35 protein-coding genes and 6 riboswitches (2 of these 41 running past the window's edge) are annotated in these 57,671 nt (G+C 52.9%); of the genes, 11 read left to right on the forward strand and 24 right to left on the reverse strand.

Annotated features, from left to right (window positions below; all coding sequences use genetic code 11):
• Nucleotides 1-166: the 5' portion of a FeoA family protein gene (locus BM056_RS09905; protein ID WP_092471217.1), read on the reverse strand. 83 nt of this gene lie to the left of the window's left edge; only the first 166 of its 249 coding nucleotides appear in the window; it begins with the start codon at nt 164-166; its stop codon lies off the left edge, out of view.
• A 452-nt stretch (nt 167-618) separates the two neighbouring features.
• Between BM056_RS09905 and BM056_RS09910 the strand changes: the two genes are divergently transcribed.
• The 5 genes from BM056_RS09910 (at nt 619) to BM056_RS09930 (ending at nt 2,826) form a co-directional block, all read left to right on the forward strand.
• Nucleotides 619-1,275: an energy-coupling factor ABC transporter permease gene (locus BM056_RS09910; RefSeq protein ID WP_092471219.1), complete on the forward strand. Its 657-nt coding sequence runs from the start codon at nt 619-621 to the stop codon at nt 1,273-1,275.
• Complete coding sequence (locus BM056_RS09915; RefSeq protein WP_092471221.1) at nt 1,268-1,552, forward strand: PDGLE domain-containing protein; 285 nt, start codon at nt 1,268-1,270, stop codon at nt 1,550-1,552. Before BM056_RS09910 ends, BM056_RS09915 begins: the two co-directional genes overlap by 8 nt.
• Nucleotides 1,553-1,609: 57 nt before the next feature.
• Nucleotides 1,610-2,062 carry a DUF3842 family protein gene (locus BM056_RS09920; RefSeq protein WP_092471223.1) on the forward strand — a complete coding sequence of 151 codons (453 nt, stop codon included), beginning with the start codon at nt 1,610-1,612 and terminating at the stop codon, nt 2,060-2,062.
• A 196-nt stretch (nt 2,063-2,258) separates the two neighbouring features.
• Nucleotides 2,259-2,438 (forward strand): carboxymuconolactone decarboxylase family protein, encoded by a 180-nt coding sequence (locus BM056_RS09925; protein ID WP_274377537.1) that lies wholly within the window; start codon nt 2,259-2,261, stop codon nt 2,436-2,438.
• 19 nt (nt 2,439-2,457) lie between these two features.
• Nucleotides 2,458-2,826: a hypothetical protein gene (locus BM056_RS09930; RefSeq protein ID WP_092471227.1), complete on the forward strand. Its 369-nt coding sequence runs from the start codon at nt 2,458-2,460 to the stop codon at nt 2,824-2,826.
• Nucleotides 2,827-3,071: 245 nt separating this feature from the next.
• On the opposite strand, the gene BM056_RS09935 is transcribed toward BM056_RS09930, so the two are convergent.
• The 23 genes from BM056_RS09935 to BM056_RS10050 form a co-directional block, all read right to left on the reverse strand.
• Nucleotides 3,072-3,524 carry an MgtC/SapB family protein gene (locus BM056_RS09935; protein WP_092471229.1) on the reverse strand — a complete coding sequence of 151 codons (453 nt, stop codon included), beginning with the start codon at nt 3,522-3,524 and terminating at the stop codon, nt 3,072-3,074.
• 167 nt (nt 3,525-3,691) lie between these two features.
• The gene (locus BM056_RS09940) at nt 3,692-4,405 is read right to left on the reverse strand and encodes an ECF transporter S component (protein WP_092471231.1); all 714 of its coding nucleotides are present in this window, start codon (nt 4,403-4,405) and stop codon (nt 3,692-3,694) included.
• A 72-nt stretch (nt 4,406-4,477) separates the two neighbouring features.
• The gene (locus BM056_RS09945; RefSeq protein ID WP_092471232.1) at nt 4,478-6,136 is read right to left on the reverse strand and encodes an ABC transporter ATP-binding protein; all 1,659 of its coding nucleotides are present in this window, start codon (nt 6,134-6,136) and stop codon (nt 4,478-4,480) included.
• Nucleotides 6,109-7,023: an energy-coupling factor transporter transmembrane component T family protein gene (locus tag BM056_RS09950; RefSeq protein WP_092471234.1), complete on the reverse strand. Its 915-nt coding sequence runs from the start codon at nt 7,021-7,023 to the stop codon at nt 6,109-6,111. Before BM056_RS09950 ends, BM056_RS09945 begins: the two co-directional genes overlap by 28 nt.
• A 235-nt stretch (nt 7,024-7,258) precedes the next feature.
• A riboswitch (cobalamin riboswitch) is annotated at nt 7,259-7,520 on the reverse strand.
• Nucleotides 7,521-7,859: 339 nt separating this feature from the next.
• Nucleotides 7,860-11,222, reverse strand: coding sequence for an S-layer homology domain-containing protein (locus tag BM056_RS09960; protein ID WP_092471238.1), 3,363 nt, complete (start codon nt 11,220-11,222; stop codon nt 7,860-7,862).
• Nucleotides 11,223-11,308: 86 nt separating this feature from the next.
• Nucleotides 11,309-14,473 (reverse strand): outer membrane protein assembly factor BamB family protein, encoded by a 3,165-nt coding sequence (locus BM056_RS09965; RefSeq protein WP_092471240.1) that lies wholly within the window; start codon nt 14,471-14,473, stop codon nt 11,309-11,311.
• 19 nt (nt 14,474-14,492) lie between these two features.
• Nucleotides 14,493-18,629: an outer membrane protein assembly factor BamB family protein gene (locus tag BM056_RS09970; protein ID WP_092471242.1), complete on the reverse strand. Its 4,137-nt coding sequence runs from the start codon at nt 18,627-18,629 to the stop codon at nt 14,493-14,495.
• A 178-nt stretch (nt 18,630-18,807) separates the two neighbouring features.
• Complete coding sequence (locus BM056_RS09975; RefSeq protein ID WP_092471244.1) at nt 18,808-19,620, reverse strand: DUF4430 domain-containing protein; 813 nt, start codon at nt 19,618-19,620, stop codon at nt 18,808-18,810.
• A gap of 279 nt (nt 19,621-19,899) precedes the next feature.
• Nucleotides 19,900-20,117, reverse strand: a riboswitch (cobalamin riboswitch).
• Between the two features lie 446 nt (nt 20,118-20,563).
• Entirely contained in the window at nt 20,564-20,740 is a 177-nt protein-coding gene (locus BM056_RS26180; protein WP_165613457.1) for a hypothetical protein, read from the reverse strand.
• 1 nt (nt 20,741) lies between these two features.
• Nucleotides 20,742-32,603, reverse strand: coding sequence for a leucine-rich repeat protein (locus BM056_RS09985; protein ID WP_092471248.1), 11,862 nt, complete (start codon nt 32,601-32,603; stop codon nt 20,742-20,744).
• Between the two features lie 343 nt (nt 32,604-32,946).
• A riboswitch (cobalamin riboswitch) is annotated at nt 32,947-33,162 on the reverse strand.
• Nucleotides 33,163-33,858: 696 nt separating this feature from the next.
• The gene (locus BM056_RS09990; protein ID WP_092471250.1) at nt 33,859-34,398 is read right to left on the reverse strand and encodes a cob(I)yrinic acid a,c-diamide adenosyltransferase; all 540 of its coding nucleotides are present in this window, start codon (nt 34,396-34,398) and stop codon (nt 33,859-33,861) included.
• A gap of 84 nt (nt 34,399-34,482) precedes the next feature.
• Nucleotides 34,483-35,223 carry an adenosylcobinamide amidohydrolase gene (locus BM056_RS09995; protein ID WP_092471252.1) on the reverse strand — a complete coding sequence of 247 codons (741 nt, stop codon included), beginning with the start codon at nt 35,221-35,223 and terminating at the stop codon, nt 34,483-34,485.
• A 272-nt stretch (nt 35,224-35,495) separates the two neighbouring features.
• Nucleotides 35,496-35,685: riboswitch (cobalamin riboswitch) on the reverse strand.
• A gap of 147 nt (nt 35,686-35,832) precedes the next feature.
• Nucleotides 35,833-36,195 (reverse strand): LytR/AlgR family response regulator transcription factor, encoded by a 363-nt coding sequence (locus BM056_RS10000; protein ID WP_092471254.1) that lies wholly within the window; start codon nt 36,193-36,195, stop codon nt 35,833-35,835.
• A 104-nt stretch (nt 36,196-36,299) separates the two neighbouring features.
• Nucleotides 36,300-37,424, reverse strand: a complete 1,125-nt coding sequence (locus tag BM056_RS10005) for a prenyltransferase/squalene oxidase repeat-containing protein (RefSeq protein ID WP_092471256.1) — start codon at nt 37,422-37,424, stop codon at nt 36,300-36,302.
• 105 nt (nt 37,425-37,529) lie between these two features.
• A complete protein-coding gene (locus BM056_RS10010) occupies nt 37,530-40,070 on the reverse strand; it encodes a VWA domain-containing protein (RefSeq protein WP_092471258.1) in 2,541 nt (846 codons plus the stop codon).
• Nucleotides 40,060-41,775: a BatA domain-containing protein gene (locus BM056_RS10015; protein ID WP_092471260.1), complete on the reverse strand. Its 1,716-nt coding sequence runs from the start codon at nt 41,773-41,775 to the stop codon at nt 40,060-40,062. The genes BM056_RS10010 and BM056_RS10015 overlap by 11 nt, the downstream gene beginning before the upstream one ends.
• Nucleotides 41,772-42,641 (reverse strand): DUF58 domain-containing protein, encoded by an 870-nt coding sequence (locus tag BM056_RS10020; protein WP_092471262.1) that lies wholly within the window; start codon nt 42,639-42,641, stop codon nt 41,772-41,774. The genes BM056_RS10015 and BM056_RS10020 overlap by 4 nt, the downstream gene beginning before the upstream one ends.
• A 1-nt stretch (nt 42,642) precedes the next feature.
• Nucleotides 42,643-43,614: an AAA family ATPase gene (locus BM056_RS10025; protein ID WP_092471264.1), complete on the reverse strand. Its 972-nt coding sequence runs from the start codon at nt 43,612-43,614 to the stop codon at nt 42,643-42,645.
• Between the two features lies 1 nt (nt 43,615).
• The gene (locus BM056_RS10030; protein ID WP_092471266.1) at nt 43,616-45,169 is read right to left on the reverse strand and encodes a hypothetical protein; all 1,554 of its coding nucleotides are present in this window, start codon (nt 45,167-45,169) and stop codon (nt 43,616-43,618) included.
• A gap of 3 nt (nt 45,170-45,172) precedes the next feature.
• Nucleotides 45,173-45,982 (reverse strand): hypothetical protein, encoded by an 810-nt coding sequence (locus tag BM056_RS10035; protein WP_131820752.1) that lies wholly within the window; start codon nt 45,980-45,982, stop codon nt 45,173-45,175.
• Complete coding sequence (locus BM056_RS10040) at nt 45,975-48,035, reverse strand: DUF8726 domain-containing protein (RefSeq protein ID WP_092471270.1); 2,061 nt, start codon at nt 48,033-48,035, stop codon at nt 45,975-45,977. The genes BM056_RS10035 and BM056_RS10040 overlap by 8 nt, the downstream gene beginning before the upstream one ends.
• Nucleotides 48,036-48,050: 15 nt before the next feature.
• Entirely contained in the window at nt 48,051-49,355 is a 1,305-nt protein-coding gene (locus tag BM056_RS10045; RefSeq protein WP_092471272.1) for a DUF4430 domain-containing protein, read from the reverse strand.
• A gap of 136 nt (nt 49,356-49,491) precedes the next feature.
• A riboswitch (cobalamin riboswitch) is annotated at nt 49,492-49,733 on the reverse strand.
• A 42-nt stretch (nt 49,734-49,775) separates the two neighbouring features.
• Nucleotides 49,776-50,603: an adenosylcobinamide amidohydrolase gene (locus BM056_RS10050; protein ID WP_238456397.1), complete on the reverse strand. Its 828-nt coding sequence runs from the start codon at nt 50,601-50,603 to the stop codon at nt 49,776-49,778.
• A 38-nt stretch (nt 50,604-50,641) separates the two neighbouring features.
• Nucleotides 50,642-50,849, reverse strand: a riboswitch (cobalamin riboswitch).
• 455 nt (nt 50,850-51,304) lie between these two features.
• Between BM056_RS10050 and BM056_RS10055 the strand changes: the two genes are divergently transcribed.
• The 6 genes from BM056_RS10055 to BM056_RS10085 form a co-directional block, all read left to right on the forward strand.
• Entirely contained in the window at nt 51,305-52,393 is a 1,089-nt protein-coding gene (locus BM056_RS10055; RefSeq protein ID WP_092471274.1) for a TDT family transporter, read from the forward strand.
• 291 nt (nt 52,394-52,684) lie between these two features.
• Nucleotides 52,685-53,905 carry a tRNA (N6-threonylcarbamoyladenosine(37)-N6)-methyltransferase TrmO gene (gene tsaA / locus BM056_RS26840; RefSeq protein WP_238456406.1) on the forward strand — a complete coding sequence of 407 codons (1,221 nt, stop codon included), beginning with the start codon at nt 52,685-52,687 and terminating at the stop codon, nt 53,903-53,905.
• A gap of 443 nt (nt 53,906-54,348) precedes the next feature.
• Nucleotides 54,349-55,425, forward strand: coding sequence for an acetylserotonin O-methyltransferase (locus BM056_RS10070; protein WP_238456398.1), 1,077 nt, complete (start codon nt 54,349-54,351; stop codon nt 55,423-55,425).
• 68 nt (nt 55,426-55,493) lie between these two features.
• Nucleotides 55,494-56,330, forward strand: coding sequence for a metal ABC transporter permease (locus BM056_RS10075; protein ID WP_092471276.1), 837 nt, complete (start codon nt 55,494-55,496; stop codon nt 56,328-56,330).
• A 19-nt stretch (nt 56,331-56,349) separates the two neighbouring features.
• The gene (locus tag BM056_RS10080; RefSeq protein WP_092471278.1) at nt 56,350-57,219 is read left to right on the forward strand and encodes a metal ABC transporter substrate-binding protein; all 870 of its coding nucleotides are present in this window, start codon (nt 56,350-56,352) and stop codon (nt 57,217-57,219) included.
• Nucleotides 57,220-57,228: 9 nt separating this feature from the next.
• Nucleotides 57,229-57,671: the 5' portion of a metal ABC transporter ATP-binding protein gene (locus BM056_RS10085; protein WP_238456399.1), read on the forward strand. The gene runs 289 nt beyond the window's last position; 443 of the gene's 732 nt are visible here — the first part of the coding sequence; it begins with the start codon at nt 57,229-57,231; its stop codon lies off the right edge, out of view.

A 57,671-nucleotide genomic window follows, 5' to 3' on the forward strand; every position in this document is an offset into this window, starting at 1 on the left:
TAGGGTCTCCCACCGGACTGCGGCGTATGACTTCTACCCTGGTGCCGGGTACCAGACCAAGGTCAAGCAACCTGCGCCGGTCTAAACCTTCGGCGACAACTTCCTTAACCAAGGCAAAAGACCCGTTGCCTAAACTGCTTAAAGTTAAAGTAGTTTTGTTATTCATATAAATTGCCTCCCTCAAACTTTATTTGGATTTAGTTTGTTAATTGTATCTAACAAAAACATAATCAATACTATGAAGCAACTAACATAGATGTTACTAACAATCTGTATTAAAAGTTGGTATAATAAACCAATCTGTTTAACCGGGGCAATTCAAGAATAAATTTATTATTCAAAAAAGGATATTAACAATTTATCGAGAATTGTTATATAATATTACGACGGTAAGAATCGTCAAATGGCCGTTTACGTAAAACGGGCCAAGCATTATTACAAGCTATTTAATTTATCGATACCTAATAACTACAAGCCATGAAGGCTATACTCTGTACGAAACAGGGTTGTGTCTTGGTGGCTTTTAATTTTTTATTAGGCAGGTGATGTCATCTATTTCAACATTTAGAAGGCCCGGTACGACGTTTCTTAAATTAATAAAAAAAGGGGTAATGACAAATGCATATACCAGATGGTTTTTTAGATACTAAAACCTGGATCAGCACCTATGCATTAAGCGCAGGCGCGCTGGCATACAGCATTAAAAAATCCAAGGAAGTATTGGAAGATAAACTTATTCCCAAACTGGGTATTATGGCTGCATTTATTTTTGCGGCACAAATGGTTAACTTCCCCATAGCCGGGGGCACATCCGGACACCTTTTGGGGGCGGCGCTGGCCACGGTGTTATTGGGGCCGGTAAGCGGTTGTCTGATTCTATCAACAGTGTTGGTAATTCAATGTTTGGCTTTTCAGGACGGAGGCTTAACGGCGCTGGGTGGCAATATTTTCAACATGGCTGTATTGGGAGTAATAACGGCTTACGTTGCATACTCATTACTCTCTAAAGTTTTAACCGGCACGATCGGTAGGAACATTTCCGTTTTCCTGGCCGCGTGGTTATCAGTTGTTATAGCGGCGTTTGGTGCCACAATGGAACTGGCAGCATCCAACACCATCCCTTTTAGTGTTGCTTTACCTGCAATGGTGGGAGTTCACATGCTTATTGGCATAGGAGAAGGGTTAATTACCGTAGCGGTGGTTAATTTTGTGGAAAAGGTTGGCTTTATCGATAAAACAGCCAAAATTAAGAACGGGGTGAGATCAAATGTCTAATACCGTCAAAGTTTTTATTGCAGCGATTATAGTGGCTGCTTGTCTATCCCCCTTTGCCTCTTCTTTTCCCGACGGGCTGGAAAAGGTAGCGAAAGACAAGGGCTTTTTAGACAAAGGCGAAGGGAAAGAGATAATCTCCTCCCCCATCCCCGATTACGCGCTTCCCGGAGTCCACAATGAAGGTCTGGCCACTTCGACAGCAGGTGTGCTGGGCACTGTGCTCACCTTCGGAGCAGCTTACGGTTTGGGTAAATTAGTAAGAAAAAAAGGAAACTAAAGGTCTAATACACTATTTTCAATTAAATTCATGTGAAAGTTAATGAGTATAATGGTTATGAATAAAAATAAAATTGTTCGTATAGCTGTTATAGACGGCCAAGGCGGTGGTATCGGCGCTCAAATCGTAAATAGATTAAGTGTATCCCTGCCGGCCTCCAAAGCGGAAATCTTAGCTTTGGGCACTAACTCCCTGGCAACCAGGCGTATGTATAAAGCGGGCGCCAATGATGCCGCCAGCGGTGAAAATGCGATTATTTATAACACCAAGCTGGCCGGCATCATATTAGGTACAGTGGGCATGATTACACCATTTGGTTTTAACGGCGAGATGACCACTGCCGCAGCCGAAGCCGTAGCCCTGTCACCGGCACCCAAATTGGTTCTGCATTTGAATCGTTCCGGAATTGAAGTTATCGGCAGCGCAGCCGAACCCCTGCCCCACCTAGTCGACATGATGGTTGACAGGGTCCGCCAGATGTTAGATTTAACACCACTAAGACAGCAATAAGATAGCAATCTTCCCCAAATAAAAAAGCGCACAGCGGGGTTACCTCTCCCCCAAAGGCAGGTAACCTCACATGCCGGGGTCTTTTTTCACCCGTAACCGGCATTAGCATTCATGTGGTTAAAATTAGCTTTTTTATGTCAAAAACTAATTAACATATTAACAATTTAATGCTATAATAATTTTAAGGCTTATTGGGCTGGGCATGGCTCTGGCCCTGAAATGCGATTTTTGCCTCGCTGTGCATATTAAGGCGCTGAAAGCGCTGGGCGCCAGTTTGGAGGAAGTGCTGGAAGTGTGCAGTGTGGGTATGCTGATGCACGGTGGTCCGGGTATGGCTTACAGTACGCTGGTAGTTAAATTGTGGAATGAAAATTAAATTGGGAGGTGAAGATAATATGATTTGCGCCAAATGCCAGAGCGAAATTCCACCCGGTGACGAGATGCAGTTACATGGTCAAACTGTATGTGAAGATTGCTTTATAATTGGTGTTCAACCTCCGAAAACCTGCGACGTGGCGGCCGTGCATAGTGCAGTCACCCACCGCAAGCTGGCCGGCCAAACCGGGACGGAAGGATTGACGGAACTGCAAAAAAATATCTATCAATTTGTAAAAGAGAAAGGCAAAATCACCCGTCCGGAAATAGCAGCACATTTTAATTTGCAACAGTGGGAGCTGGAAAGAAATTTTTCCGTATTGCGTCATTGCGAACTTTTAAAAGGAACCAAAGAAGGCAACACCATTTATATTACAACTATGGATTAATTTTGGAGCATCAATACATCTGACTTCCCCAATTACTATGTAAAGTTTCCTAAATTTTTAATAGATTCAAATCCATTATTTTTCCAGCAGAAATCAACAACATAATTTAATTTTCCACTGGTAACCTCACCAAAAAGAGCGAGGGCCGTACCGGCGTAGGACAGCCCTTGCTTCTATCTTTTCGTTTTAACAGGGATATCAGGTCTAATCGGACTGTATTCAATAATGCGCATTGGTTTTAATTCTCATTCATTATCGTCCGTTTCCAGGCCCAAACGTTTAATCAGCCGGTCCAGTCTCAGCGTAATGATAGCTAAACCCGCGGCCAGAAGCATCGGAAGGTACATACCGGCTCCAATACCCGTGCCAACCCCGGCGGTAAGCCATATGCTGGCTGCGGTGGTAAGCCCGCTAACCCGGTTTTTTTCCTTGAATATGATCCCCCCGCCGATAAACCCTACACCAGTCACTATCTGTGCGGCAATACGCGTCGGGTCCATATTGCCGTATGGAGGCAAGCCCGCGAATTGCTCAAAACCATATGCACTGATAACAGTAAACAACGCTGTGCCCATGCAAACAAGAGCATGGGTGCGCAGCCCTGCCGGTTTATGTCTTTTTTCCCTTTCCGCTCCTAACAGAATACCCGCAAAGAAGGCCAGTATAATTCTAAGAAGTATCTCAGCTTGCAAATCCAAATCAATCACCCTGGATAGATTTATCTCAGCATAGCTTTTCCAGGGAAAAAAGGTTTATTCTCCATAAATTCCGTCAGCCAGCGTCTTTTCACCCACACGAAAGGTGTGTAAAATCAGCCCCGCAAGGAGATTAACGCTAATGCTTAAAAACTACTTTAAACCATCCCTTAACTTCCTTCACATTTAGTTGCCGGCCTGATAATAAAAAACTTCTTTTTAAATCGTGTCAACACCTGGTAAAAGGACCTGCCCAGCATTAATGAAAAAACAATATTTCCCGCCGCGTGCAAGGTATCAAAGGCAAAACTGGCCATGTAGGTGCCGATAAAGGTTGTTAGCGTTAAGGGGTAGACAAAACCCAACCAGTGCCAGATATTCATAATCCAACCGAATAAATAGCCCCAGCACCCACACAGCAGCAAAAAAGGAACCATTTTAAACTCCACCTGTTTTCTTCCCAGAAGTCCCGCCGACATGCCGCACAGTCCCCAGCAGAACATCTGCCAGGGAGTCCAGGGACCCTGCCCCAGAAAAAAATTGGACACCAGAGCGGCAACAGCGCCCACCATGAATCCGGTCCGGGCACCAAAAACATAACCGGTAATCATCACCATAAAGGTGGTGGGCTGGACACTCATAATGACAGCAAAGGGAACCCGGGAAACAGCGGCCAGAGAAGCCATGGTTGCTATCAGGGCAATTTCCTTGGCTGTGGCCGCGGTATGATCAAAACGCCAAAAAAAAGCCAGGAGGGACAGCCCCACCACAAGTGCCGAAAGCAGGGCCCAGTTGACGTTATACAACGGATTTTCCGGAATGATACTCAGCAGCAGCAACAGAGCCGTTAATATTAATATAGCTGTAAAAAACAGCCTTTTCATTTAATCACCCGCTCTTAAATATTCAGCAGCAGCGCCGGCGTTGGAACTCCCTTAGCTGGCAATGGCCTTGTTTTATTCCCCCCGCGTCAGCTGATGCAGGATCTCACGGCCCTGTTCCAGGGTTACCACCCCGTCAACAATATTGTTGAACAACTTGCTGATCTGGGGTGAATAAAAAGTGGAGCCCGACAGCATTTCGTATTTGCCGCCCCTGGCAATAACGGTTCCCTCAGCCATCAGCACGATATCCCGGGCATACTCGGCGGCAAACTCCACGTCGTGGGTTACAACCACAATAGCCGTACCCCGGGCCTGCAATTCTTTCAGAATGTTCCCCAACTCGGCCTTCAGCCGGTAATCCAGCCCACGGGTGGGCTCGTCCAGGAGCAGCACTGCGGGCCCGGCCACCAGCACCGAGGCCAGGGCCACCCGCTGGCGCTCACCGGCGCTTAAATCCCGGGGATTTACCTTGCCATATTGCTCCAGAGCCAGCCGGGCTAAAATTGTTTGGCTTATTCCGTTATCCGGCAAGCCCATATTTTTCAGGGTAAAAGACAATTCTTCCCGCACCGTGGGCAAACAAAGATAATCATTGGGGTCCTGGGACAGATAGCCCACGATGGGAGCAAGCTCCTCCACCGACAGCTTTTTGGTATCTCTGCCGGTAACGGTTACCCGCCCCCGGCCGGGCTTTAAAAGTCCGATGATATGTTTGATCAAGGTAGTTTTACCGGCCGCGTTGGCCCCCATAATTACCGTAAAATCCCCCGGGTAAATTTCCAGATTGACCTTTTTTAACGCTTCTGTCCCGTTTTGATAAGTAAACCACAGGTTCTGGATATCCACGACACCCTGGGCGCCGGATGCAGTTGGCTTAACCTCCCGGTCCGGTTTTTTTAAATCGGACCGGAAGGAATATGATTGTATAATTTTCCGCCCCTGTTTCACGGTCAGCGGCACCTCCGGGCAGCCCGCCCCGGCAAACAAGCCGGCCAGCGGGGGCACAAAGGGGGAATGATTGTCTACCGCCCACCCGGCTACAGCTCCGGGGCTGCCGTCCTGGATAACGCGCCCGTCTTCCATTACCAGCACCCTGTCGGCCAAGTGAAAACATCTTTCCAGGCGCTGTTCAACCAGAATAACGGTAAGGCCGTTTTCCTCGTTCAACCTCCTGACCATGGTGAGTATTTCTTCCCCGGCCACGGGGTCCAATTGTGAGGTAGGCTCGTCCAAGATTAAAATACCGGGCTGCATCGCCAATACGGAAGCCAGGACCACCTTTTGCTTCTGCCCCCCCGACAGCTCAGGAATAAAGCTCTGCAGGCAGCCGGACAAAGCCAGGGCGCTGGTAACCTCCATCACCCGCCGTTTCATCAGGCCGCTTGCCAGGCCCAGGTTTTCCAAACCAAAGGCCACCTCTTGCTCCACGCCGGTCATTACCAACTGGCTTTCCGGGTCCTGGAAAACCATTCCCACCTGCTGAACCAAACTGCGCCGGTCTATCCGGCCTGTTTCCCGTCCGTGGATATAAACCTGTCCCTCGTAAGTACCTCCGTAAAATTCGGGTACCAAAGCGGCTACGGCCCTGATTAATGTCGACTTGCCGCAGCCGGAACCGCCCACCAGCAGAACGAACTCCCCCTCCGGAATCTCCAGGTTAATGTTGTTCAGGGCCGGTTTTTCCCCGTCGGGGTATCGGTAAGTCAAATCTTTGATCGCAACAGCGGCCATTTTTCCCACCACCAGTTCAAAATTATCGGCACCGCCAGCACCAGTACGATAATTGGCACCATCACCATTTGGTCAAGCTTGATCGATTCCAGCCGGGGATAAAAAATATAGGCGGACCAGCCCTTCAGGGCCGCCCAAATTCCCGCCGCCAGGGCTAGAACGGTGGGGATGAGCACCAGCCAGTCCCGGGGCCGCCAGTAATCGCGGAAATAGAAAGACCTTTTCCCGCTCCCGTATCCCTTGGCCTGCATAGATTCCGCCATTTGAATGGAGCGTTCCAGGGAAGAAAGCAGAAGTATATTAATCACGGGCAGGCGGCTTTTTAAACGCTGCCGGCGGGTACCGTGATCCAGCTTTACCCCGCGGCAGCGCTGCACCTCAGCTATCCTGCGCACATCCTTCACCAGCAGGGGAAACAGCCGGGTGGCAAGGATGATGGCCAGTACGGATTTGCCGCTGAATTTATTTAATAGCTTTAATACTTTATCCGGGTGCACAGCATAGGTGTAAAAGCAAAAAGCGCTGATAATGACCAGCAGGCGGATTCCCATGGCGCCGCTGAAACATATCGCTTCTAAAGTAATTTTAATAGTACCCAGCAAAGGTACCCTAGGGCCGGTAAACAGCACCGTTGACCCGGCCTGTACAAAAACGGCGTTGACCAGCATCAGCATGACCAGCAAGCCCATGCTTAACAGCAGGTAGGGCTTCCATTCCCACAGGTTGCCGGAAGCGATAATTACGCCGCCCAGGACCAAAAACAAGCCCAGTAGATAGAAAGGATGAGCAAAGATTAAAGACAGCAAAACCACCACAAAAATATAAGCCACAGCAGTAAAGGGGTGGAGTTTATAAATAAAGTTGTCCTTTTCCCGGTAAGCGAGCATGCTTTGATCATCCTTTCCCGGCCTAACCGAATACGGCAGCTGTGGCCGTATCCAGGCCAACGTCACCACCGGCCGCGCGGGCAACCTGCCGCCGGTAAGCCAACAGGCCACCGCCCAAGTATTGCCATTAGTCCTTCAAACTAGTTAATAAAAATCCCGGCCTGAGACAGACCGGGATTTTTGCAACAGAGGTAAAAAGCGTAAAAAAACCACCTTCCTCTCGCCCGTAGGTACGGCTGTCCCTTTTCAACAGGCAGGTCTTCTGACTCAGGCTCATCGAGGTTTCACGCCTTCCCATCCGGCCCGGCACTCAAAAATATTTAAAAACGGCAAAATTAATTGCTTTTAAATAAATACGATTGAGTTCAGGGCAAACGAACAGTGACCTATTGTGCCACCTCTCCCCAACACAGCGACGGGGATCGCGCCGGACTTGCACCGGCTTCCCTTTTAAGCCTTCACCTTCCGGTAAAAGCACCTGTTGCCTTTGTTTTTAGTTGTAAAGAAAATAGCATAATTACGTCGTACTGTCAACATGGCCTAATTTTCATTACACTGAAAACGGCTCCATCCCAAGAACCGCCTTCAGATCTGCCGACGTGACTTGATACCATATAGCCCTGGCGTTGCACACGGAAAATTTAAAAAATCCGGAAAACTTTTTTTCACCGGAACAGCAAAGGCACTATCCCCCGGCGGGGATAGTGCCTTTGTGTTCCGGTTGGTGTTTGTCTGTCCGGCGCCTATGATTATAGATGCTTCATTAATTATTGATATTACTGATATTATTGATGCTTTTTTATGGCATCACCCTTGATACTTACTCTAAGCTCAATCTACTGCTGCAGTATTCCGTACAGCCTGTACAGCATCACCGCGGCCTGGGCCCGGTTGGTATTGTCGGCGGGGGTGAAGCGGCCGTCGCCCACCCCGGTGATGATTCCTTCCTGCGCCGCCAGCGCCGCACCATCTTGCGCCCAGGCGGCGATCCGGTCCCGGTCTTTAAAGCCGGCCAGGTCTTCCGCCCGGCCGCCGGCATGGCCTTTTTGCTCCAGCACTCTGGCGATGATGACGGCCATTTCTTCCCGGCTGATGCTGTTTCCGGGGTTGAACCGGTCTTGGCTGACTCCGCCCACCAGTCCGCCGGCGTAGGCCGCCGCTACGGCATCGTGGTACCAGCTGTCTTGGGATACGTCTTTAAAGGGCAGGTCGGTGTTTTGCGGCGCTTTTTGATCGAGCACTCTGGTGATTAGGGAGGCGAATTCGGCCCGGGTGACGTCGGCCCCGGGGTCGAAGATGCCGTTCCCTTTGCCGCTGATGATGCCCTGGCCCGCCAGTGCTTCAATGGCTTCCCGGGCCCAGGCATAATTTTCCAAGTCTGTAAATTGATTTTGTATTTCCACGGTTTTTTCAGTTTCTTTGGCAAAGTATTTGCTAAAATGCCCGGTTCGGAATGTTACTCTGCCGCTAATGGAGTCGTAGGTCCCGCCCATTGGTTCCAGGCTACCGTCGGCTTTGATCCGGTAGACGGTTACGGCGGTCGGGGTGCCCGGGTAGGGCAGGCTCACTTCCAGCGGTGCGCTGAAGGCGATGATGGCTTCTCCCGCCGCGGCGGCGTTCAGGTCTACTACGATGCTGCCCGGAGGCACCGCCGGGTTGTTCAGGTCGGCCGGGTCCACCAGGGCGGCGCTCAGGGTTATGTCTTTGTCTTGGCTTGCCTGGCCGAAGGCGCCCGGGGGCAGGTTGAAGGTTGCCTCCGGAGTGTTTATGGCCAGGCTGTCCGCTCCTCCGGCGGCCACTTCGTCCATTGTCCCGGCGGGCAGGGTAACCTGTACGGCTTTCTCGCCCTGGCCGGGTATGGTTATGACGGCCTGACGGGCCAGTTTAAGATCCTGGCCGAGGTCCATTTGACCAAGCTTTTCTTCCAGGCCGGCCACGGTTTGGACGGCATAGCCGGCCAGTTCTCCGGCCTGGCCGGGGTCCAGGGCTGCTTGCAGTTCCACGTCTTGCATGGTCAGCCGGTCGGCGCCGAGGGTTTCCTGCACCAGGCACCGGGCGGCCTGACGGGCCAGGCTGAGCACGCTGTTTTGCACGGCGGCGGCATCCTGATCTTGCAGGGAGGCCAGTATTGGGGCGGCGTCGTCCAGCAGTCCGTCAACTGTTTCTTGCAGGCCGGCTTTATCGCTGATGCGATCCAGTATTCCGGCGACGGCTTCGATAGTTTCTACCGCCGCCCGGGCCAGAGTTGCTTTGCTTTCCGCGCCGCTTATCTGCGGGGCCAGCCCGGCCAGTACGCCGGTTATCTGCAGGCAGGAGCCGGCAAAGGTGGCGGCAGCCTGATCGCCGGTGATACGGCCGGCGGCCTGGTCCAGCAAACCGGTGACGGCGGCGGTGTTGTCCAGCAGAGCGGCGGCGTCGGCCGCGGTCTGCACTTTCGCCAGGCTGTTGGCCAGGCTAATGGCGGCGGCTTTTACGGTTTCAGCCACCAGGTTTCCGTCCGCTTCCGGATTGTCCAGTACTTCTTTGATTATTCGGGCGGCGTCGGCCGGATCTTCAGGTACCGGAACGACCGTTTCTATGCTTTCTCCGGTAACCTTTACCCGCACCTTTTCAGTTCTGGACATTAGGGGGAAGTAGCAGCCTCCGCTGCTGGCGTCTTTGTCCAGTTTAACAGCATATACTTCAAAAGTGCCGGGGTTTTTCATGGTGATTTCCACTTCACCGTTGGCGCCGGTGGTATATTCCTCACTTCCCACGTATACGGCGGCTTCCTCCATGGGCTCCTTGCGGCTGGTGTTACTCATGCTCATGCCACCGTTGCTCCGGCCGAAGACTTTCACTTTGAGCTGTTCCCCGGTTTTGAGACTGGTGGGAGTTACCTCCATGGAGCCGAAATAGGAGTTGACGTCGCCGTAGTACCATTCGATTTTGTCCCCATCCCTCACGGGCCACACGCCCACGCCCTCGTTGATTAGCTTGTTGTTGACCCGGACCAGCCAGCCGCAGGTGGGGTGCCCGGACTCAAAGTCGAATTCTTCTTCCCCGGCCATCCGGGCCACGTAGTTATCCTGGTAGCCCACGGAGTTGTCCCGGATGCCGTTTTGGTTCCAGGCCATCACGGTGGCCAGCAGCACGGTGGCCCGGTCGTTCACGTACTCCACCCCGTCGGGACCGGTAAAACGGTACTTGCCTTCTTCACCCTTGTAGTCCTCGGGGTTGAAAGTGACGTAGCCGTCCATGATCGTATCCCGGTAGCCTTCGATACGCATTTTTACTGTGATGCTGCTACCTACGGGATCCGTTCCGGGGTTGCTGCCGCCGGAACCGCTCACCGTTATTTTCACGGGTACCGGCCGGATCAGGCTGCCGGTGGTGGGTTCACAGGTCACACTGAAACTACCCTGGTTTCCGGGGGTAAAGCTGGTCTGCCCCGCACTGTCCGTGGTTTTAATCTCACTGTTGAAGACCACGGGCTGGCCGGGCACCGGTGAGGCGGAAGTGCCATCCAGTTTCTCCAGAGTAACGGTAAACTGTGCCCCAACCGCTATACTGGCCGGGGTAACGGTCAGCCGGGTGATGGTGGGGTCCCAGATCAGGTCATCCACCAGCACAATCTCATCCCCGTCATGGAGCCTGGTGCCGGGTACGGCCATGCCTCCCCGGCTGTTCAGCAGCCACTGCCAGCCGGTTTCTCCCCGGATGGCATGGATCATATCCCCCTGCATTTCATAGGGGACGTCCTTTTCATTGAAAGCCTTCAGCACCGCCTCCAGGAGAGTGGTTTCCCCATCCGAGATCGGCACCTCGGTCCGGGGCAGCAGGGTTTCCGCGCTGCCCTCCACCCGGACAGTCACCGCTGCCGAGCGGTAATTACCAACGGCAAAATCCTGCTGGATATGGATTCCATTGCTGGTAACCGTAGCCCTGTAGCCTCCCTCGTCCATGACAAAGGAAAAGGCATAGGCGCCGTCCCCGCCGGATTTAGTCTGGTCGGAGTATTTTTTATCCCCGTCATCCAGCCCCGTAACCAAAAGGGTTACGGCGGTATCAGGGGTGGTGGTCCCCGTAATGGTTAGGCGATGCTCCTGCTGCTGCAGCTCGGCCGTGAAATTGTCGGCGGCGAGGGCCGGGGGCGACCAGCATAAAACCAGGGCCAAAACCATCAGCAAAGACAGAAACCTTTTACTTGATATCTTCATTCTATCCCTCCTGTCTTTCCCAGGGTCACCCGCCGAAGCAGGGAGGCCTTTCCTCCCCCTCCGGCCTGCGATGACCTCTGTCTCCACTATTCGCTGATTAAATCCGTCAGGGCTCTTCCTTTCAGCCAGTCATTCCAAACCATCGCCCTGACTTCGTAATCTCCTTCCCCGGGTACGGAAAAGGTTGCTTCTATCTGATGGCTCCCACCGGGTAAAAAGGTCTTGGAGATATAGCTTTGCTGAATCAACTCCCGGCTCTCCCGGTCATATAGTCCCACGATAAATACCGCCGATTTTTCCTGCTCCGAAATGTTTTTGATGACTATACGGACATTTCTCTCTCCATCCACGCTGTCCGTACTCTCTATTTTCTTAATTTCAAAGTCCTGCCGCACCACCGTCAAAGTCGAAGCATCCAGTATTTGGCTGTTTTCCTTCAGGGTTACCACGATATTCACCTGCCCGGCCTTTTTAGTGGTCAGCAGACCCGCATCGGTGACACCGGCCACATCAGGGTCACTGACCGACCAGTTGACCAGACTGTTGTCCAGCACGATGCCCCGCTGGTTTTTCACCCCCAGGGCAATGCTCCGGCCGGTTTCCATTTCCAGCCCGTCCGGAAAAATTTCCAGGGCTGTGACCGTCACCGGCTCCGAACCATGGGAAACAATCTTATAGTAAATAGTGGAAACTCCATTGGCCAAGTAATCCTGCAGGGCGGCCAAAGCCTGGAGACCCTGGGGGGTGGCAAAGGCCGGGTCCGGGCTGTTGGTATGGTTGAACATCCCCGTAGCCGTCTGGTAGTTCAGCAGCGCGGTGACCGCATTGCCTCCTTTTTTGGTAAAGGCCGGTCCCTGGGGATCCACCCCCCAGGCTGTTAGGGCCATGATTACCTGGGCGGAGGACTCGCAGTTGGTGGCGCCCCAGGAGCCGTAAGTACCGTCCTCCTGCTGGTTTTCACTCAGCCACAGGATGGCCGCTTCTCCCGCCGCCCTGATCTCGGGCCGGTCCCGGTAGGGGGCCAGGGCATAGAGGGCCATGCCCGTCATATCCGGCTCCGGAACGCTGCCTCCGCCATAGGCCCAACCCTTACCGCTCCGGTTGCTCAAAATATGATTGATCAGCGCTTCCCGGGTGTTTTTGGCCCCCGGCGGCACCACGGCATTGGCGGCATCCAGGGCAATGAGGCCCCACACCGAGGCATTGATGCCCTGGCTCAGATCCGGCCAGTTGACAATCTTATCAATCAGGTCCACCCCACCGAAATCCCGGGGGTCCGCCCCCGCTGACACCAGCGCGATGGCGGTGCGCTCGTAGTCCGTCATCTGGGAGCCGACGCCCTTATCCCGCACGCCGGCTTCCAGCCTGGCCAGATAGACGTCCCCTCCGTATTCCCGGACATCCGCCCCGGCGGCGTTGATGCCGAAGACCACCCAGTCCCTGTTGCCCACCCCTTCCCGGGCGTAGTAGCCCAGAGTCTTCACCAGGGCCGCCCGCACTTCCTCCGGGGTCACTTTGGTTATCGCGGGCTCCTTGACCAGCACCCGCACCTCTTGGGCCAGTTCCGGGCGGTTTTTAACCCGCACCCGCATGGTTCCCTCCCCGGCACTGACGCCTTGAACCATCCCGTTTTCGTCCACCGTCACCACGGGCAGGGTCCTGCTGGTCCACTCAAAGGCTTCTCCCTTTACCGTCCGGCTCCCGGCAGTCAGGCCCGCCTGCAGCAGCAGTTGGTTCCCCACCAACAGCTCCGGGTTGGCGGGGGTGACGGTCAGGGTCACATCCCGGGTGTCTTCCAGTACCGTAATCCGCACGGTGCCGGTCACCTGCGGCGCTTTGGGATGACTTACGGTTACCGTCGCGGCGCCCGCCGCCAGGCCCCGCACCGTGCCCCCCGCATCCACCGCCAGTACGGCGGGGTCGCTGCCGGCATACTGCAAATCGCCGGTGTCCATAGGGCGGCCGTAGGTATCGGTCAGGCCCGGCTGCAGGGTGTAGGTACTCCCCTTGAGCAGGGCAAAGTCGGCCTCCAGCGTTAAGCGGTCGGGAATCAGGGTCAGGTCGGGATCGGTAAACTTCAGCAGCCTCCCGTCGGAAGCCACGCAGTACAGTTCCCCGCCGGGCCCGGGCGCCGAAACCTGGTAGATCCAGTATTGCCCCCCGGTACTCCGCCATTTTTCTTCCCCCGCGGGGGTCACGGCATAGAGGTTTTTGCCCAGGGGCACATAAACGGTGCCGTCCGGGCCCACCGCCGGGGCGCGTCCATAGTGCTGGTCCGCGGTCATGTACGCTTCGTCCCCCCGGAACACCCATTTCTCGCCGCCGTCCGCGGTATCCACGGCGTGGAGCCGGTTGTCCTCGGTTTTGTAGTACAAAGTATCCCCGTCCAGCGCCGGGGCGCCGGCCAGCTGGTTAACCTCCAGCTGCCATTTGATGCCGCCGTCCGCCGGGTCCAGGGCCAGCAGGCGGCTTTCTTTCAAACTGGTGCCTTTTGCATAAGCCATGATATAAAGGGTGCCGTCAGCCCCCGCGGCCATTCGCTTTTCATCAATGTCCCCCGAGCTGCTTGTGGCCTCATACAATACCAGGTCTGTAAAGTGCCGGTACCACTTTTCGCTCACGTCCGCCGGGTTCAGGGCGTTGACGGAGTTGGGGCTGCCCACGTAAACCGTGCCGTCCGCCGGGGACACCACGGGGGTGTTCCGGCTCCAGCCCCCCTTGGTGGCCGCCGCCCATTTCTGCTGTCCCGTATCCTTGTCCAGGGCGTAAAGGGTGCCGTTCAGGGCCGCCACGTACAAAGTGCCGTCCGCCCCCAGGGCCGGCGAGGTCCCCGGGGACACCACGTCCCCCATGGGGGCGGTCCAGAGCACCCGGCCGTCCGGGGCCAGGGCATAGACCTTTTTGTCCCCGGAACCTAGATAGATATTTCCTTCTTCATCCGGTACCGGGCCGGCCCCGCCGGTTTTCTGATACTCGCCGGACTGGTACAAATTGGCCTTCCAGGCCGTGGTCCGGTCCGGGTTGACGCAGTACAGCCAGCCGTTGGTCACATTGACATAGGCGTTCCCCGTCCGGTCCACGGCGGGGAGTTCGTCCTCCCTTAAATCAACCTTGTACCCGCCCCGGAAGGTCCGCTCCCAGTCCGGGGTGACCCCCGGCCCCGCCAGGGCCGGGGCCCCGGGGGCGAAGGCAACCGCCAACAGGAAAAGCATCAGGGCGCGGATGACGCCGCGCTTTATTTTTCCCTTCATCACAATCCTCCTCCGGCCTCTATTGTCCCACCGGGATGCTCTCCCGGGCCAGTACCGCGTCCGACCGCCTGTCCCGCACCTGCAAAATCACCTGGTGCTTCCCGCTGACGGGAACGCGCACCCCCCACTGGTAGGTCTTCTTTTCCTGCACCGGCAGGGTATCCTCCAGGGTGGTGGCGCTCAGCACCGTGCCGCTGTCCAAATCCTGCAGGTACATGGTCAGGGCGGTATCCTTGGTTTCCTCCAGGCCGTTGAACAGATCCAGGGTCAAATCCCCGCAGCGGCCCGGGGCAAGGCTGCCTTTGCCGCTGACCCGGAGCTGCAGTCCCCCGCCCGGGCCGACCTTGCCCCGCAGGGCCGCCAGGCCCACTTCCCCCGCGGTCACATAAACCACGCCGTCCTCGTCCACGGTGATACTGTCGGGAACCTGGACGGAATAGGCATCCTTCAGCTGGGCCTGCCACAGCACCTCCCCGCTGTCGGGGTCCAGGGCATTGGTCTGCGCTATGGACAGGTAGACCACCCCGTCGGCGCCGATCACCGGCTTGTAGACCCCCGCCATATCGGGGCGGGAACGGTCTGTAAGGGTGGCGCGGGCTCGTTCGCCGCCGTCCGCATAGAGAAAATAGAGTTCTTTGTCGGCGTCCTCGGTCATTTCCACGGCGTAAACGGCCCCGTCCGCGTCGGTGCTCAGGGCCACCCGGCCGGCCAGGCCCCCGTAGCGCCAGTTTTCCTCCCCGGTATCACCGACCGCGAGCAGGCTGTATTCTCCTCCCTGATACTGCTGCAGAATCAGTTCCCCCCGGGGGGTGATTGCTTCCGGGTACAGCTGTCCCTCTCCCCGGTAGAAGGGCTGCAGTTTTTTCCCCGCCAGGGTGTAAAGGGTGTCCCCTTTTGCAAGATACAGTGTCCCTTCCGGCGAAAGGAGCAGGCCGTTGTTGGCGCCCGCCGCCAGGGGGCTGTCCCACAGGAGTTCGCCTTCTTGGTCCAGTTTGTAGAGCTTGCCCCGCTCCGTCAGGGCGTAAAGGGCGTCCTCCCCCACCGCCAGGGTCTCAATCCCGTCAGTGCCGGCAATGACATGCCAGAGGAGTTCCCCGCTGTCCGGCTCCACGGCCAGGACCGCCGTGCTGTCGATGGCGTACAGGTAAATAGTGCCCGCCGCGTCCACCTGGGGTTTGCCCAGTTGGACGCCCAGGTAATCTCCCAGCTCCGCTTCCCAGAGCAAGCCGCCGTCCTCCTGCTCCACGGCTACCAGTTTGTTTTCATTGACAAAGAAAAGCTCGTCGTCCCGGCCCATGACGTGGTAGGCCCGTTTCTGCCACCAGTAGCCCTCCAGGGGCCTGATCCACAGAATCTCGTAGGGGGCGGCCAGTATTTGCACCGGCAGACGGCAGGTAATGTCCGGGTGGTCCGTCAGGGTGGCGACGACTTCCACGGTTCCCTCCTTTTTCCCGGTCAGCACCGCGTTGTAGCGGATGTCATAATCCCCGCTGCCGCCCTGGTAGTTCAGCATGCTGACCACCGCGCCGTCGGTCAGGCTCCAGGTGACCGGCTGCTTGGGGGCGAACTGCCCGTGCTGGTCCTCCACAAAGACCCGCACCTGGGGCAGTCCCTCGCCCACAAACCCGGTCAGGCCGGCCACGGGCTGCTGGTTCTCCGGAGCGTTGTCCGGGGCGTTGTCGTAGACGAAATACATGCGGGCGGGAACCGGGGGTTCGATAACCTGTACGGAAATGGTCCGGGCGACAGCCGGGTTGTCCCGCACCCGCACGGTTATTTCCGCTTCGCCCAGGTCCCCGGCCGTCAGCAGCCCGTCCTCGCTGACGGTGACGACGGCTTCATTGCCGCTACTCCACTGCAAAGCCACGGCGGACAGAACCACCCCGTTCTGGTCCAGGGCCTCGGCGGTCACCCGGCGGGTCTCCCCGGAATACAGCACCACCTGGTCATTGTCCACCCGCAGGTCGCTGACCACCGAGCCCGACAGGTCGTAAAGGCTCACCGCCTCGATATCCACAAACCATCCTGCATTTTTCAGCGCCCGGTACATAGTGCCGTCGGGCCCTAGGGAAAAATAGGTATAATTTAAATAGGGAAGGGCGTTCCGGTAGTCGTCATAATAGGCGACGGGTTGGCGGTTTTGGTCATAGATGGCCGTATTCGTATAGAGATATCCATCCTCCCCGATAATGCCGTAACCGGCCTCATAGGGATGATCCTCCAGCACGCCGCCGTTTTCCCGGTCCAGCTTGAGGAACCGGCTGAAGGCCGCTCCTTCCGGCTGCGCCGTCACGTACACCCCGTCATCGTCCACGATGGGCCTGAGGTTGCCCACCCAGGAAAATGCCTTTTGCCAACGGACGGCGGGTGGCCCGCCGTCCGCCGGGGGCGTCAGGGCGTAGAACCGGTAGGGATCCCCGTCCCGGAAGGGTTTCGCGCCGATATAAACGGTGCCGTCATAATCCACCGCGGCCTGGGTAATCAGGTCCCCAAGTTCCGGGGAGACAAACTTCCACCGCAGGGTGCCCTGCCGGCCGTCAATCACCCACAGGGTTCGGCCGGACACGGCGTAGACATGGCCGTCCCGGTCCAGGGTAAATTGACCGGCCATGGGGTCGTCGTTGTCGTTCAGGATTTCACCCTCGGTGTCGAACTTCCACAGATAGGCCTGGTTTCTGCCGTCCATGGCATAGACCCGGCCGTCGTTGCCCCCCACATAGAGGAGGCCCTCCCCGCCGGGGGCCACCGGAGTAACCACCGGCGCGTCCAGCTCCACCTGCCAGGCTACCTGTCCCGTTTCCGGATCGACGGCCAGCAAGGTATTCTCCCCGGCGGTGAACAGGTAGGGTTGGCCGTCAATCTCTCCATACTCCAGGGAAATCCTTTTGTTTTCAGCAGACCTGGTTATGGCCGGGCCGGAAAAGCCCTCCTTCACCGTGCCGTCCCCGTTCAGGGCCAGGATATTATAAACCATTTCGTTCGGCTCCCATTCCGGCGCCCTGACCAGCGTATAAAGGGAGCCGTCGGCAGTCAAAACGGGATGGCCGAAATCGTAGTTTGTATCCAGGGAATAGGTCCACTGGGGAGTTAGTTTTTGGGGAAAATCGGCCCGTATTTCCAGGTCATACTGGTCCTGGATATTGCCGGCCCCCGCCACGGAAAGCCACAGGGTGACCCGGCCCGGCCCGACGCCGGTAAGGCGGCCCTGCTCATCCACCGTGGCCACCGCCGGGTCGCCGGTCTCCCACTGTAGGTTTTCCGCGGGATAGTCGGGGATGACGCTTCCATCGTCGTTGTAGACCGTGGCCGTCATTTGGACGGTTTCTCCCACCGTCACCCGTTTCACGGTTCGTTTTTCATTAATGGCGACATGAGCGGGCACGGCGATGGCCGGCCGGGTATTGAACCGCCAGTAGCCTCTGCCTGGTAGGTTGTAGATCCCCGGAAATAATTCCTCTGAATTTTGGGCTTTGATGCTGTCCTTTAATACCTTGATCTCAAAGCAGTGATTTTCCGCCAGGGCCAGAGGACTGCCGCTGCTGTCATAGACCTGTAGGGTGACGGTGTTGGGCTCTTCTTCGTTGAACAGCAGTTCACTTTTTTTATAGTCGTTATATTTTTGCAGCGTTTTCTCCCAGCCATCATAGTTTGGATCATAGTTTACGACAAAATGGTTGACACTGGCGTAGTCTTTGGCCGGGTTCCATTCCACCGGCTGGTTGAAAACCATTTTGATTTTCGAATCCGCCGGCACCCCCGGCCCCTCCGGGTCGTTGGGGGGGGTGAGCGCCACCAACTCCAGGGGACCGCTCCCCTGTAAAGGTGCGATATCCAGCCCGGTCCACCGGGTTTCCTCTTCGTACACAGCGTAAACTACGGTGGAGACCGTTTCCCCGCTGTCATTGACCGGAACCGTTAAGGAGATGCTTTTCCCGTCCCCCGGGATCTCCTGCCGGTTCCCCCGCGGGTCCAGGTAGTGCCAGTCAATGCCCTCCGGCGGGGTCAGGTCGGCCTCCAGGGTCACTGTTTCCCCGCCGGTGTAGGTCTCCCGTTCCGGCGTGACGCTAATGCCGGCGGCAAAGGCCGGGACCAGCAGCACCAGCAGGAGAAGCAGGGTTAACAGCATACAAAAAACAGGTCTTTTTTGGTTCCCCATGAATCCGTCATTCCTCCCTTGCCATGGCTTGACAATAAGGGGTATTGGAATTCCTTTTCAAGCCATAAACAGCATATATTTACTTCCTTGGCAAACGGCAAAAAGAGAACCAGTAAACTGATTCTCTCTTTGCGCATAATTCAGAGACCTGCCTGAAAGCACAGTTATTTTCCTTATACTACCAGGCAGTGTATTCCCATACCACGCTGTCGCCGTCATTCAATTCATAGATGGAACCCGCATAGCCCGGATCTTGATTGTTTACCGTATACTGCCAGCCGGTGGTCCCATCGTTGACATCGTCCTCAATTTTCTCCACATAGGAGCCTTCGGAGCTGATTACTACGTTGGTATTGCCGGCCACCCAGTCCCAATCCCAAGGCTCACCCTCATCAGGATCATACTTGAGCTCCAGCGCATAGAGCAGGGCATGGAGGGCGGTGGCATCTTCCTTCAGCACGTCGGCGTCGTCAAAGCCGGAACCGAAAACGTCATCCTTCAAAGAAAAGAGATCAACATCCAGATCGTTGAAAGTAAAACTCTCGGAATCAATACCAACCACCTGCACGTCGATGTTCTCGGCATCGGGGTCCTGGGTGGTTTCTTCCACCATCACATTGCTGTCGATGGTCATACCGTTAAAGGTGGCGGTGATGGTAGCCCGGCCGGGGCCCGTCAGCAGCACCGTGACCGTGTCGGTGCCGGTGATGGAGGTTTGTTCTTCTTCATCCTCATCCAGGAATTTGGCCACCGCCGCATCGGAGGTGAACCAGGAGATCCCGGCCTGGTTCTGGATGGTCAGCTTTTGATAACTGCTGTCCAGTCCCACCACCTTCATTCCTTCTTTATAGTCGGCTGCTCCCACCACGGTGAAGTCTTTAGAGTCGTCCAGGGTCAGCATGACGATGTCCTGGTCGTCGGCAAAGACCGGCATGGCCTGAAGACTAAATGCAAGGGTAAAGGCTATAACCAGGGTAAGCAGTTTTTTCATCTTGTTTTTCCTCCCTTTTACTTATTTGGGGCAGATCTCTGAATTAATTCCCAACCGCTTTGGCCTTCCTTTTCCGGCGCTATTGTTTTCGGCCTCACCTCCCCTGCCAAAATTCTCACCGACCGCCAAACACGCCGGGCTGCCGGGTACTTACACAAAAAAACCCGATTTTCCGAAGAAAGCCGGGTTTTTTGTCTGACGGTAAAGCAATAAAAGCCGCATGATTTTACGCAAACCGCCTGGTACAACCATTAGCTATATGCCTTTCTTCGGAAGGCTTAATGCTTGTCTGCTCGGGCAGGTTTCCTGACTCATGGCTCATGGCTTCCCTTCGCCTTCCCGTCTCACCCGGCACTCCACTCATTGAGTGCCGAGACGAAACAGTGGCCTGTTGAAAGGTTGCTCCCCATTCACAGTGGCCGGACCGTCCGGGATTCTCACCCGGTTCCCTTTTTAAGCCTTGATAGAATCAAAGCTCCTGAACAGAAGAATTATAAAGTTTCGCAATTTGTATCATTTAGTTAAGTTATTGATTTAGTTATTTATTTAAACTTACCATAAAAAACATATTCTGACAATGGTTTTGGTAAATAATGACTCTTTCCTTGTCTATTTAGCCTTTTATAGTGTATAAATAAGCTAATTTGATGTTTATTGCATTATTAAATATGGCTTTTGGGAGGAAAATTTGCTGGTTCATCTTGGCTAAAAGTGCCGCCCGGTTAGTACTTTACAGCGCGTTACTTGTATATTTTGCCGTTATTAATGCGTATTTATCTTGTTTTCACGTTAATTACATATATTTGAAATGCATCCTGACAAAATATTTTGTTGTAACTAACAGCAAAAGACTCCCCCATGGCAGATCACAGGGGAGTCTTTTATTGCAAAGCTTTTCTTCTTACTTATTTAAAGATTCAAAACCGGATCAATATCAACATCCTCATGGAGGGCTTTGGCAGGACAGCCTTATACCCTGGTTGTCCATTTCAGATCTTCCGACCTGGTTTGAATGCTCTATAGCCCTAACCACCTGGTATATTTCGTCTTGCCTGATTTTCATACTTTTTTGTCTTTCTTCAATACCGGCTACTCTTTCCTCTATACTCTTTGAGCTCAATTTACTGCTGCAGTATTTCGTACAGCCTGTACAGCATCACTGCGGTCTGGGCCCGGTTGGCGTTGTCAACGGGGGCAACGCGGCCATCGCCCATACCGGTGATGATTCCTTCTCGCACCGCCAGCGCCGCTGCATCTTGCGCCCAAGAGGCGATCCGATCCCGGTCTTTAAAGCCGGCCAGGTCTTCCGCCCGGCCACCGGCATGGCCTTTTTGCTCCAGCACTCTGGCGATGATGACAGCCATTTCTTCGCGGCTGATGCTGTTTCCGGGGTTGAACCGATCCCGGCTAACCCCGCCGACCAGCCCGCCGGCATAGGCCGCCGCTACGGCATCGTGGTACCAGCTGTCTTGGGCCACATCTTTAAAGGGCAGGGCGGTGTTTTGCGGCGCTTTTTGATTGAGCATTCTGGTGATCAGGGAGGCGAATTCGGCCCGGGTGACGTTGGCCCCGGGGTCGAAGATGCCGTTCTCTTTGCCGCTGATTATGCCTTTGCCCGCCAGTGTTTCAATGGCTTCTTGAGCCCAGGCGTAGCCTGTTAAGTCGGTAAATTGTTGTTTGGGCGCTTCCCGGGCAAAGTATTTGCTGAAGTGCCGGGTCTGGAATGTCACTCTGCCGCTGCACGGGTCATAGGTTCCGCCCATCGGTTCCAGGCTGCCGTCCGCTTTGATCCGGTAGACGGTTACGGCGGACGGGTCGGCCGGGGTGCCCGGGTAGGGCAGGCTCACTTCCAGCGGTGCGCTGAAGGCGATTATGGTTTCTCCGGCCGCTGTGGCGTTCAGGTCGACTACGATGCTGCCCGGAGGTACCGCCGGGTTGTTTAGGTCGGCCGGGTCCACCAGGGCGGCGCTCAGGGTTATGTCTTTGTTTTGGCTTGCCTGGTCGAAGGTGCCCGGGGTCAGGTTAAAGGTTGCCTCCGGAGTGTTTATGGCCAGGCTGTCCGCTCCTTTGGCGGCCACTTCGCCCATTGTCCCGGCGGGCAGGGTGACCTGTACGGCTTTTTCGCCCTGGCCGGGTATGTTTATGATGGCCTGACGGGCCAGTTTAAGGCTCTGGCCGAGGCCCATTTGACCAAGTTTTTCTTCCAATCCGGCCATGGTTTGGCCGGCGTAACCGGCCAGTTCTCCGGCCTGGCCGGGGTCTATGGCTGCTTTCAGTTCCGCGTCTTGCATGGTCAGCCGGTCGGCGCCGAGGGTTTCCTGCACCAGATACCGGGCGGCCTGCCGGGCCAGGCTGAGCACGCTGTTTTGCACCGCAGCGGCATCCTGATCTTGCAGGGAGGCCAGTATTGGGGCGACGGAGTCCAGCAGCCCATCAACGGTTTCTCTCAGTCCGCCCCTGTCGCTGATGCGGTTCAGGAGTCCGGCGGCGGCCTCAAAGGTTTGTACCGCGGCCCGGGCCAGGGTTGCTTTGCTTTCCTCGCCGCTTATCTGCGGGGCCAGCCCGGCCAGTACGCCGGTTATTTCCCGGCAGGAGCGGCTGAAGTCGAGGGCGGGCCCGCTGCTGTTGATGAGGCCGGCGGCCCGGTTCAGCAGTTGGGTTACGGCGGCGGTATCTTTAAGCAACTGGTTGGCCTCATCGGCCGTTTTAATTTCTTTCAGGTTATTGACCAGGCAGATGGCGGCGGCCTTTACTGTCTCGGCCACCACCGTTTCACCGGGAGGCTCTTCGCTCTCCAGCAGTTCCTGGATTATCACGGCGGCGTCGGCCGGGTCTTCGGGCACGGGTACGCTTGTGCCAATGCTCGGGCCGGTTACGGTGATTTTAACTTTTGCTGTCCGTGACATCAGGGGGAAGTAATAGCCGCCGGCTTCGTTTTCGGCGTCTTGATCCAGCTTGACGGCGTATACCTCGAAGGTGCCGGGGTTGTTCACGGTGATTTCCGCCGTGCCGTCGGCGCCGGTGGTGTATTGTTCTGTTCCCACGTATACGGCGGCTTCCTCCATGGGCTCTTTGCGGCTGGTGTCGGTCATGCTCATGCCGCCGTTCCACTGGCCGGTGACTTTAACCTTGATCTTTTCTCCGGTCTTCAGTTTGGTGGGGGATACTTCGATATTGCCGAAGTAGGAGTTGACGTCGCCGTAGTACCATTCAATCTCATCCCAGTCCTCCACGGGCCAGACCCCCACGCCCTGGTTGATCAGCTTGTTGTTCACCCGCACCAGCCAGCCGCTGGTTTTGTGTTCGCCCAGAAAGTCGAATTCTTCTTCGCCGGCCATCCGGGCCACGTAGTTGTCGCTGTAGCCGACCGAGTTGTCGGTGATGCCGTTCTGGTTCCAGGCCATCACGGTGGCCAGCAGCACGGTGGCCCGGTCGTTCACGTATTCCGTACCGTCGGGACCGGTGAAGCGGTATTTGCCGTCCTCGTCCTTGTAGTCTTCGGGATTGAAGCTCACAGTACCATCAAAGATGGTACGCTTATATCCTTCAATCCTAATGCCCACACTGATACTGCTACTATCACCGCCGTCATCGCCTGATGATGAAGTAGGTGTATAGGCAACAAATTCTGTAAAGTGTTTGGTCCAGATTACTAAGTCATTGCCTGCCTCGATTTTGCCCTCTCCGCCTGCCGGCAGCTCTGCGTCAGCTGCGGTCTGAGTATCTGCGCTGAGGGTACGGGTTATTGGTGTAAATACGCCACCTCTAACATAGCCCGTTGATTTTCCGGCTTGGCCCGGAACAAGGAGCCTGACTGCTTTGTCAAAGGTCAGTTCAATATCGCCAAATCCTACTTCGATTACCGCATCAACTGAAGCGGCATTGCTGATATTTGCACCGGGCTGTGTCTTAACCGTGGGCAAGGTTATGGTGCCGTCCCAGTCGGTGGAGGCGGCAGCGCTGACTTTTGTGCCCGCTGGAATGCTGATCTGAATTTGAGCTGTGGTTCCGCCGATTTCTCTGTCAGCCGTTATTGTTAATTGGGGCAGTGTGGCTGTTTTTTGATCTCCGGTATTGGATACCGGCAGGTTTATGCTTGCACCTTCTATGCCTTTAGGGATATTTATTGTTGCTTCCCGGGTGTTATCGGATATTTCGATGTTCTTGGTGTTTTCTTCTAACGTTATATCCTCTATGGGTTCAGTAAGTGCATGCCTGCGCACTACATTTACGGTATAGGTTTTGGTGGTTGTGCCGTCTGCCGCGGTTACTTTAATAGTTAGGGTGTTCGTGCCTACTTGCAGGTTTATCGTTTGTGAGGCGCTTCCACTGTTTACGACTGCACCGTTTATCTCTACGACGGCATTGACATTTGACGCTGTAGATGTAACGGTGATGTTAGCAATATCGCTGCCTACAGTGACCTTGTAATCTGTGTTTCCGGGCGTAAAAGCAGGGTCCAGTGTGCCGGAGCTCAATGCTAAATTGCTCAGGTTGGCGTTGGTGTCTGCTTTTTCTTCATAGGTTATTGTATATGTCTTGCTTGTTTTGTTCCCGGCGGTATCTTCTGCTGCTATGGTTATTGTGTTTGTTCCTTCCGCCAGTTCTACTTTATAGGTGCCGTTATCGGGATTAATTATGGTTCCATTGAGTTTTACTTCCGGTGTTATTGTTCCGTCTACATCGTCGGTTGCTGCTACGGTGAAGTTTAGGACGGCTTCATTTACTACCGCTCCGTCCGACAGACCGTCAACGGTTATTTCAGGGGCTTTTGTGTCTTGTCCCGGTTGTGAGTCTTTAAAATGATACAGTGGTCCTTTTTCGTTCAGGTAGTAGTCATATGCCACCAATGCCTGCAATGCCTGCTCCGTGGCCATAGCGTCCGTTGCTCCGCCTTTGGCGTGGGCAAAGCCACCGTCAGGTTGTTGATATGTGAGCAGGTACTCTACAATATTTCCGCCGGGTTTAGTAAATTGTTCTCCGGCGGGGTCTATACCATTAGCCGTTAATCCGATAATTACCTGGGAGGCGCCTTCGCTGTTTTCCGAGCCCCAGGATGAAAATCCACCGGTTTCAGTCTGTTGACTTGTCAGCCACTCTACTGCTATATTAACTGCCTGTGAGACGTCTGCACGGTTATTATAATATGGTCCAAGGGCAGTCAGTGCCATACCGGTCATGTCTATGTCGTTGCCTGTACCGTCCCATGTCCAACCACCTTCAGATGATTGTACGTTTAATATGTTTTCTATCAACCGGTCCCGGTTGTATAAGGCATTTTCCGGCACGGTATAGTTGGCGCTGTCCAGTGCAATTAATCCAAAGATAACTGCGTTATTGCCCTGGGAGGTTAGTTCCGCGTTATATATCTTTTCAATCAGGTTATAGCCGCCGATATTTAACGGGTCTCCACCAGCTGCCAGTATGCCGAGGGTAATCCTTTCGTAATCGGTCGGCAATCTTAATATGCCGTTTTTGTCTTTTATTTCCCGGGTTAAGTCTTCTAAATAGCTTGCAGGTATTTGTTTGCCTGCTTGGGCTAAACCAACCGCTTCCCAATCTGAATATTTACCTGCCGCTTGAATTTGACTGCATGCTTTTTCTATTGCTTCGGATACTGCTTCAGCAAGGCCTGTTTTAATTTGATAGGTTATGGTATATGTCTTATTTGCTTTGTTCCCTGCGGCATCTTCTGCTGCTATGGTTATTGTGTTTTGTCCCTCCGCCAGTTCTACCGAATAGGTGCCGTTATCAGGCTCTACTGCGGTTCCGTTCAGTTTTACTACCGGCTGTATGGTTCCGTCTTTATTATCGTTTGCTGCTACGGTGAAGTTTAAGGTAGCTTCATTTACTGTTGCTCCATTTGTTAAACCTGCTGTTGTTATTTCAGGAGCTGTTGTGTCCGGCGTTAATTCCGCACCAACTGTTACGGCACAAACGCCGCTGTAACTGTCATCGGAGGCCTTGACGGCAATGTAGGCGGTCCCTTCAGTTTGGCCTGTCACTACGCCGTTGGCAACAATAGCCACTGTGGGATTGCTGCTGCGCCAGATTAATGTTTTTTCCGCCGGGATATTGTGAGTGATGGTTAAGGTTTCACCCGGTTTGATTGATCCCGACCCGGGAGATAGCTGAGCATCCGTGCCCGGGTAAAGAACTAAAGCATACTCTGACAAACGCCAGTTGGACATCACACTGGTAAAGCCGGTAGCACTCAAATCCAGAATGTTCAAGGGGGTATTGTTGAAACAGTTTCTGTCGATGAAGGTTACATTACCAGGCACCGCAAGGTAAGATAAGCCTGTATTGCTAAAGCAATCACGGCCGATGCTGGTGATGCTGTCCGGCAGCTGAATTGCTTCCAAGCTGGTGCAGCCGGAAAAGAAATTTCTCGGCAGTTCGTTCAACTCTGCGGGCAGAGTGACCGATTTTAAGGCACTGCATTTGTTAAACGTACTATCTCCCACCGAACTGAAACCGGATAAGTCTGCTTCGGTAATACCTGTGCAATCACTGAAAACATAGCTTCCCAAGCTATTTACACTGGCGGGCAAGTCAATTTTTGTGATGCCGGTGCAACCACGGAAGAAACTGTCGGGCAACATCGTTATCCCCTGGGGCAATTTTATATTGGCCATGTCCGTAATACCGGTACAATTTTGAAACATATAGCGGCTATCGGTCAAGGCATCGGCCGCCACCTGGGAAAGATCTACCGCGGTCAGGCCTGTGCAGTCATAAAACATATTCATGCCAATACTTTCCACACTAGCGGGGATGGTGACAGTCGTCAGGCCGGCACAACCCCGGAAACAATCCTGTCTGATAGTGATAACTCCCTGCGGGAGTTCCATTCCGGCCAGGCCGGCGCAGCCCCTGAAACTTGCAAAACCAATACTTGCCACCGTATCCGGCAGGGTAATGCCGGTCAAATTCGAGCAATCCTTGAATGCTTCATTAACTATTTCCGTAATGCCGCTGCAGCCGCTGAAATCAAGACTTTTGGGAGTCGTCCAGTCAAAACTGCCGTCCAATACGGTGGTCGGAGTAATGGCGGTATTTCCGGACAGGTCGATGGCGGAAACTCCGGTCAGGTATTTCATGACGGCCATATCCTGATCATCTATGCCAGCGTTGGACAGGTCAATAGCACCTGTGATGGCAGCCAGATCGGCAAAGGTGAGGATGCCCGTGTAACCGCTACCTTTTCCGGCCGCTACCGCCAGTTTCTCCTGCAACAGCGGGTTAACGACGGCAACATAATCATCCCCTTCATATACCTCATTGATGTTGACGATAATGGCGAAGGTTTTAGTCACCGTCCCGTCCGCCGTGGTTACCCGCACTAAAATGGTATTGTCTCCCGGAGCTAACGAAATCGGTTGGGAAGGAATTCCATCCTCCACCGGAATACCATTAACGGTTATGGTTGAACCTGCATCTGCCGCCCGGGCGGTTACGGTGGTGCTGGTTTGGTTGCATCCGGCATCGGCGGTGTAAATGACCGTGGCCGGATCAAAAGCTTCGTTTAAGTTAATGCCCTCCAAGGATAACGCCTGCAGCCGGGCATTGTCCGTATCCAGTACTGTGACCGTGCTGATGCCGCTGTAACTGTTGTCCTCTGCTTTAGCATAGATAACAGCAATACCGGATTTAACCCCGGTAAGCACCCCGTCGGCAACCCTGACCACATCAGGATTACTGCTGCCCCACATCACGTTTTTGCCGGCCGGAATATTGTGGTTGATGGCGACAGTTTCTTCCCCCAGTTTGATTGTTGCCGACTGAGGAGACAGCCCGGCATCCAATCCCGGAAACAGGGCCACAGTAGATTCCGGTACGCTCCACCCGGAATCCAAGCCGGTAAATCCAGTGGCCCGTAAATCCAGGAGACCAAGGGCCGTACAACCTCTAAAACAGCTGCTCCCTATATCAGTCACATTAGCGGGGACGGACAAATACGTTAAACTTGCACAGTCGCTGAAACAATACGCCGGAAGCGCCGTGAGCGCCGGTGACAATCTGACTTCTCTTAAACTGGTGTTATGGGAGAAACAATACATGTCCAGTCTGGTTACGCTGTCCGGCAGGTTGATCTCAGTGAGAGCGCTGCAAAAGGAAAATGCTTCGTATCCAATAGTTGTCAAACCATCGGGCAGGTCTATTTCAGTGAGGGCGGTACAATTACTAAAAACATCCTGCCCGATACTGGTAATGCCCGGTATGCTGACGGAGACCAAGTTTGTGCAGTTCCGAAAAGCTCTGCTGCCCAGGCTGGTCACCGTATCCGGCAGTATAATCCCGTTAAGATTGGTGCAATTATCAAAGGAGTTATTCACCACTCTAATAATGCCGGAACAACCGCTGAAATTCAAGCTTTTAGGGATTGTCCAGTCAAAGGTATCGGCCTCAACCGTAGAGTAGGTGATATCAGGGTTGCCGGACAAATCAATGGCGGAAATACCTTTTAAGTACTTCATTACCGCCATGTCCTCGTCGGTAATGTTTATATTGGACAGGTCCAGGGTTCCCGTGATGGAAGCCAGTTCATCAAAGGTGAGGATGCCTGTGTAGCCGCTTTCCTTACCCGCCGCCACAGCCAGTTTGGCCTGGAATGCTGAATTACCGATGGCTACATAGTCATCCCCTTCGTGTACCGCTTGCATAGTGATATTGATGAGATATGTTTTGGTAACCGACCCGTCAGGGGAAGTTACTTCCACGCGGATGGTGTTAATACCCAGGTCAAGGGGAATATCCGGGGACGATTCGCCATCCGCCACCGGCGTGCCGTTGATTTTAATCGTCGCCCCGCTGTCAGCTGCCGTGGCGGTGACGCTGGTGCTCCTGATATCCCCGGTTATATCGGCGGTATATACATATCTTGTAGGTTCCAGGGTTTCCGACAACGTGATACCTGCCAAAGATAATTGCTGCAGCCGGGCTTCCCCGTCGTCGGTCACTGTTACCCGGCAAAAGCCGCTGTAGCTGTAGTCATCAGCCTTGACATAGATATAGGCCATGCCGGGCTGTACCCCTGTGACCACCCCGTCCGCAACTGTAGCAATAGTGTTATCGCTGCTGAGCCATACTACAGTTTTATCCTGGGGAATATTATGGGAAACGGTTAAATTTTCTTTACTAAGTTTAATAGATCCTGATGTGGGAGACACCTGGGCATCCGCTCCCAGGAGCACGGCGGCAGGGTCCACCCGCCAATTATTGTCATAAGCTGTAAAAACTGTGTTTCTGGCGTCAAATATAACAATGGGACTTTGGTAGAAAGCAGCGCTGCCGATACTGGTAACGCCGGCCGGTATTTTTATTTCGGTAAGGCTGGTGTAGGCAAAACTATACATGCCCAAAGAGACCAATGTATCCGGCAGGGTAATTTCCGCCAGACTGCTGCAGTTTCGAAAGCAGTAATCCCCTATGTTTTCCAGGTTTGCCGGCAAACTAATACTTTCAAGCGCGGTGCAGCCGTAAAAAATGCGGCTGCCCAGGGCCGTAATTCCATTCGGCAGAGTGACAGCCGGCAGTGAGGTACAACCGGAAAAACAGCTGTCGCCGAGAGTTTGCAAATTCTCCGGTATATTAATGTTGGCCAACTTACTGCAATTTTGGAAGCAACTTACTCCCAGACTGGTAACCGTATCCGGTAGCGTAATAGCTGTTAGGTCGCTGCAGCCCCAAAAAGTTTTATCGCCAATACCGGTCACACCTTCCGGCAGGGTGATACCCTTTAAATTGGCACAGTCTTTAAAGGCCTCCGCCGTTATTTCAGTGATGCCGGTGCAACCGCTGAAATTCAGACTTTTGGCGGTAGTCCAGTCAAAGGTGTCCTGATTGACAACCGCTGCGGTAAGGCCGGGGTTGCCGGACAGGTCGATGGCTGAAACTCCGGTGAGGTACTGCATTACCTCCATATCTGCATCGGTAATGCCGCAACCGGACAGGTCTACTGAGCCGGTTATACCGGCCAGTTCATTTTTAGTTAAGTTATAAGGGTAGCCGTCTTCTTTACCGGCGGCTACGGCCAGTTTATTTTTGAGAGCCTCATTAGTAATAGTTATAGCCCCGTGGTTATCTCCCGACCCGGGTTCCACCACTTCAACGACCACATCCGGGATTTTAGTAATAAAATAGGTGGTTGTTTTGGTCCACCAGGAAGGGCCGTATTTAACCCATACATAACCGCCCTTGAGAGCGTAAGTGCCAATAGGAGTGTCTGCAGGAACAGTGAAAGTAATTGTTTTTAATTTCTCCAACTCATCCAGCTTAGTGGCACTACCGGACCGGACAGTTTCCAGACCGGGAATATCGGTAATAAAGGTGGTATAAGCCTCAATTAATTCGGCAGTCATCCACTCATCCCCGGCCGGGGGGTGGTTGGCGGCAATAGTGGCAATATCAAGATCGGGGATGCTGACGGTAACTTCATCACCCGGCCAGATAGGTTCGGTATTCTCAATAGTAGCGGTAAAAAAGTCGGGATCATAGCCTGCATTTTCCAATACTTTCAGAGGAATATCGGGCAAGTTGGAAAATCTGTGGTCATTCTGTTCGGCACCTGTCACCGGAGGAGCGGTCCCTACCGGTGTTTCACTGTAAAGGCCGCTGCCAAACCAGTTTTCATCAATATGCCCGTCAGTTAACACAAATTCACCGGCTCCGGTCAATTCCATCTGGATACCGTTAGATGTGGCCAGATCATACTGACTGAAGCTCCCGGAGACAGTGGAATAACGGGGCATGTCGCAGGAGTAGGAAACACCCACAGCCGCCGGGTTGTAAATCCGGGATACTTTGGGCACCGGAATGACCAGCCCGGAGCATGAAATTTTGATGACATCCCCTTCATACATGTGCGGCGAACCAGGCCGGGTTAAATTATCAATTTGAATGGCCATTTTTTTGGCCCGGATGTTATATACTTTGCTGGTTGTGCCGCCGGTGTTGCTGGCGGTAATAATGATGGGATTGTAGCCGTCTTTCAGGTTCACCGTAAATGCGCCTGATCCCGATGTATATCCTTGCCCGTATACCCCGGCAACAACGGTGGCACCCGCGTCCGTATCGACATTAAAGGTATAATTAAGGCTGTCTCCGGTGAAATATACAACATCGTATTTGGTTACTTCAATATCCGTTTCCAGCTCCGGACCGGAGGCACCCGCTTTTTTAACATTGACGGCAATAACGGCATCCTGCCCCTCGTAACCGTTGTAGGTGATCTTGATTGCGGCTATGCCTTCCGTTAAGCCTTTAACGTAATATTTTATTCCTTCTTCGGTGCCGTCCGTGTTTTCTTTTTCAACGGCAACTACATTATCATAAACCGATTCCGCCACTGAAGTTAGATTATTAACCGTAAATATTAAATCGTCTCTGTTAAAGGCCTTGTCATCTAAACCAACTCTGGGGGTATCAAAGACGACGATTTCTTTCCTTTCCCCCTCCACCATTTCCAGGTCGAAAGTGCTCAACAGGAAATCATTGGGGTAATTACGCACTTCACTGCCGCCGGGGTTTAAAAGGGCGGCAATTTTGGCTTCCGCCGCTGTCAATACGGCCAGGTTATACACCAGGACTTTTTGCTCTGCGCTTAAAGCGTTATAAGCGGCCCGGGCGGCTTCCACCTGTTCCTGGTCCGCCAGGGTAATGGCGTCAACGGCGGGCAACGCGGTAATTAAATCAATAACTGCGTCAGCCGCGGTTTGGTTGTCACCTTCCAGTTGGGCTATTTTGTTTTCCGCCTCTACCAGTACGGAGTAGTTGGTGACCAGCGCTTTTTGCGCGTCTGTCAGGTTGTCATAGGCTGCCCGTACGGCTTCTATTTGATCTTTGTCCGCCAGGGTAATGACATCAACGGCAGGAAGCGCTGTTATCAAAGCAATGACTGCGGCGGCGCTGTCCTGGTCGTTATTGGCGATGACTACGGTTATGGTGTAGGTGTTGGGGCCACAGGTAACGGTGATCACTTGTTGATCAACAACGGTTATTTCGTCTGTAATTCGGTAGGTTTTATCTGCTGATTGAATAGTTACTTTGTTAAATTTGTTGGCTGCGGTAGGAGTGACTGTTATCGAGGTCTCCGCCGGTAGGGTCAAGGTGTATTGTTTTGTCTCCGGCGTAAAGACGGGGCTTAGGATGCCTTTACTAACTGCCAGGGCTTTTAAGGAGGTGTCCTGGTTGTTAAAGTCGGCGCCCAGGTCAGCCCCCATATTGCAGGTGTAGAACCATTCTACTACGTCGCCGTCCGCCACGGTGAAGGTGTGGGCCCCGGCATTGATGAACCAGTCATTCAGGCTGACCATCCAGCCGCTTTTATTACCGGAGTCAAACTCGGAAAGTTTATCAACGGTTCTGGTTCCGTCCTCGGATGTAACGGGGCCGATTCCTTTTACGTAGTCTTCGGCACCGTAAACTGTCATGCTTTGGGTGGCCAGGGCTGCTTCCAGGGCATCCCGGATAGTCATGCCCTCAGTTATTGCTACTTCTGTAGTCGGCAGTATTTCCCCAAAGGGCTCCCGGTAAGCGGGGGAAAGGTTCGCTACTTCTTGTTCCTGTCTCTGTACATTATCCACTACTCTGACTTTGACTGTGCCTAAATCCGTAGCAGCCACAGTTGGCGCAATGTCAAAGGTTGTCCATTGTTTTTCGGAGCCGTATACCGCGTAAACCACGCTGGTCACGGTTTGCTCGGAGTTGTTTGCGGGCACGGTGAAGCTGACGGAGTCACTGTCGCCCGCAATGTTATGGCTGTCCCCGTTTTCATCGGTATAATACCAGTCAATATCACCGATAACTTTCTTGTCACCGTAATAAATAGATGATGTTACGGTAACTTCATCTCCGCTACTGTACGCCGGTTGATCAGGGTCCATAGTTAATCCTGCCGCCAGCGCGGGATTAACTATGCTAAACATCATGATCAAGACTAATAGTATGTTTAGTATTTTCGATTCTCTTAGTCTTTTCATGCACTACTCCTTTCTTTACTTTCCACCTCATTACTTTACAATGGTAAAATCCTTGACAATCCGCTAGCTTAAGTTGTTAAATGACACCTTTTTAAAGACTGTACTGTTAATTACCCCCCTTTCTAAAAAATGAGTAATCATTGGTGTTATATCTATCACCTAACAAAAAAAAACCGGCTTCCGCAGAAGCCGGGGTTTTTAGCAGTTTAATGCTACCTGGTACAGCCATTTGGTCTCACTCAACCTACAGGTATTCTCAACCTGGTTGAGCCATTGGTCACACCTGGCATACAGAGGTACTCTAAACCCACTCCAGCACTTCACCTTTTCACGGAAGGCTTAATTTATGCTGTTCTGCCAGGCAGGTCTCCTGACTCATGGCTCATTGCTCATCTCCCGCCTTCCCATCCCGTCCAACACTCAATTTTTGAGCGCCTGAACAGAACAGTGGCACTTTGGAAGCAGCTAACCATTCACAGTGGCCGAACCGTCCGGGATTCTCACCCGGTTCCCTTTTAAGCTTTGATAGAATCAAAGCGCCTAAACAGAGATATTTTTATTTTTGCAACTACTTAATTGTTTAAGGGTTAATGTTTAAAATATTGGTTAAATTAACTTACCACAAAAAACAAAATTTGACAATGATTTTGGTAAATAGTGCCTGTTTGCCCGCTTATTTGATCTTTTATAGTGTATAAATAAGCTAATTTGATGTTTATTGCATTGTTAAATATGGTTTTTTGGGGGAAATTTGATGGTTCATCTTTGGCTAAAAGTGCCGCCGCGGTTAGTACTTTACAGCGCGTTACTTGTATATTTTGTTACTATTGATGCGTATATGCCTTGTTTTCACGCTTATTACATATAACTTGAAGTGCATGCCTGACAAGATATTTTGTTGTAATTAATAGCAAAAGACTCCCCCATGGCAGATCACAGGGGAGTCTTTTGCTGCAAAGCTTTTCTTCTTACTTATTTAAAGATTCAAAGCCGGATCAATATCAACATCCTCATGGAGGGCTTTAGCAGGACAGCCTTATACCCTGGTTGTCCATTTCAGATCTTCCGACCTGGTTTAAATGCTCTATAGCCCTAACCACCTGGTATATTTCGTCTTGCCTGATTTGGTAGACAGGCGGGGTGAAAAGCACCTGGTTTTTTCCAGGAAAACCAGATACTTTTATGACAGATGGCAATAATCATAAAAAACAAAATTTGACAATATAGCTTACTTTGCTTAAACTTAATGGTCCTCTTATCGTTCAATACCGTCCCTGGCAGGTACTCCTTTTTCGTAGTAGTGCTTGATCTCCGCCATTTCCGTCACCAGATCCGCCGCTTCTATAACCTCCTGCGGAGCGTACCGGCCGGTAAATATTACTTCCACGTTATCGGGCTTGGTTCTGATGATTTCCAGCATTTCTTCCGTTGTGATCAGATGAAAATAATGAGCGGTATTGATCTCATCAAATATAATTATATTGTATTGCCCTGAATTCATGGCCTGCTTGGCTTTTTTCAGACCTATCCCGGCCATTTTCACATCTTCCTCCAGAGGAGGGTTTTGCACATGGATAAAAGTGTCTTTGCCGTACTGTTCAATGGTTATGTAAGGTTTACACATTTCGGCGGATTTTAGTTCCGCATAGTACTGCCCCTTCATAAACTGGCCCATATAAGTTTTGAGCCCCCGGCCCATGGCCCGAAAGGCCAAACCCAGAGAAGCCGTGGTTTTGCCTTTGCAGTTTCCGGTATAGACCTGCACATACCCTTTCGGTAAAACAGATGACCCCATTGTTTAAACCTCCTTTTTTTAAATCTTTTACCTTACTCAAATTTTTAACAGAATTTATTAATCAAATAGCGGAATTTGAAACCATCAATTCGGCAATACAACACCGGCGGGTTTTAGCGGGCCGTCAACACCAATGGCGGTGACATTGTCATTAATGCCTTGAGTTACCGACCGGCACACCGTCCGCCCTATCAGGCATCCCAGATCAGTTGCCGCCCCGGCATGCGGGTACGGCTTTCCTCTTCCGGTGCAGGCGATAACGATAACATCATTGGTGGTGCCTGTGGCCGGTGCGCCGTCCGGCAGGCGGATACCGGACTGCAAAACAGCCATAGTCTTTGCTTCCGCGGCTGTGATTAAAGCATTGACCATGGCAACCCGGGACATATTGCCGTCAATCAGAACCACAATACTAATTGTTCCCGGTGCGACCATGCTTGTATGAGCAGCAATATCGCCGATGGAACAGGCATTGTTCATCCCCACTGCGCAGAGGGAGGCTACCGCCAATCCTTTTTTGGTGTCGAAGCTCATCACCGTGTGCCTAACATCAACCGCTGTCATTAAACCCAAAACCTGCTCGCCCAGGTTCATCTTTTTCGCCAGGCGGGCAAGGTCTTCAGCCGGGTTATCGCTGTTGTAGTTTTTTCCGACAGTGTGGTGCAAAATGAACTTGACCCGCCGCTGTTTACCGCCCATGACTGCAGAGCTAAAAACCTTTAATTCGCGCAGGGAAACAATTAGGAAAGTATTTTCCTCGGCCAGGTAAAACCTGATACCTTTTATTGGAACATTGGCGTTAAAGGCAGTAAGTTCTTCAAGCATCCAGTCTCACTCCACTCGCGGATTTTTAAATTAAATCTTCCGGGTAAGTTATCTAAACTTAATAATTATGCTTATGGATGTATCCGGGAAATACTCAATTTAAAATAAATTCCCGGTGAGCCCGCCCACCGGGATAATACAAAGAGAGAAGGAGTAGGTATAAAAAATACATAGAGACCCCGGCCTTTCCGCAATAGCCGGGGTCTCTTAAAAGGTATGATACCATTGTAACCAATACCTGTCAGCACCTGAACCTTTACACGGAAGGCGATACTTGATACACTGTCCAGGCAGGTTTCCTGACTTATGGTTATTAGCGTTATCCCGCCTTCCCGGGCAATTTAATACCCAGTGGCATTAGGGACCGCCTACCATTTACAGTGGCCGGACCGTCCGGGATTTGCACCCGGTTCCCTTTTCACCCCCGGCACGAACGGGGGCACCTGAACAAGTTATTCAATTACCTGTATACTAACACTATTTAACTGCTTTGTCCACCGATCTTTTGACAAATTAGCAGCCTGAGTTGGGCAATTGTATTCCCGTCGGCAAGACAATATCTGCCTCATCGAAATTATAGCCTTACCTTAGGCTCCGATCCTTACCTGTTCAGATAATCTTCACCATCTCATATAGTTTACGTTCGTTGCTCTTGCTGATGAGTGCGGTTTCACGAGTATTATGAAACTCTATGTAACGCTTGTCCGCTTTATTGCTCACTTTTTTCACCATTTTTATATTGATGAGGTAGGACTGGTGTGATCTGAAGAAACCGGCATCATTCAATTTTTTTTCTATTTCGCTTAGACTGGCGCTAACGGTATGCTTTCCCCGCAGGGTATAAATATCCACCCTTCTATCACTGGTAGCAAACATGATTATCTCATCTTTGAGCAGAAATATCTTCTCATACCCCTGTTTAAAGCAAATAATGTTATCGCACTCGGCGCATGAAAAACCGGTTATATTCATGCTACTACCTTCTTTATTTTTAAATTTACTCTTTAATACCCGGTTCCGGGATACAGAATCCCCGAAACCGGGTTCCGCTTCTTCCTTAGGCTCTTGCCAGACCTTTATTCCGCTTCGGAGCCGGCGCTGCCGGACAAGTGTTGTTCCGCCAGGGGACGGTACTTTTCGTGCAGCATGTCGTACGCAGCCTTTTGATTATAGGCGTCGGCCATACCGTAAAGAGCCTGTTCGGTAGACATGCCGTTATCGTATACGGGCAGCATATCATCCTCGTCCAATAAGTGGGTAAAACCGCCGTTTTTCAACTGGAACCGGAGCAGGGCGCTCACCGGGTTGCCGCCGGAGGGCTTGGTCCAGGCTTCACCCATGGGGTCCTGGCCCAGCAGGGTGAGAGCCTGAATAACCCAGGCGCAGCTTTCCGGGTTTTCGGTGCCCCAGGAAGAAAAACCGCCGTTATCCAGCTGCTCTTTTTTAAGAAAGGCCAGGGCCCGGGACACAGCCGGATTACTCTCATCGGCCCCCAGTATGGCCATGGCCATCAGGGCGGCCGCCGTCATGTCCACGTCCCCGTCCACCAGCTGGTAATCTTCAGGATTGTCAAAATGCTTAACGTCCCAGGTAAACCCCCCGTCGGGCAACTGCTTGTCAACCAGCCATTCCAGGCACTTGTCCCGGTTGGGAATGGGCACGCCGGCGCAGTGCAGGGCGATGACACCGAAGCAGTGGGCATTGATCAGGTCATTCCCCACCGGTTGACCGGTTTTCCTATCCTCAATGGAATCGGCAAAATGGCCGTTGGGCTGCATGGTATTTTTTACGGTTTCCACCAGGTTAATCCCGCCGAAGTTGTAAGGATCTTTCCCGGCAGCGCACACCCCGATGATGGTGCGCTGGTAATCGGTGTTTTTAATTTTGGTCAGCCGTATGCCCTGGCGGACCTCCTCCTCCCGCCAGTAGGCACCGTTTTTGCCGCCTGCCGTCCACTTGGAACCGCTTACGTCCTCGCCGAAAGCAAACAACCCCAGGGCGGGCCAGTCCAGTATGCCGCGAAACTCACTGTCCTTATAAGTATCATGGTAATAATTAATGGTTTTTTGGGCGGCGCGGTAGAGGTCCTGACGGGTAATTTTAGACTGGACGGCGGCCGCCGGGGACAGCCATAAGCTTGCAACCAGCAACAGGCTTAACAGTGTAGTTAGCAACAGTTGCACATTTTTCCTGTGATACATAAGCACACCTCTTTTCTTAACATTTAAATATTAATTCACATTTTTTCTAAAAATAACCTTTTTGCAAACTGCCCAAAGGTACTATGAAAAGTTAAATCCGAAAGTCTACCGGTTAAACCAGTTTAACCGGCGCGCGGCAATATCCAGTATAAAAAACAACAGCGCCAGGGGAAGCAGGATAAAGTCCAGGTTGACCACGGCCCGGTTCTTTATCACCGGCTGCTGGAATACTTTTAGATCATCAGCTATCAAATGGCCGCCGGTCGCGTCAACCAGGGGCTGCAATATTTCTTCCCCGTCGCGGGTAGCCAGGGCATATTCCGGGGAATAGTCGACATGCACCGTCCTGGTCAGGCTGTATATAATTTTATCCTGTTTTTTTAGTCTGACCGTTACCACATAGCCCCCCACTTCTTCCAGGGCGAAGCTGCCGCCATATTTACCCGGCGCCACCTGCTGCAATACGGTTTCTTTTTGCCGCCCTTCCGGCCCCTGTACGATCATTTCCGCCTGCTGCCCGGATTCCGGAGAGACAGCGGCGGCGGAAACCTCCACTGCCCCGCCCCGGCGGACAAGCTGTACCTGCAGCCCGTCTCCCTCCCGGTCCCGCAGGCACCAATTAATCAACCGGGACCACTGCGCCTGAAAGCCCGGCCAGGTTACCCAGGGAGCGCTCCACCGGCCGCTCAAATCCGGCGTCCAGGCTATCACCTTCCCCAGCCCGTACCGCCAGTCGGCCAGCACCGGGTCGTCCCGGCTGCTTTTTAAAAGCAACTCAGCGTCGTCCTTGATGCCGGTGCCCACGTAGCCTTTCAGGGGGGGCGGGGAAACCACCGGGAAATAGGCCGTTTCCCGCACCTGGACCGGGGTGAACTCCTCGTTGTTGATATATCTCCTGGTGGCCAGGTAGGTTTCCCGGGTAAAGATACGGGGGATGCTCTGCAGATTCCGGGTAAAATAGTGCCGCCCCCCGGTTTGCTCCGCCAGGTATTCCAGTTCCCGGCGGTCGGCATCCTCGCCCACCGCCACCGCCGAGAGGGTGATTTGGTGCTCCCGCAGGGCGTCGGTATAGGGCTGGTAACCCTCTTTCTCCCCCTGGCCGTCGGTGAGCAAAATGATATGTTTGACTTTGGCCGAGGCCTGCTGCAGTGTTTTGGAGGCTGCCCCCAGGGCCGGGATGATCAGGGTGCCTCCCCTGGCAGCCAGCTTGGCGATACTGTCCTTGATTTGATTTGGCTCTTGTACCGGACCGAAGGGTACCAGCCATTCCAGCGTATCGGCAAAACCCAGCACCCCCAGGTAATCGCCGGGCTCCAGAACATCCACCGAGCGCAGAGCGGCCTCCTTGGACATCTCCAGCTTATTGACCCCGCCGCTGGTATCTTCCATGCTGCCGGAACAATCGATCACCAGCACCAGTCCCAGGTTGGGCTGCTTTTGACTGCCCTTCATCCGGCAGCCCACCGGCAGCATTTTTTCCAGCAGGGTGTTTTCATAGCCCCCCGGGGCAAAGCTGCGCTCCCCGCCGGCAACCACCAGGCCGGTGCCCAGTTCCCGCACGCACTTTTCCAGGCTATTCTCAAAACCTGGCGGCAGATCCTGGTGGGCAACGTTGACCAGAAAAATCTCCCCGAAACGGGATAAAAATTCCAGGTCCCCGGGCACTGTGCCGGGAGTACAGCAGGTGACGTTCAGGTCCAGGCTTTGCAGAAGGGAATTGACCACCGTTACCTCTCCTTGGTCGCCCACCACCAGTACTCCGGGGGCGCCCTCAACAGTTACGGCGGCGGTCAGACTGTTGTTCCCGGCATTGGCATCCCCGGGAAAATCAATTTCTCCCCGGTAGTTCAACCCGCCCTCTTTTTCCGGGGCAAGGTCAAACCTGAAATTATTGGCACCCGGCTGCACCGCCACCTCTTTTTGCAGCACCTGTTCGCCGTCGCCAAAAAGGCGGATGATACCCCGGGCCGACCAGGTGCTGTCCAGGGTCACGCTGACAGGCACCAGCTCCCCCGGGCGGACATTGGCCGGCAGCTGCAGGGAACTGAACTGAACATCCTGCTGCCGTCCCCCCGGCAGGGGATATACCAGCAGGCTTACGTTACTGTCCCGCAGCTTTCCGGCCAGGGAGCCAACGCTGCCGGAATTTTCCCGGCCGTCGGTGATTAATACCAGGCGGCGATTGGTATCCGCCGGAAAATAATCCAGGGCAAACGCCACCGCCTTTTCCAGGTCGGTAAAGTTGGGGTCCGGCTGCGCGGCCAGTGCCACCTGACGCACCTGCCTGCCCACGGGAATGTCCACCATGGGCTCGCGGCCAAAGGTAATCACCGCCACCCTGTCCCCGGCAGCTTTTGAGCGCAGCTGGTCATTGATATACTTTTCCACGGCGGTTTTACGGTCCTGGACGCTGAGTGACCCGTCCACCAGAAAAACGGTGGTGGTGTCCCGGGGAACCAGCACCATCCCGGCCCCGGCCAGGACCAGCAGCAGGCAAATTACGGCCAGCAGGCGGCAGGACAGCCACCAGGCAAGGGTCTTGCGGGGCAGCAGGCGGCGCGCCCGGCAGCCCGCCACGATAAAATAACCGAGTATGAACAGGGCCGGGAGCAGCAGTTTGATATTTATACTGTCGTTAAAGCTCACGTCTGTACACCTGCCATTCCACCGCCAGCAACACAAGTACCAATACCAGGGCAATACCCTGCAGATTAAGCGACAGCAACGATCCCGCCGGGCCGGTGCCCCCGACGTTTACCGCATTTTCTCGCTTTTCCGGCCGGTCAAGAGCTCCGGCGACAAGTCCCGGCGGAGGATTTACAATCATTGTCCGTACCTTTTGATCGTTTTCCATAATTTGATAAACACCGGGCCTGCCCAGAGTTACCGGAATGCCTTCCAGCGCTATGCTAAAACCCTGCGGGCCTGTCAGTTGCAAAGCCCGCCCCTGCTCCGGATAAACCTGGTCTCCCGGTTGAAGCCAGGGCATTTCGTCCTGGAAGAACCAGGCCAAGATATTGTCCACCAGGATGGGAAAGGACGGAAGCAGGGCAAGGTTGGTATGATCCCAGTCCGGTGTGGAATAAAGCAGCCTGTCGCCCGCCGCCATCACCGGTTTCCCGGCGGCTTCCATTACCGCCCGGCACCCCGGCTGCACTTTCAGGGCGGCGCACCGGTCCGCGTAAGCCCCCTGCAGGTCCGGTTCCAGGTCCCGGGCCAGGGTTCCCGGGGAAATTGTTAACGGAGCCGGTCCGTCTATCGGTCCGTCGAGCATCTCTCCGGGCGGATTCAGCCGCCAGACACGGGCCTTGGCCGGGAGCATGCCGGCAGGCGGCTCTTGATTGATGATATACAGGTCGTATTGATCCTTAACCCCTTCCCACCGGTCCACACATTGCACGGTAATGCCGGGCAGACTGGCCAGGGCCTGCTGCAAATAGTAGCTTTGGCCCACCAGCAGCACTTTTTTGTTAAAGCTGTCACCCACCGGCAGTAGGAAAGAGTTATCCACGGCCAGCAGATCCTGGTTTTGGATGGTTATCTGCAGCAATTGCGCGCCCGTGTTCAGCCGGGTCCAGTTCATGTCGGTTTCCCGGCCGGCCGGGATAGCCACCTTTTGGACATCCCGGCGGCCCTGCCCGTCCTCCAGCTGGAGCAAGGCGGTGCGGTCGCGGGAACCGTAGTTTTTCACCCGGCACAGGACGGTATGGGAATAATAATCATACGCGGCGCCGGTAATGCCCATGTTGTCCGGTTGGCCGCCCACTTTAATTTGCCTGTCGCCCAGGGGCAAATCCTTATCGGTGATCACCACCCGTGGCGCCGGACAAGCGTCCAGCACCCTGGCGGCCATTTCCACGTCCAGGGCCTCGCTGGTGCAGTCGATAGGCGCCAGTGCTTCCTGCACCTCTTGGGGGCGGGCTTTTTCCAGCACCTGCCGGCTGTTTTTTTGCAGCAGCACCAGATTGAGCCGCACATCGTCCGGCAGTGTTGCCAGGTAACCCGTTAATTCCTGTTTGGCCCGGTCCAGGCGGGTGCTGCCGCTTTCCGCGGCCTGCATGGACAAGGAGCAATCCAGGGCCACTGTAATTTCCTCGCCGCGCCATGGCGCTACCCAAACGGGCCGGGCCAAAGCCAGCACCAGCAAAGAACCAATTAACAGCTGCAGCAGCAGCAACAGGTAGCGGTTTATTGGCCTGGCTTTTACTCCCTGCACTTCCCGGAGCACCTGGTCCCACAGCACCAGGCTGGAGACCTCTTTTTCCAGCACCTGACGCTTGCGAAAATGCAATACAATGATCAGGGGCAGGGCCAGGGCCAGCAGTAATCCCAGGGGCTGTAAAAAGCTCATCGTCTTATCCCCGTCGCAGCGGCCACCAGGGCCACCGGCGCCTGCCCCGTACTGCCGAAAACATATCTTACGCCCCGACGCCGGCAGATTGCTGCGCAGTTTTGCAAATATTCATTCACTTTGACCCGGTAAATTGCTCTGGTTCTTTGGTCCAGGCGGACCGGTCTGGCTTCCCCCGTCTCCAGATCAATAAATTTCCATTCCCCCTCATAGCCGGGGTCCGTTTCCTGGGGAGACAGCAGGTGCAGCACTGCCACCTCCTGCCCCCCGGAACAGAGGTGATCCAAAGCTTCCGGCAGGCCTTCGCCAAACAAATCCGAGATTACAAAAGTCATGCCGGAACCAGGCAGCTTGCTGCCCGTTATGCCGCTGAAAGCAGTCGGCCCCGCCGGTTTTAGTTCCCGCACCTGCCGCAGCAAGTGATAGAAACTTTCTTTACCACCGGCCTGTTTGCGAATGACCCGAATTGGATCATTTAAGACGTAAAAGCTCAGTTTATCCCCCTGTTTCAGCGTAATATAACTCAAGCCCAGGGCTACCTGCCGGGCTAGAACCCATTTATTGGGACTGCCGAAGTCCATGGAAGCGCTGCTGTCCAAAAATATGTTGACCTGCAGCTGCCTCTCTTCCGTATATTCCCGGACATAGAGATTGCCGGTACGGGAATAGGCCTTCCAATCCACCCTGCGAATATCGTCACCCGGTAAATATCCCCGGTGTCCGTGGAAATCCAGGGAAATTCCCCGCCCCTTCCCCCGGCGGCTCCCGGCGTCTCCTTTTACCAGCCGCTTTCTGGTAAATACTATCAGTTGTTCTATTTCCTTCAAAAAGTGCCCTAGTGCAAGATTATCTGAAAGGTTATCCATACTATTTCACCTGCCGCAATATTTCCTCTATAATCGCATCGGCATCCACCTGATCCGCCCCGGCCCGGAAGTTCAGGAAAATGCGGTGGCGCAGGCAGGGGTAGGCCATAACTTTGATATCCTCATAAGAAACATTATAGCGGCCCAGGGCCAGGGCCCGTATTTTGGCCGCAACCAGCATGGACTGCGCCCCCCGGGGACTGGCGCCACAGGTTATGTAATCCTTGACCAACTGCAACCGGCTGTGCTCGGGATGGGTGGCCAGCATAATTTTCAGAGCGTAGTGCTTTACGTCCGCGGCCACCGGCACTTCCCGGGCAATTTGCTGCATTTGCAGAATTTGTTCACCGGTGGCCAGTTTCTTGACCAGGGGCTCCCGGGAGCCGCCCACCGTAAGGTCCATTATCCGTGACAAGTCATTTAACTCCGGTAAAAAAATCTTCAGCTTGAACATAAACCTGTCCAGCTGCGCTTCGGGCAGGGGATAGGTACCCTCCATTTCCAGCGGGTTTTCGGTGGCCAACACAAAGAAGGGATCGGGCAGGGGATAGGATGTGGCGCCCACTGTTACGGTTTTTTCCTGCATGGCTTCCAAAAAGGCGCTCTGGGTTTTGGGGGTGGCCCGGTTGATTTCATCGGCCAGCACCAGGGAGTGAAAGATGGGGCCCTTTTCAAAGGAAAAGCCCAGTTCGCCTTGGTTTTTATGCATTATCACCGTACCGATAATATCCACCGGCATCAGGTCCGGGGTGAACTGAATGCGGGAGAAGGAAAGATCCAGCACCCGGGCCAGAGTTTTTACCAGCTGAGTCTTGCCCAGGCCCGGCGCCCCTTCCAGCAGCACATTGCCACCGGCAATAATGCCGGTTATAACATGTCTGATTATCTCCTCCTGCCCCATGATCAGCTTGCCCACTTCCCGTTCCATGGCGGTAAAGTGTTCTTGAAAATTTCTGATGAGATTTTGCTTCATTTCAATTTCCCCCGTTTAATTGCGTAAAATATTCCCTGACCAGTTCCCGCCTTGGCAGGGGTATCGGGTATTTTAAAACGTACTCCATACCCGCTTCCCCGAATTCCGCCCGCGCCCGGGCCAGGGCCGGCAGTTCCCCGGTTTCCGCCGGCACCCCGTCGGCGATTTTATCCGCCATGCCGCCTTCCGCTCCCAGCTGCCCCTGCACCCGGGAAAGCGGAGCGTCCTCTTCACCCGGCCGGGTGGCCTGTTCTTGCCTGGCCACCTCGCCGAATGAGCCTTCGCCGCCGCTCTCGCCGGAAGCCTTGCCGCCGCCTCCCCCCACACCCCGGGAGCTGCCGCCGGAATGGCCGCCCGGCCCCCCGGCGGCCAGGTCGCCGCCGGAAGCGCCCGTGGTTTCGGCGCGGCTGTAGTCACTGGTTGTTCCGGCGGCAAAGGCGGCCAGCCGGTCCTCGCCGCCGGGACTTTTTATACCGTCGTCTGCCCGGGCCAGCAGCCTTTCCTTGCTCTGCTGCAGCGCCAAGTCAACTTTTTCTTCCAAAGCGGACATTTCGCCCGGGTCAGCCATAGAACGCAGCACTTCCTGCAGTTTTTCGCCCGTCAGGGCTTTGTTCTGCAAAACAGTTTGCAGCCGGGCCAGTTCGTCCCTGGCCCCGGAGGAAAGGTCACTGCCCGCCGCCTGCTGCAAATTAGCAAGCATGGCTTGCTGCTCCCGGTCTGTAAATTGGCTTGCGGCACTCAGCTTGACGGCCCGGTCCAGGTCCCCCGACCTTAAGGCTCCCTGCAGCTCCCGGTGCCCGGTTCCCACACCTTCAAAAATACCGGCCAGACTTTGCATAATCTCATCCTGGTTGGCGGCCGGCCGGCTCAGTTCCTTTTGCGCCGCCGCCACCTCGGCGGCGGCAAGGTCAAAATCACTGGCGCGGCTCAACCGGCGCTCCAGCGTTTTTAAAGCAGACAATATTTGTTCGTTATTTTCCCGGTCATTTTCCGTGCCCGGCAATTCCTCCCGGATTTTTTTGATTTTTTCCGCTTCCTTCTGCAGCTCCCTGCTGATCTCTTCCCGCTCCCCGGCCGCCTGCCGCGTTTCCGAAGGCAGAAAGTAGATGCCCCAGGACAGCACAATGAGTATGGCGGCGGCCAGCACCTTTTTGCCGTTAATGCTTAACTTATACCGGCCCAGGGGGTTAACATTTTGCACGGCATCCTCCACTTCTTCCCGGAAAACTTCCCCCAGGGGGAATTCCCGGCCGCGGTATTCCAGATAGGTTGTCAGCCGCTCCTCCAGGCCCAGCCGGTCCCCGGCCGCCGCCGCCTGTTTCAAACCGGGCTGGCTAAATAATCCCGCGGCCAGGGCCAGGGCCATCAGGGTACCCCCGGCATACAGGGCCTTGCCCGGCACGTCAAGCCAGGGATACAGGTGCGCCGATACGATGAAAATGAATAACACCCCTGCGGTGACCAGCAGGCCGTCGGTCAGCCGGCGCAAAACATTTTGCAGCCACAGCTTCCGGCGCAGTTTTAGCAATAACAGGTCCAGGGGATGCTTGGGCACTGTTTACACCTCGCGATATACTTTGTTCAGGTTCCGCAGAGTAAGCAGCCAGAAGATTAAAATGGCCGGGCAGTAAAAGCACAGATTATACACCACCGGCGCCCAACCCACCTGGTTGGTGCCGCCTGTCTGTATGTATAGCAGGCCCGTGACGGTAAGCAGTGGGTTTAAGAAAAACAGGCCGGGAATATCCCTGTCAAAAACAGTTGTAAGCACCAGCTGCCCGTATTCATAATAAAAATAGAAAAAAACCGGGGTTAAAATAAGTGCGGTAAAAACCAACAACATTAGGAGAAAGCTTTGCCAGTTTTTGGGCAAACTGGTGGTACTCAGAAAAACGCGCACACTGAGAATAAATACCCCCCAGAGAACCTGAAGCACCAGCGGCCAGAGAAAATTCAGCATATTCAGACCGCCGGCAATAAAAATCAGTAAAATAAGGGGAACAGAGGCCAGCACAAAGATTGCCATCTGCCACAGCAGAGCGCCCAGGCAGCGGAAAACCGCTAAAGACGGCGGTTTAACCGGCAGCGATGGATTTGATTGTTCAATTGATAACCCGGTTAATTGTTCCACTTCCCAAAAGGGAACAACCAAGGAGAAAAGCAGCAGCTGAAAAGCAATGAAATACAGATAACCCAGCTCATAGTCGCCAGGGTTGTAGCCCTCCACCGGCAGGGCCACCATCAACAGGTAGCCGGTCAGAACCAGCGTCAATATGATTAAATAGGAAAGCATTAGGGTGATATTTCTGCTGCCCATGTCCAATACCCCTTTCCAGTGGAACGGTTCTGCACTTGCCTTGTCAGCCACTTGCCGGTGCTCTTTCAGCAGACTTATAGCCTTTAATTCCTATTTGCGGAATGATTATGCGCCCGCTGCCCTTTATTTTAATGGCCAGAGGGCCGCCACCGATGTAATCCTCCAGCGCGGCGCCCTGCAGCATGCCGGAAATCAGGGGTTCCCAGGCGCCCTGCCGGCGATTGAAAACCTCCAGTTTTATCTGCCCGCCCTCCACCCGGGAGTAAACCGATATTTCCCCGGCCCGCACCTCCGGGGGCAGCACGTAATAAACTGTCAGTTCTTCCCCTTCCCGCAGGTTATAATCATTTTTTATTACTGTAGAGGGATTCCGGCACTCCACCACGGGCTGTACCAGCCCCGGAGGCAGTGTTACCGCTCCCGGGCCGGTTTGCAGGGTCACGGGGAAAACCCGGAGGGCCAACTCTTCAACTTTCCGGGACTTGCCGTTGATGGTCAGTTCTTTTTGGCCGCGGCTAAAACCGAACATTTTGCACCCGGTGCCGTCACCCGCCGCCTGGTAAAAGTAATACTTAAACAGTTCCAATTGGTAGTTGTCCATTTTCCCCGCCCGGGATACGGCATCCAGGAAGTTATAGTCGCCCAGGTTGAGCAGAGCATGCTCCAAACGATATTTAAACTCCACCCTGCCCCTGCCTTCCAGATCCCCGAGGCCGACAACGGTATCCCCCACCAGCAGAAAGCAGTTAACCAGGTCGCAAGCCAGGGGATTTTCAATTTCCCCGGTCAATAGATCCCCGTCCAGGCCCAACTGCAGGTTAGGGTTTTTCCCCGGCGCCGTCCCCCGGCTGTACAGATAGTGGGGTCCGGCGTCATCATAAGCAATGGTGGTCTCCAGGGGGTCAATACTAAACTTCCCCGCCCCCGCTTCCTGTATTAAGTACGTTCCCGGCAGCTGCACCTCTAATTGTTGCTGCCGGTATGGATAAATATTGGTCAGGGAATATGAAGCATCGTCATCCCCGTGAATTTGCACGCCGGCGCATACGGCTTTACTTCTGTATAATCCGCCGGACCAGGCAAGCAGGCAGAAGATCATTGCAAACCCCGCAACAATGGCCGGAACCGCCCACCAGGGCCTCCCCCGCCAGAAGATACACGCGCCCAGCAAAAGGAGGTAAACAACGGCCAGAGCCAGCAGAAACAGTACCGCATAACCTGAAGGCTGCAGCAGGCGTTCAGCCACCGGCTGCAGTTCTCCGGCGGCTGCGGCCTGTTCGGTGATTCTCGCACCATTGATTAATCTGGCCAGCCCTGCGGCGGTGATATATTGTTCAAGGGCTTGGGCCACCCCGGACGGGTCGTCACTCCCCGCCGGGCTAAAGGGCAGGGCCGCCGCGCAGCCATAACCGGTGGGTTCTGCTCCGTCCAAGCGGGCGAACATACCCGTCAGGTTTTTATAGCCGTACCGGCCCGTTCCCACCAGGGCCAGCCCTCCCCCGGACAGCCAGCTCCGCAGCAGTTCCTCTTGATCCGCGGCTAAATTGCCGGTATTAAAATTATCCAATACGATTAGATTGATATTCTGCATTTCCGCCGGGGTAAAATGGAAATTCTCGTCCATATTTACCGTCAGCACATCTTTTCCGGCCGTTAAAGGCGCATTCAATCCTCTGACATAATAAAGCTCTGCCGGGGTATCGCTGAGCAATCCCACCAAAACAGCATTGGCGGGCGCAATTTCCAGGGGTACCCGGCGGCCGGCAATAACTTTACCATCGTGATCATCAAAGCTGATTGTTATGGCCCGGTCTTGATTCAACACCAGCACGGAAAAGGGCAGCATTTTGGTTGTTCCCGCCGGCAGGTCAACCCGGTGCCGGTATAATCTTGCACCTGCCGCAACGGTTACGGTGCCTTCAACATCCTGCCCCCCCGACTCCAGAGTCACCCGCACCGGGTTAATGCCCCCTGCTTTACACTTGCCGGCGAAACCGGTCTCGGCGGAAATGGCGACAGGGGCTGATGCATAAGCGCTTCCCCCGGCAAGCAGCCATACAACCATAATAACCAGATAAATAAGTATAAGATTGTTTTTATGCATAGGCCCCTCTGCTTCCTAGTTCATAAAAGGTACATTTTCCACGCCGTTTTTGGTTACTACGGCCCCGAAAAACTGGGTGATGGAGGACGGGTCATCCAACAATACATCCAGGGCCGATTGCACCCCGGCGTTACCGGTTCCCGTTACCAGCCAGGTTGGCTTGACACTGCCGATTCCCGGTGCAAAGGCGTAAATAGCCCCTGCCGTATCGTCAAAAGTCTTAACGGTTTGACCTTGTAAGTTCAGGGCCTGCATTTTCCCGTCGGCAAACTTAATGTATACACCGATAAACTTGCCTTTCAAATTGGTTTTTTGCAAGCTCTCACTGTCGGCGGACAATTCCCCCCAGGTGCCCAGCAAAATATAATATTTATCGGGGTTTTCCAGCACCGACGGGTTGTAAGCGGCTACATCTATTTCTTTGACCCCTTGTTCCAACAGGCTCTGTTTAAGTTTTTGCGCACCCTCCTTAAAGGGTTCCGTATACATGATAACTGTGCCGGGATTTTTCCCCCAAAAACCGCTTTTGAAAGGCTGAGGGTACGAGCCGATCACCGCCGGAATAAACATAGTGACGTCCCAGTTATGGTAATCCCACCAAATTTCATCCCCGGGTTGAGGACGGTATTCGGCAACGCCCACCGGGGCCAGAATACCGTTGACCCAATAGAACCAGTCCAATTTTTTTCTCTCCGCACCGGTATAAAAGGTGTACTTGGATTCCACACCGTTAATGGCATTGACAAATCCCCCTCCGTAAGCGGTTTGGATATCCAGATTCCGGAACATCACTTCCATGCCCACTTCGTCTTTAACCAGCCCCACCTTGCGGCCGAACATTTTGGTGTGACCGTAATTTTGGGTAACAACCAAATTTACCTGATAGGGGCTTTCAATATCTCCGGTAGCCTGATAAGAACCGGAATTGGCATCGGCCGGAGTACCCTCTTGATATTTAATTTCTCCCTGTACCGGGCCTTGGTAGCCTTTGTATAATTCCCGGTCCAAGGATACACCGGCTTGCTCTTGGGGCGGTTCCTTATTATCAGCAGCCACCGGTTCTTTATCGGAAGCACCGGCGCTGGCAGTATCTTCCTTATCTCTCGCCGCAGCGGTTTCCCTGGAATCTCCGGCTGCTGTTGCTTCAGGATTTTCCCCTTCACTGTTGTCCAAATGCCCTTCTTTTTCACTTGCCATTACGGTTTTTTCTTCCGACTGTTCTGACAAATTGGTGACTACCCCGGCATCCTTGTCCGCACAAGCAGCAACAGAAAACACTATCAGCAGCAATAGTAAAACAATGGTTAACTTTTTAAACAAACTGATCACCTCTCTGATTCTGCCGGTTACCTGTAATTAAAAAACCCCGGTCTACCAGGAGACCGGGGAAAAATGGGAGATTTGCCGGACAAAATCCAGCACAAATAAAACCTTATTCCTATCACCCGCAGGCACTGGCAGCATAACCAAACAGGCAGGTCTCCTGGCTCAGGTTCACCGGAATATCACGTCTTCCCATCCAGCATTCAGTGGCAGTTATGATAATCGCAACAGCAATTATATACTGTTTAGCGCCGGACAGTGACCTGGTGTAAAATTCCTTCCCATTACAGTGGCGGGGACCGCGACGGATTTGCACCGGACTTCCCTTTTAAACCTTAACCTCTCCGGTTAAGCACCTGTTTGTTCCTTTTATTAAGTTTTTAAGCACAAGCGAGAACCAGTTTTTTTTATTCCAAATTAATTCACCAATTTGCCCTTGCTTTTCATAACATATTCCCCGGCACCGGACAGTGAGATATAACTTGCCACGCCCTGGATTATAGCTTCGGAAACAGTCCGCCCTATAAAATACCCTAAATCCGTAGCGGTACCGGCATAAGACAGGGCTCGCCCTTTACCGGTGCAGGCAACGACCAGGGAATCTGTGGTAGTGCCCGTAACCAGTTCTCCATCAGGGAGGCAAACATTGGCCTTGAATAAAGCTCTTGTTTTTGCCTCCGTGGCGGTTATTACGACGTTAACCATGGCAGAGGCTGTAAGATTTCCGTCAATTAACAAAATAAGATTAATTGTTCCGTATTTTTGTTGGTTAATTACTTTACCGATAGGTAAACCCGCTACGCCCGGATTGCCTATTCCCGCTGTGCAAAAAGTTGCTACGGAAAGCCCCTGATGATTTACGTGACTTAAAAAGGTATGGGTGATACTTACAGACGTCATCATGCCCAAAACATCTTTTTCCAACCCCAAGCTTGCAGCTACTTTTGCCAAATCCTGTTCGGGATTATTACCGTTATAGTCTTTATCCACGGTATGGTTAATAATGTATCTGGCCCGGCGCAAATCTGCCCCCAGTACGGCAGAACTTAGTACTGTTAACGGATTGTCAGACGAAATGACAAATGTGTTACTGCCGTGAATATAAAAGTTAATTCCCGGAATAGAAACTTGTTTTTTAAAACAGGTTATTTCTTCTAACAAAATTGTACCTCCTATTGCGCAAGCATCAAAAAACCCGGCCTGCACAGGCCGGGTATAATCGGTATCTACTATGGTAAAAGCCATAAAAAATACCCCCTACCCCTATCTACCCGTAGGCGCTGCTGGTACCTAACAAACAGGCAGGTCTCCTGGCTCAGGTTCACAGAAACCTTACGTCTTCCCATCCGGCACCCATCTTGCAAAATGCTGAACAGTGACTCTGTGTAAGATCTCTCCCCATAACAGTGGCGGGGACCGCGCCGGATTTACACCGGCTTCCCTTTTAAGTTTTTACCCTTCCGGTAAAACACCTGTTTATTTATACTTATGAAATTTAAGCTAAATTAAGCTGTTAATGTAATGAACATAGCATAATTAAGTCATAGTGTCAACATTACCCGCAAATGTGACCGGCCGCTTGAAGATGCTTTTTCCTTTCCTACCTTCCCACCACATCAGTTTCTTATAGCAATCTATTTAAATCTTCCGCTTTTCCCTTAGCTCTTTTAACTCATGATTTCTTTTACTTAGTATAAATTATATTATTGTTGCATCTCTTAGTAAATAAGTAAACTATTGGAATTAAACAGCTACTTATTAAAAAATAAATAATAAAGAATTAGTTAACATATTAATATTATAATGCTATAATACTTTCTAATGAACGTACGTAAACAATCTAAGGTGTATTGTTTATGAAGGAAAAGGCAGCGACGCTGATGCAAATTGAACATGACAAAAACTTTCGGCCCCAAGCTACATCATTAATATAGGAGCATTGACTAATGAACAGCTTATCCTTAATTACTAAAAACTTTGCCCCCTCCTGGTTTGCCAGCGTTATGGGCACAGGTATATTGGCAATCACCAGTTTTTATTATGCCCGTTTTAGCATTTATCTGGAATACCTGTCGATTGCGCTATGGATTTTTAATATGCTGTTATTTGCCGTACTGTTTGTTTTTTGGACATTAAGGCTGGTTCTGTACCGACAGGAGTTCATAAATGATTTGCGGGAACCGGTAACCGGGCAATTTTTTGCCACTATGCCCATTGCCTGCCTGGTGTTGGTTGCCGACCTGCTGGTTATTGGCTCAGGGCACTGGGATACCGGTCTGGTTGTCGGTTTGGCCAAGTTCTTTTGGCTGCTGGGGGTTGTATTGGCTCTACTGCTAGCGATAATTATTCCCCTGCTGAATTTTATCAACCAGGAGGTTAGAATTGAACAGGTCAATCCAGCCTGGTTTATGCCGCCGGTAAGTTTGATCGTTATACCGGTTCCCGGAGCCAAGCTGGTTTCTTACTGGCCCGATGCCTGGCAGCAAACAATGCTGATATTTAATTATGTATCCTGGAGCTGTGGTTTTTTCCTCTTCTTATTTTTGGAAGCCATTTGCTTATACCGGTTCTTTTGCCGCCCGCCGCTGCCGGGAGCATTGGCGCCCACCGCATGGATTAATCTTGGTCCAATTGGTGTTGGTACCATTGCTCTTTCAGGTTTGGGAACAGCCGGCGTCCCTTATTTAGGCGACCTGGTAACGCCGGTGGTTAACTTGCTGGCCCTTTTGTTGTGGGGGTTTGGTTTTTGGTGGTTGATCTGCGCAATATGCTTAACCATTTACTATCTCCGGCGCAGCAGCTTGCCTTTCTCCCTGGCCTGGTGGGCATTCACCTTCCCGCTGGGGGCTTACGCAGCCGCCACTTATACGGTAGCCTCTTTTTTAAACTCACCTGTTATTTATTTATATGGTTTTATTTGTTTTCTACTGTTATTGTTCATCTGGTCGGTGGTGATAATAAAAACTTTGGTTGGGGTAATCAACGGAAAGATTTTGGCCAAACCCGGCCCCCCCAAGGCAGCCTTGCGCAGTTAAGACTCAGACTTGGCTCAGACACAATTGCCCACCCCGGTTGTTTTGCAAGCTTTGAGTGGAAAACCTACCGGTAGGTCCTGCTAAGTTATACAGCAGAAATTTTTTTTAATTTAATTGCAGGAGTTTTTTATCACATGTAAAATAAATAAATATAACAATAACATACTTATTCATAGATAGTGTTAACTATTAAAACAAGGCCACGAAGACCTTTTTTCCGGCTCGAAGGTTGGAAAGAATGTTTATTGTGGCTTTTTTTATTATCTAATGGGAGGTGGTTTTTTGGAATTAGTGCCGATAGGGGTTGTTCACAGTCCGTATAAGTCAAAGGGAGATGCACCTTTTCAGGGCCGTTTTTCCAAAGAAACAATGGAATTGGAGATTTATCCGGAATATGCTGCAGGGCTGAAAGATATAGAAGAGGCAACTCATTTAATTGTTCTGTACTGGTTTGACCGGGCGCGGCGGGATACCCTGCAGACCAAAACTCCGCACGACTCGGAGGTTCACGGTGTATTTGCCTGCCGTTCACCTTCCCGCCCCAATCCTATAGCCTTTTGCGCAGCCGAGTTATTAAGCCGGGAAGGCAACCGTTTAATGGTGCGAGGCATGGAAGCGCTAGACGGCAGCCCTCTGATAGACATAAAACCTTATTCTGCTCAAATAGACAGCATTCCCGGTGCACGCATAGGCTGGTTTGATAAAAGTAAAAGTAGAGGAGGCAGGAAAATGACTAAAATGATCGTCTGTGGTCGTGGAGGCAGTGGCAAGAGCACAGTGGTAACCCTTTTGGCCAAGGCATTAGGCGAACTGGGCAAGGTTTTGGTAGTGGACACCGATGAATCCAATCTGGGCCTGTGTAAGATGCTCGGCCAGGAACCGCCGGAGATGAGTTTAATGGGCTCCCTGGGCGGTAAATCTGTGGTGCGGGAAAAGCTTTTAGCATCCCTGCAGCAACAAAACGGTGAAAAGGTAACTTTTTTCAAAGATGATTTATCTTTGGAGGCTTTACCTCCTGCCTGCGTTAGTTGGAATGGACCGGTGGGTAATTTACGCATTGGGAAAATTGAGCACAACATGGAAGGCTGCGCTTGCCCCATGGGCTCAATAACACGCTCATTGTTAAAAGAACTTCAAGTAAGTGAAAACCAGTGGGTTATAGCGGACACAGAAGCCGGTGTGGAACATTTCGGGCGTGGTATCCTCGAAGGGGCAGACGCCGTATTAATGGTCGTAGACCCTTCTTATGAGTCGGTTTTGCTGGCTGAAAAGGCCAAGGGCCTGACTGAAGAGGCTCATAAAAAATTCTTCGTTATCTTAAACAAGGTTGATGAGTCCACAGAACCTACTTTGCGCCAGGAATTATCCCGGCGGGGGATAGAGATCGATTTTACTTTAGGCTATTCCCAGGATATTAGCCGGGCCAACCTTGTGGGAGATGCGCTGGATGTGAATATACAACGGGAGAACATGAATAAGTTAGTTGACAAAATAATTAAACCGGGCAGTTAAAAAAAATTTAGGGGTTATTTCCATGGAAATAACCCCTAAAAGGAGTGAACTGTAAAAGCAATGAAAATTTCAATTCTGTATTTCAGCCGGACAGGCAATACACAGAGAATGGCAGAGGTCAGGTTTGTAGGCTTGACAAATTTATTTTTTTGTTATAAGTTCATTACGTAGAGGGATGATTGAATCATTCCGGCAACGGAAACAACCACGAAGGTGTAAGCTTTAAGCAGAAAGCGCCAATTCGTGGTTTTATAATTTCATCAGATTGATTTATGATGCCATGAAGGTATTGGCCCGCTGGTAGGGCCGGTTCATTCATGGCATTTTTTATGCTGGTAAAAAGGTTTACATTGTCAGAGCCTTTTAACCTCCTTAAATAGTTCTGTTGCCGGTCTGAAATGTACGTTTTAAAAATGTAAAAAATAACAAGGACGGTAAAATCATTGGACAGTTATTTAAAAAACGAGCCCGGCACAAACGCCAAACCACTCATGGAGATATTGCATGACTGTGCGGACGGTTATAAAAAATTTGCCGCAATCAAGACGGCCGTGGAAATGGGTTTTTTTGAACAATTAACCGCCCCCCAGACTTTGGAAGAACTCGCAAAAACACTGCGCACCGACCCCCGAGTGACCGCCAACCTATGCCGGATTCTGGTATCACTGGACTTGGTCGACCAGGAAAACGACTGTTTTAAAAATACAGCCCTGAGCAACACTTATTTAACAGCCGGCTCTCCCCTGTGCCAGCGCGAAGTCATCCAAAACCTGGCCAACGGTTTAAAGCTATGGGAGCAATTAACCGGCATACTTGAAAGCGGACCTCTTGTCGCCAGTGAAGAACAGTACTTCGCCAACAACTTGATTCATTCACTGGCGCGGGAAGCACTGTGCGGGGAACTGCAAAGAACGGTCGGCCTTGTAACCAGGTTTGCAGAGTTTAAAAAGGCCAAAAAACTGCTTGATCTGGGCGGAGGGCACGGGTTGTACGCCATCGCCTTCGCCGCGGCCAACCCCGATATCCGGGCCTATGTTTATGACTTCCCGGACGTTGCCAAAGACACGCGCCGGTACATAAGGGAATTCCGGGCCAACCGGGTGGAAGTGATCCAGGGCAATTTCTTTCAAGACAACCTGGGTGAAGGCTATGACGTCGTGTTCTTTTCCTCCAATCCCGGGGGTAAGAACCCCCGCCTGGTGGCCAAGATATACTCTTGTTTGAATGAAGGCGGTCTTTTTATAAACAAACACTGCTTCTACAGCCCGGAGGAGTCTTCAAAAAGCGCGCTGCTGGACATGGAATGGAGCCTGACTAAATTTGCCGGCGTGGCCAAAGAAAACCGCGTGTACTCCTTTGCCGGGGATCTGTTTTTTGAAGACTACCTGGATTTATTGCAGGAATATTTCAATATTTTAGAGATTTACCCGGCTCAGGATTTTGCCGGTTACCCGCTGTCGAAAATCGGCGATGCGCTGGATTCAAAGACTATTATCGGCACCAAAAAAAGCAGGGTATAGCGAGACGGCATCCTATCGCACATTTGCGGCAGAAAGTTTTAATACCCAACCGGCGGGAGTTGAGTAAAATGGATTTCTCCATACTGCAATACGAATTTATGCAAAACGCCATTCTGGCCGGCTGCCTTGGCGGCGCGGCTTGCTCTCTCATCGGCGTGCTGGTGGTAACCATGAATCTTTCCTTCATCGGGGTGGCCATTGCCCACGCGGCTTTCGCCGGCGCCCTGCTGGGAACTCTGTTAGGCTTCAGTCCTGAAGCCGGAGCTTTTATATTCAGCCTGGCGGCGGTGGCCATTATCGGCCCCCTCGCCGACCGGGGGGAATTAAATACCGACACTCCCATAGGCATTGTATTCTCCCTGACCATGGGACTGGCCTTCCTGTTCATGGGCGTTATCCCGGGGCCCAAAACAGACGCTCTGGAACTGCTCTGGGGCAGCATACTCACTGTTACCCGCCCCGATTTGTTCTTGCTGTCCGTTGTGGCTTTCATTATCGTGCTGCTCATAGCATTGTTTTTCAAAGAAATACAGGCGGTTATCTTTCACCGTGAACTGGCGCTGGCCATAGGGCTGCCGGCCAATCTGATCTTTTACACCCTGCTGGTTTTAACCGGTTCGGCCATTACGGTATCCCTGGGCAGCATCGGCGGTCTGCTTGTCTTCAACTTAATTCTCAACCCCGCCGCGGCGGCGTACCAGTTAACCTACAGCTTGCGCAACATGTTCATTTTTGCGGCGTTGTTCGGTGTTCTTTCAACCTGGCTGGGTCTCGTATCTTCCTACCTGCTTCATTGCCCCAGCGGCGCCGCCATCGTGCTGGTCTCCACGCTGATATTCATTGCCGCCACCGTTTTTTCACCCAAGCGCAGGGTAAAAAAATGGCCGGTCAAGAATAATTATTAAAAAACTGGAGGTGTTTTTGATGAGGAAAAGAAATTTAATGCTGTTTTCGTCACTGGTCGTCATTATGGCGTCCTTATTATCGGCCGGGTGCGGCAACAGCGGCGCCGCCAGCGACACCGGGGACGCCCGGCAAGCCGAACCGCTGCAGATTGTGACCACCACTTCTTCAATAGCTGAAATCGTGAATTCCGTAGCCGGGGACAAGGCGGAAATAATCAACTTGGTCCCGCCCGCCACCTGTCCGGGGCACTTTGACGTAAAACCAGAGGACATGAAGGTACTGGCTGACGCAGATCTTTTTATGCTGCACAACTGGCAGGGTGAAAAGTTCAGCGACAGCATGATTAAATCAGCCGCCAACACCAACCTGGACAAAATAGTTTACGATATTGAAGGAAACTGGATAGCGCCGCCGGTAAGGATGGAAGCCATCGGCAGGATCACCGCCGACCTGGCGAAGGCGGCCCCGGAAAACGAAACATCCTTTCTTGAAGCGTCCAATAGGTTGAAAGAAGAAACGCAGCGTGTGGGAGACGAACAGAAAAAGCGCCTTGACGAGGCCGGTGTAAACAAGGTTAACGTGCTGGTGAACGATATGCAGGCCGGATTTGTAAAATGGACCGGATTTAACGTTATCGGGGTTTACGGCCGGGCTGAAGACATGTCCCCGCAGGATATAGATGATTTGATCAAGCTGGGGCGGGCAAATAATGTGACTCTGGTCGTCGACAACCTGCAAAGCGGCAAGGAGGCGGGTGTCGGCATCGCCAAGGAAATCGGCGCCGCCCAGGTTACTTTGAACAATTTTCCCGGCGGTATTCCGGATACCGACACCTGGGCCAAGGCCGTGACCAAAAACGTGGACCTGCTCCTGGCAACATTGCCTTAGGTGCACCCGGTGGCTGAGACAATTATCTCCCTGCAAAATGCAGTCGTGTCTTACCGGGAGGACGTGGCCCTGCAGGGAGTCACGCTGGAAATCCAAAGGGGCGAACTGGTGGGGATCTTGGGACCCAACGGCTCCGGTAAAACAACTATTCTCACCCTGGTAAACGGGTTGGGCAAGCTGCTGCAGGGCAATGTACGAGTGCTGAACCATGCCGCGGGCAGCAGCTTTCCGGCCACGCTGCGCAAGAAAATCGGCTACGTGCCTCAGGTGCACAACATCGACCCCAGGATGCCGGTTAGCGTTAAAGAAGTGGTCATGATGGGACGCTACGGCCAACTGGGAATGCTGCGCCGCCCCGGCGCCCCGGACCGGCAGATGGTGGAAAGCATGCTGCGCCTGGTGGGAATGACCCATTTGGCCGAACGCCCCATCGGGCATCTTTCAGGCGGCGA

Source organism: Desulfotruncus arcticus DSM 17038 (assembly GCF_900113335.1).
GTDB classification, from domain to species: Bacteria; Bacillota; Desulfotomaculia; order Desulfotomaculales; family Desulfallaceae; genus Desulfotruncus; species Desulfotruncus arcticus.

What these genes read in the sequence shown, in the direction of transcription:
- BM056_RS09930 (WP_092471227.1), top strand. Translation starts at nt 2,458, where the DNA reads ATGATTTGCGCCAAATGCCAGAGCGAAATTCCACCCGGTGACGAGATG.
- BM056_RS09990 (WP_092471250.1), bottom strand. Translation starts at nt 34,398, where the DNA reads ATGGGGTCATCTGTTTTACCGAAAGGGTATGTGCAGGTCTATACCGGA.
- BM056_RS09915 (WP_092471221.1), top strand. Translation starts at nt 1,268, where the DNA reads ATGTCTAATACCGTCAAAGTTTTTATTGCAGCGATTATAGTGGCTGCT.
- BM056_RS09945 (WP_092471232.1), bottom strand. Translation starts at nt 6,136, where the DNA reads ATGGCCGCTGTTGCGATCAAAGATTTGACTTACCGATACCCCGACGGG.
- BM056_RS10025 (WP_092471264.1), bottom strand. Translation starts at nt 43,614, where the DNA reads ATGAAGCAAAATCTCATCAGAAATTTTCAAGAACACTTTACCGCCATG.
- BM056_RS09960 (WP_092471238.1), bottom strand. Translation starts at nt 11,222, where the DNA reads ATGAAGATATCAAGTAAAAGGTTTCTGTCTTTGCTGATGGTTTTGGCC.
- BM056_RS10000 (WP_092471254.1), bottom strand. Translation starts at nt 36,195, where the DNA reads ATGAATATAACCGGTTTTTCATGCGCCGAGTGCGATAACATTATTTGC.
- BM056_RS09975 (WP_092471244.1), bottom strand. Translation starts at nt 19,620, where the DNA reads ATGAAAAAACTGCTTACCCTGGTTATAGCCTTTACCCTTGCATTTAGT.
- BM056_RS10020 (WP_092471262.1), bottom strand. Translation starts at nt 42,641, where the DNA reads ATGGATAACCTTTCAGATAATCTTGCACTAGGGCACTTTTTGAAGGAA.
- BM056_RS10040 (WP_092471270.1), bottom strand. Translation starts at nt 48,035, where the DNA reads ATGCATAAAAACAATCTTATACTTATTTATCTGGTTATTATGGTTGTA.
- BM056_RS09995 (WP_092471252.1), bottom strand. Translation starts at nt 35,223, where the DNA reads ATGCTTGAAGAACTTACTGCCTTTAACGCCAATGTTCCAATAAAAGGT.
- BM056_RS09985 (WP_092471248.1), bottom strand. Translation starts at nt 32,603, where the DNA reads ATGAAAAGACTAAGAGAATCGAAAATACTAAACATACTATTAGTCTTG.
- BM056_RS10015 (WP_092471260.1), bottom strand. Translation starts at nt 41,775, where the DNA reads ATGAGCTTTTTACAGCCCCTGGGATTACTGCTGGCCCTGGCCCTGCCC.
- BM056_RS09970 (WP_092471242.1), bottom strand. Translation starts at nt 18,629, where the DNA reads ATGGGGAACCAAAAAAGACCTGTTTTTTGTATGCTGTTAACCCTGCTT.
- BM056_RS10050 (WP_238456397.1), bottom strand. Translation starts at nt 50,603, where the DNA reads ATGGCTTTTACCATAGTAGATACCGATTATACCCGGCCTGTGCAGGCC.
- BM056_RS09940 (WP_092471231.1), bottom strand. Translation starts at nt 4,405, where the DNA reads ATGAAAAGGCTGTTTTTTACAGCTATATTAATATTAACGGCTCTGTTG.
- BM056_RS10080 (WP_092471278.1), top strand. Translation starts at nt 56,350, where the DNA reads ATGAGGAAAAGAAATTTAATGCTGTTTTCGTCACTGGTCGTCATTATG.
- BM056_RS09965 (WP_092471240.1), bottom strand. Translation starts at nt 14,473, where the DNA reads ATGAAGGGAAAAATAAAGCGCGGCGTCATCCGCGCCCTGATGCTTTTC.
- BM056_RS10055 (WP_092471274.1), top strand. Translation starts at nt 51,305, where the DNA reads ATGAACAGCTTATCCTTAATTACTAAAAACTTTGCCCCCTCCTGGTTT.
- BM056_RS10005 (WP_092471256.1), bottom strand. Translation starts at nt 37,424, where the DNA reads ATGTATCACAGGAAAAATGTGCAACTGTTGCTAACTACACTGTTAAGC.
- BM056_RS09920 (WP_092471223.1), top strand. Translation starts at nt 1,610, where the DNA reads ATGAATAAAAATAAAATTGTTCGTATAGCTGTTATAGACGGCCAAGGC.
- BM056_RS09950 (WP_092471234.1), bottom strand. Translation starts at nt 7,023, where the DNA reads ATGCTCGCTTACCGGGAAAAGGACAACTTTATTTATAAACTCCACCCC.
- BM056_RS10075 (WP_092471276.1), top strand. Translation starts at nt 55,494, where the DNA reads ATGGATTTCTCCATACTGCAATACGAATTTATGCAAAACGCCATTCTG.
- BM056_RS09910 (WP_092471219.1), top strand. Translation starts at nt 619, where the DNA reads ATGCATATACCAGATGGTTTTTTAGATACTAAAACCTGGATCAGCACC.